Raw genomic sequence first — 52,646 nt, 5'->3', positions numbered from 1 at the left:
ATCGGCTGTTGATTTTTAAAGAACATTCGCAGGAAGCGCCTTGCTTTCACCGCGTTGCTGCGTCAGCAGCAGAGAAAGGAGATTATGAAGAACCTTCTGGATTTCGTCAACAGGTTTTTTTACTTCCCAACCCGCCGACTTCGCTGAAAAACCCTGTCACTGCTGGCTTTCCCGCCTTCCTCGTTTCCCTCGCGCCGCGTTGGCCGCAGCGCGAAAGACGGGAATTCTAGACACTTGCCTCAGCGCTTGCAAGCGGTTTTTTGATATCCGTAACGCGCATGACATACAAGCCGGCTATCACAGTCAAGGCCACATATAGACATGCGTCAAGAAGCAACTGCATGCCTCTCCATCACGCGCGATACGACATTCAGATAATGGTCGAGATCAGGCGTCGGGCGATTCGCCTCCTTCGCAAGATCGTCCCAGCGACGCAAACGCAGCGCATCTTCCGCATACGCCTTTTGCAAGAACGCCTTCGCCTCGTCGTCGCTGAAGATGCCGCCCTGCAGTTCCAGACTGCGCACGGAATCCGCCGACAACTTCCCAAAGTACGCCGCATCGATTGCGCACAGACAGCGCTTTGCGTCGACATGCAGACGGATCGGCTCGAGCACCGCTTCGGGCAGCACCGGCCGTAGAAACGGCAACGCGAAATATTGATGAAGATCGTCGATACCACGCTCGGTCGGCGTCTCGCCCTGCCGGTTCAGCAGATGTCCGAGGTCGTGCAGGAACGCCGCCGCGATCAACTCGTCGGTTGCGCCGTCCGCTTCGGCCAGTGCGCCGCTTTGCAGAGCATGTTCGAGCTGCGTCACCGGCTCGCCGCTATAGGCAAGTTGGCCGTGCGCCTCGAACAGTCCGCGAATGTCGTCCAGACTCAGTGCCACAACATCATTCCCACGGAAGAGAAAAGGTCTTGAGATTCGTAAAGCTCTTCATCGCTTCCTGCACGCCTTCCTTGTAGCCGAGACCCGAATCCTTGATGCCGCCGAACGGCGTCAGCTCCACGCGATAACCGGGCACTTCCCACACGTTCACCGTGCCAACGCGCAGCTCGTTGATGAAGCGCGTCATCGCGTCCTGCCGGTTCGTGCACAGGCCGCACGACAGACCAAACGGCGTACCGTTGCTGATGCGGATCGCGTCGTCGATGGTGTCGAACGTGATGATCGGCGAGACGGGGCCGAAGGTTTCCTCGCGGATCAGCGTCATCGACGGCTCAACCCGATCGACGACCGTCGGCGAATACAGCGCGCCCTCACGCCGGTTTCCCGTCAACAGGCGCGCGCCCTGCGCGACCGCTTCATTCACGCGCGCTTCGAAAAGACGCGCCGCGTCCTCGTCGATCACCGTGCCCATCCGGTTCGACGCATCGAACGGATCGCCATATGTCCATTCGCGCGTCTTCTCGACCACCAGTTCCGTGAAGCGGGCAGCAATGCTCGTTTGCACGATCATCCGCTTGACGGCCGTGCATCGCTGACCGGAGTTCTTGTACGAGCCCTGCACGGCCAACGCCGCCGCGCGTTCGAGATCCGCGTCTTCGAGCACGATCAGCGGATCGTTGCCGCCGAGCTCCAGCACCACACGACGATAGCCCGCGCGCTCAGCGATATGCTTGCCGATCGCCACGCCGCCCGTGAACGTCACGAGTTCGGCGAGCGGATTCGTGATGAGTTCGTCGGCGATTTCGCGCGGGTCGCCCGTCAGCACTTGCAGCATCGGCGCGGGAAGGCCCGCTTCGTAAAGAAGATCAGCGAAATAAAACGCCGACAGCGGCACCTTTTCCGACGGCTTCAGAATCACGCGATTGTTCGTCGCGATAGCGGGCGCGATCTTGTGCGCGACCTGGTTCATCGGGTGATTGAACGGCGTGATCGCGACGATCACGCCAGCAAGCGGATCGCGCTGCGTGAACACGCGGCGCTTCTTGCCATGCGGCGTCAGATCGCACGAGAAGCTCTGACCGTCGTCGCGCAACGCTTCCATCGACGCGAACTTCAGCACGTCGGCGACACGTCCGATCTCATAGCGCGAGTCCTGCTTCGACAAGCCGGCTTCGAGCGAAATCAGATCGGATGCCTCTTCGAGCCGTTCACGCAACAGCATGCCCGCGCGCTCGAGAATCTGCGAGCGTTCATAGCGGGAGAGCCTCGCGCAATACGCGGCCCCATAGTCGAACGCGGTACGCACATCGTCGACGCTCGCCTTCGGCACCGTGCCGACGCGCATGCCCGTGTACGGATCGAACACATCGAGCGTCCGCGGGCGCGCTGCGCGCTCGCCCTTCAGGCGCAGCGCTTCCGCGCGAAACGCGGGATGATCGTTGGACTGCAAGATTGCGTTCATGATGCCGCCAGATGGTTGAGCGCGATGTCGAACACATCGAAATTGCGCAGTCGCTTGCCCGCGACGCGTGCTTCGTCGATGCGCCCGTTGAAGATCAACGGCACTTCCTGCTCCGATAGACCACCGTGCGAACGCAGCGGCACCGTCAGGCCGGAGAGGTCATGTTCATCGCGGCGCGTGCCGAGCGCCGTGTTCTTCCTGCTGACGACAACGATGTCGCCGACACGGTCGTTCGGCAATTCGAAGCGCTCGCAGGCCGTCTTGTTGTCGAGCACGACCTCGATATCGTCGAGGCCGCCAAGGCGCTCGATCACCTGGCGTGCATTCGCGTCGCGCGGCAGATAGATCGTCGCGAACGAGCCGAGCGCGCCGTGATGCACGACATACGGATCGGTGATCGGCAGGATGACGCGTGCGGCGCGCGCGCCGAGCCATTCGTCCATCACGTCCTGCAAATAGATCACGTTCGGCTCGCCCGTCTGCGGATCATGCTTCGCGTTCATGCCGTGGTCGGCGGTGAGACCGATCACCCAGCCGAGCGCGTCCAGCTGCGCAAGGTAGCCGTCCATCATCGCGTAGAACGCGTTCGCGCCTTCCGTGCCGGGCGCCCACTTGTGCTGGATGTAGTCGGTGGTCGACAGGTACATCAGATCGAGCTCGCGCGTCTGCGCGAGCCGCACGCCCGCCGCGAACACGAACTCGGACAGACCCGCGCTGTACACATCGGGCAACGGCAGACCGACCAGATCGAGCACGCCGTCGATGCCGTTCTCTTCGAGCGTTGCCTTGTCGGCCTTTTCCGCCGAGAAGCAGATGCCCTTCATCTTGTTGCCGAGCAGGCGGCGCAGCTTGTCCTTGGCCGTGACGACGGCGACGGCCGCGCCCGCGTCGGCGGCAGCCGCGAGCAACGTCGGCGCGCGCAGATAGGCGGGATCGTTCATCATCACTTCGGCGCCCTTGCCGTCGTTGGCCTGCGGGTCCCAGAAGTAGTTGCCGCAGATGCCATGCACGGACGGCGGCACGCCGCACACGATCGACAGGTTGTTCGGGTTCGTGAACGACGGAATCACGCAGTCGCCGCGAAATGCCGCGCCGTCACGCAGCATCTTGCCGATAAACGGCGCCACGCCCGCCGTCACCGCCGCTTCCAGATAGTCGTACTCGCAGCCGTCGACGCATACCACCACCGTCGGCTTCACGGGCAGCCGGTAGCTGCGGCCATTCACTTCAACACTTCGTTCGGATCGGATTGCCATCGTTCTCTTCCCTACGCGTCGCCGACGCGTGTTCTTGATTCGTTCAGGCGAGGCGCGCGCTCAGGGCGTCATCGCCATCGTCCGTCTGGTTCGGCGCGCGCGGCTCGCCGGCCTCGTGCACGCGCTGCCTGCCGCCGTCCACATGCGCGAGCATCTGCCGCGCGGCTTCGTCCGCATCGCGCGCCGCGAGCGCCGACAGGATCGCGCGGTGCTCGGCGAGCGAACGCTCCATCGCGTCGGCCCGCACGCTGAGCGCTGTGCGCCGGAACAGACTCAACTCGCCCACCAGCCGGCTATACGTCTCATACAGCTTGCCGTTGCCCGCCGACGCCACAATCGCATCGTGAAACGCCACATTCGCTCGCGCGTACGCGCCGTGGTCGCCCGCATCGCGCGCGGCGCGCATCGCATCGACATGCGCGCGCAGCGCGGCAAGCTGGGCGGCGTCGATACGCGTCGCCAGCATCCGGCACGCCGCCTCTTCGAGCACCGCGCGCACCGCATAGATTTCATCGGCCTCGTCCAGCGAAACCGTCCGCACGAACACGCCGCGGTTTTTCTCATTACGCACGAGCCCCGCCTGCTCCAGCGCCCTAAACGCCTCGCGCACGGGACCGCGTGACACTTGCAGACGCGCGGCCCATTCGGCTTCGTTGAGCTTGTCGCCCGGCGCCAGCATGCCGTCGACGATATTGCGCTCGATCTCGTCGCGCACCAGCGCCGTCAGCGAGTGCCGCCTCACCACGTCGATCCGGTCATTTGGCCCAATTTCCATATTTTCGGTCATTTCGACATTTTTTGCCACATCGAGATGCGGCCGTCAGGTGCGGCGTGCCGGCACAGGCACGCCTCGGGGAAAATCAGGAAACGTCGTTGCTCAATCCACGCGGCGGCGCGGCACGCGGGCAGCAATCAGAAGCAGCGAGGCAAGCGACGCGAGCAGCAGAATGAGAGACAGCGCGGACGCGGGCAGATAGTAGCCGCGCTCGACCTGGCCGACGACCACGATCGGCACCGTCGCGAAACCGGGCGGATAGACGGTGAGCGTCGCGCCCAGTTCGCCGAGCGACAGCGCGAAGCCCAGCGCGAGGGACGCGCGGATCGCGGGCACGAGTTGCGGCAGCACGACACGGCGCAGCACCGTCGACGGCGGCGCGCCGAGGCTCGCGGCCGCTTCGCGCAACACGGTCAGCTCGGGCCGCAGCGCGGCCGCCGCGCAGCGATAGCAGAACGGCAACACGAGCGCCAACTGCACGAACACGACAATGGCCGCCGAACTCGACAGATCGAGCGGCTTCTTGTGATACGCGATCAGCACGGCGAGACCGAGCACGACGCTCGGCACGCCGTTGGGCACCATCGCGATCGTATCGACGAGCGCACCGATGCCCCGCCGGTCGCGCCCTTCGAGCGCGAGCGCCAGCCACAGGCCGAGCACCGTGCCGAGAATCGCGACGCCGAAGCCGATCTGCAGACTGGTCATCAGCGCGTCGAAATCACTGCCGCCGAGGCGCTCGAACCAGCGCATGCTGAAGCCGTCGGGCAGGATCGTGCCCGACCAGTGCGCGGCGACACTCGACAGCGCGACGACGATCACAGGCAGCACGAAGAGCCAGAAGCACAGCAATGCGGCGAACGCCATGAACAGACCGCCCGCGATGCGCGTGACGAGTCCGTGTTGAACAGGCCGCGCGCGATGATGCACGGCGGGCAGCACGGTTTGATCGACGTCGGACATTATTTCGCTCCTCCCACCTTGCGCCTGTTGACCTGGCGGTACAGCGCATACAACGACAGCGACATCGCCAGCATGACGACCGCGCCGGCTGCGGCCGTCGGCAGATCGAGATCGACGGTGGCCGAACTGTAGATCGCCACGGGCAGCGTGATCAGATGCGCACTGCCGAGCACGAGCAGAATGCCGAACTCGTTCAATGTCAGCAGGAAGCACAGGATCGTGCCCGCCGCGATGCCCGGCCACGCGAGCGGCACGATCACGCGAAACGCGACCATCCAGCCGTTTGCGCCGAGACTGCGCGCGGCTTCGATCAGGCGCATGTCGAGCATCGCGAACGATGCGAGCGTCGGGCGCACGACGAACGGCGCGTAGAACACCACTTCCGCGAGAATCACGCCGCCGATGCCGAACAGAAAGTCGAGCGGCGGCGCTTCGAGATGAAAGAGCCGTTGCAGGCCGATACTGACGGAGCCTTGCGAGCCATATAGAAAGATCAGCGTGAACGCCACGAGAAACGACGGGAACGCGACGAACAGTTCGAGAAAACGCGTAACGAGCCGCGCGCCAGGAAACGGCTTGAAGAACAGCAGCGACGCGAGCGCGACACCGAGAATCGACGCGAGTCCCGCGCTCAGGAACAGGATCCACAGCGTCGTGCCGATCACGCCGCTCGTCTCGGGATTGCGGAAAAACGCCGCGTACGCGCGAAAGCTCAGACCGTGCTCGCCCGTCAGGCTGAGCAGCACGAGACGCACGAGCGGATAGATCACGAGCGGGCCGAGCACGACCACGGCGAGGAACACCAGATGCCATTGCGACAGGCGCTCGCGCCGCCGCTTCGCCGCCGCGTGCGACGCGGCCGTCGCGGCGCGGCGCGCGTCAGTGGCGAGCGCGTCAGGGCTGGATAAGGACGACATCGTCTGCCTCGTAACGCACGGAGATCCGCACGCCCTTTTCGGGCGTCACGCCAGTGCCGCGCTGCATCGAAACGAGCACGGGTTCGTCGGGCATCGCATCGAGCGCGACCTGCACGGACAGCACTGAGCCGTACCACTCGACGGATGTAATCGTGCCGTGCAACTGGCCTTCGCCGAGCGGCACGATGCGCACTGCCTCGGGACGCAGGCACGCGACGCGGTCGCGCTCGCCGTAGCGCGCATCGCCGAGCGCAAACGCGACGTTCGGCGGCAGCAGATTGACCGCGCCGAGATAACGCGCGACGAACGCGTCGTTGGGCTTGTCGTACAGTTCCTGCGGCGTGCCGAGCTGCGCGATATGGCCTTCGCGCATCAGCAGCGTGCGGTCGGACAGCACGAGCGCGTCGTCCTGGTCGTGCGTCACGCAGACGATGGTCAGGTTCGGCAGGCGCTCATGCAGCGCCTTCAGCTCCGAGCGCACCGACGCGCGCAGATTGGCGTCGAGCGCGGAAAGCGGCTCGTCGAGCAGCAGCACGTCGGGCTCGATCACGAGCGCGCGGGCGAGCGCCACGCGCTGCTGCATGCCGCCCGATAGTTGCGCCGGCATCACGTGGCCGGCGTCGCCGAGCTGCACGAGCTTCAACGCATCGGCCACGCGGCGCGCGATTTCCTTTGTCGAGATGCGTCGCGCGCGCAGGCCGAACGCGACGTTCTCGAACACCGACAAATGCGGGAACAGCGCATAGCTCTGGAACAGCAGGCCCAGATTGCGCTTGTGCGGCGGCACGTGCGTGAGGTCGCGGCCCGCGACCGTCAGCGTGCCTGCGAGGCCGTCCGCCTCGATGAAACCGGCGATGAAGCGCAGCAACGTCGTCTTGCCGCAGCCGCTGCGGCCGAGCACGGTCAACAGTTCGCCGCGCTCGATCGTCAGCGACAGATCGTCGAGCACCGTGCGCGCGCCGAAGCGCACCGTCAGGTGTTCGATCTGCACGCCGCCGGGCGCCTCCGTCTGAGCGGCGCCATCCGCGCGCGGCGTCGCGTCCAGCGCGCCGGAACCAGCAAGGGTCGCAGTATTCACCGGGTCCATCCTCTTACGTTGGTGACTTTGAATGGCGCACGCGCGCGCCAAATGCATCTCGCGCGGCGTGTCTATTGTCACGCCGCGCGACTTCCATCAGACGCCGTGATTATTTCGGCTTGACGACTTCGAGTTGCTTGCCCGAATTGCCGATCACGTCGCTCTTCCAGCGGGCCGTCCATTCCGCCTTCTTCGCCATCACCTGGTTCCAGTCGACGGGGATCAGCTTGACGCCCGCGATCGCCTGCTTGACAGCCGCGCCGTTCTTGCCGGAAAGCGGCACGTCGGTGCGGCCCGGAATGCCGAAGATGTCCGGCACCTTCGACTGCACTTCCACCGACATCAGATAGTCGATCAGCTTCTTGCCTTGCGGCTGATTCGGGCCGTTCTTGATCAGGCCGATCGCGTACGGCAGCTGGAACGTGGTCGGCTGGCCGCCCGTCTCGGCTGCAAGGAAGATCGGCTTGAGCGACAGGCCGCCGTTGGCCGCGTCGTCGAGGTCCATCTGCAGGTCGCCGTTTGCGACCGCGATTTCGTTACGCGAGAGCAGCACGTCGAGGTAGCCCGTGCCCTTGGTGTGGAACTTGGCGCTCTGCTCCAGCTTCTTCAGGTAGTCGAACGCCTTGTCTTCGCCCATCAGCGACGTGGTCAGGATGATCACGGCCATGCCGTCGCCCGCCGTCGCCGGGTTCGAGTACGCGATCTTGCCGCTGTAGTCGGGGTGCAGCAGGTCGGCGAATGTCTTCGGCTGGGTCTTCACGACTTCCGGGTTGATCGCGAACGAGAAATAGTTGTTCACGAAGGTCGCCCACGCACCGTCGGAAGCCTTCGCGATAGCGGGCACGTTCTTGTAGTTCACGCTCTCGTAGTTCTGCAGCAGGCCCGACTGCGCCGCCTGCTGGATGAACGGCGGCAGCGTGACGATCACGTCGGCCTTCGGCGCGTCCTTCTCGACGGTCGCGCGGTTCACGACTTCGCCGCTGCCCGCCGTCACGATGTTGACCTTTACGCTTTCCCGCTTCTCGAACGCAGGCAGCACGTCCTTGTAGAGATTCTCGAGGCCGTCAGCCGTATACAGCACGACCGCGCCCGCCGCGTGCGCGGACATCGCGCCGCCGAACGCGGCTGCCGCGACGAGCGCGGGCAGCAGCTTGCGAGCCGTCTGGCCAATGCGACCGATACGGCCCGCCGGGCGAAGGTGATCCGTCTTTTTCATGTCGTTCTCTCCGAAAGGCAAAAAACCTGTGGGTATCCCGATAGTCGTGGTGTCCGGACTGCCCTTCGGAAGAGCCGCCCGGCTGATTCGCAGCCGAAGCCGTGCGAATTGCAGATTGCTGACAACTTTTCTTGCGGCGCTTGCGCCAAGACATCCCTCCGACCATTAGCGTTGCTGGGCGCCTTGCCTGAATGGGCACGGCAAGGATCGTCTCTTTTTGTGACAGCGACGTGAAGATTCTGACGATTTCCACAAAATGACACAAATAGCCAATAATATGCAAAACAACGGACAACGCAATGGGCGCCCGGCAAGGCGCATTTCACCAATATTAAGGAGGCTGTGTGATTCTTGGAAACGACCCGATCCTGCTTACGCCGGGACCGCTGACGACCTCGCCGGCAACGCGTCAATCGATGCTGCGCGACTGGGGCTCGTGGGACGCCGCATTCAACCGCATGACGCAAAGCGTCTGCGCCGATCTGGTCGAGATCGTGCATGGCGGCGACGAGTATGTCTGCGTGCCGCTCCAGGGCAGCGGCACGTTTGCCGTCGAAGCTGCGCTGGGCACGCTGGTGCCGCGCGACGGCCGCGTGCTCGTGCCGAACAACGGCGCGTATTGCGCGCGCATCGTCAAGGTGCTGCAGCGCATGGGCATCGCGTATGTGGAGCTGCCGCTGCGCGAAGACCAGCCGGTGAGCGCCGCCGCGATCGAAGACGCGTTCAACCGCGACCCGCGCATCACGCACATCGCGCAGGTGCATCTGGAAACGAGCGCGGGCCTGCTGAATCCTCTCGACGAGATCGCCGCCGTCTGCGAGCGCCACGGCAAGAGCCTGATCGTCGACGCGATGAGTTCGTTCGGCGCGCTGCCCATCGACCTGCGCGCGGACGGCATCGACGCGCTCGTGTCGGCGAGCGGGAAGTGCCTGGAAGGCGTGCCCGGCATGGGCTTCGTGATCGTGCGGCGCAGCGTGCTCGAAGCGTGCGAGGGACGTTCGCCGTCGCTCGCGCTCGATCTGTACGACCAGTTCGCATACATGCAAAAAACCACACAATGGCGCTTTACGCCACCGACGCACGTGCTCGCCGCGCTGCGCACGGCGCTCGACCAGTTCATCGCCGAAGGCGGCCAGCCGGCGCGCGGCGCGCGCTACGCGCGCAACTGCGGGGCATTGATCGACGGCATGAAGGCGCTCGGCTTTGAGTCGTTCCTGCCCGCCGACGTGCAGGCGCCCGTGATCGTCACGTTCCATGCGCCGCGTGATCCGAAGTGGCAATTTGCGCAGTTTTATGCAGCCGTGCGCGAGGCCGGATACATCCTGTATCCGGGCAAGCTCACGCAGGTGGAGACGTTCCGCGTCGGCTGCATCGGTTCGATCGACACGAACGAGATGCACAATGCCGTCGCCGCGATCGGCCGGACGCTGGCGAGCCTCGGCATCAGCGTGAAGTGAACGAAAGGCAGCAACGCGAGGCGTGACACTCACGCGATCAAGATTTCCGGACCGCGCGCAGTGATCGCCTTCGCGAGCGCGCGGTCCGGTGCGAGTTCCGTCACCACGTAGCGCGCTTTTTCCAGTCCGTCGATGCGCACGGGCGTCACGCGGCCGAATTTCGAATTGTCGGCGACGACAATGACCATGTTGCCCGCGCCGATCATCCGGCTGCGCACTTCGGCGGCCATGCGCGAGTAGTCGGACAGTTGGGCGTCGGGCGTGATGCCGCCCGCGCCGATCAGCGCGAAATCCGCGTGATAGTGCGATAGCTGGTGAATCGTATCGAGGCCGAACGCGGCGTCTTCGTTGTCCGACAGCTCGCCGCCGAGCAGCGTCACGCGGTTGTCATTGCGGCGCCCGAGCAGCAGCGCGATGCGCCAGTCGTTCGTGTAGACGGTCAGGCGGTGGCGATCCGTCAGCGCGCGCGCGACAGCGTGCGTCGTGCTGCCCGAGTCGATGATGATGGACGCGCCGTCCGGCACCAGCAGCGCCGCGCGCTCGCCGATTGCCCGTTTCGCGCCCGCGTTCGCGGCTTCGCGGGTGTCGAGGTCGGGCTCGCGCCGGTCGCTCGACAACGCGCCGCCATGCGTCGTCACGATCAGGCCGCGCTCGGCGAGCGCGTTCAGATCGCGGCGGATCGTCTCGCGCGATACGTTCAGTTCGCGAACCAGTTCGGCGACCGACAGCGCGCCCGTCTTGGTGACCTTAGCCAGGATGTATTGATGACGTTGTTCTGCCAGCATCGGTGGGTTGGCCGCCGCGAGGCGGCGAGCGTGTGTTCTGGGATTGGGCTAGCCCGGCGTATTGTATTACGCACCCGCTCCCGGCGCGGAGGTAGGACGTGACGAATCGCTTGCGAATCGATTGCGCATCGATTGCGCGCTACCTGCAGATGCCTTGCGCGTGCGGCGGCGCGCGCGCGCAGAGAGAGAGAGAGAGAGAGAGAGAGAGAGAGAGAGAGAGAGAGAGAGAGCATCCATACCGGTGTTCCGGGCGGCGTATCCCTGCTAATCTGAGCGGTCTTGGCGCGCGGCCCGAATTGCGCGCCGTTAAACGCCCCGACACGCGCCCTGTTAAACGTCCCGACACGCGCCCCGACACGCGCTCCGTCGAACGAACCGCCGATGCCCCCACTGTTTCGCCGACTACGACTGCTGTTTCACGCGCTGCGCTACGGCGCGCGTATCGTTTGGCTCGCTGCGCCCAAGCAGCACAAGCTGCACTGGATCGTCACGCTTGCCGCGCGCGTGCACGCGTCGCCGGGCGGGCGCGCCGGCGTGCATCGCGCGCTGCCTAATCTCGGCCCGCTCGCGAGCGCCTTTGCCGAATCGCTCGCGCGCCATCCCGAACTCGCGACGGGCACGCTGCACGATGCAATCGACGCCGTCAGCCACCTCGAAACGCCGTTGCCGCCGAACCAGGTCGAGCACGCGATCGCCACGGCGCTCGGACGCCCCGTCGCGACGCTTTTCGCCTCGATCGATCTGACGCCCGCGCGAAACGGCTTCGCCGAACAGACCCATGTCGCGCGCCTTGCGGAGCCGATCGACGGACATTGCGACATCGCGATCAAGCTCGTGCGCACCGCGCAGGTCCAGGAAATCGCCGACGAAGCGGCGTTGCTGCGCTGGGTCGCGCGATGGCTGGAAAAGCTGTCGAAGCAGGCGCGGCGTCTGCGGCTGCGCGACATCGCCGACACCTTCACGCAGGAAATCCTGCGCCGCTTCGATCTGCGCGCCGAAGCCGCGAACCTGAGCCAGACCGCCCATCATTTCGCCGACGACAAGCGTCTCGCGATCCCCGCTGTAATCTGGGAGCTGTGCACCGACCGCACGCTCGCGATGCGCCATGTCGAGTCGCTGCCCGCGCTGGATCTGTCCGGCCTGTCGGCGCGCGGCGTGAAGCTGGTGCCGCTCGCCGAGCATCTGATCGAAGTGGTCACTGAACAGGCGTTCGAGCACGGCTTCTTCCACGCGACGCTCGATGCACGCCGCGTGCGCGTGAGCATCGAGCCGGACACGCTGGGACGCATCGTGCTCGCTGACTTCGCGGTGATGTCGAGCCTGTCGACGCATGAGCGCGAGTTCTTCGTGCACGGCTCGACGGCCCTCTTCGACCAGGACTACGGCCGGCTTGCGCATCTGCATCACGAGGCCGGGCACGTGTCGCAAGAGACTCGCCCCGAGAAGCTCGAAGCCGAGCTGCGCACGCGCGCCGAAGCGCATTTCGCGGCAGAGTCGCATGAGCGCTCGGCGGGCGCGCTGTTTCATCATCTGCTCTTTGCCGTGCATCCGTTCGGCGGCGAAGTGCCGCCGCGCCTTGCCGCCGCACAGCGCACGTTCGAGCAGGCGGAGATGCTGGCGAACGCGCTGCATCCCGGCGTCGATTCGTGGAAGATCGCGCGCTCGGTGCTGCTGAAGCTCGCGCGCCGCGAGCGCGATCATCGCGGCTGGATTAGGCACATCGCGCAGGAATTGCCGCATCTCGCGCATCTGGCGCCGCGTATTCCGCAACTGGCCGTGCGCTATCTGCAGCATCAGCATGCGGCGGCGACAGCGCGGCAGCAGGCGCAACTGGTCAGCGACGTGCTGGTCGAATACCGTCGCACGCGCGCGCTGCTGTGGGCGTGCACCATTTGCGGCGGATTGCTCGGCGCGATCGCGGTGCTGCTCGCGTATTGAACGATTGCCCGATTGAGCACCCGATGCCGCAGCGGGTGCCCGTCCGCGACGCGCCCGCCCAGCTTCGAGCCAGTGCAGATTCGAACAAGACAGCCGGATACGCTTGCTCCGATACTGCGAGCCTCTTGTCCGTGGTCCGGGCTGTCCGATGCTGGTCGTGTTCAATGCCGTTGTTTTCGTCGTTCTATGGTCGACGGGGTTCGTGGTCGCCCGCGCAATCAAGCCCTATGCCGATCCGAATCTGTTCCTGCTCGCGCGCTTCAGCGGCACCGCGCTGCTGTTCATCGCGGCCGCGCTGCTCGCGCGGGTCGCATGGCCGACGGGCCGCGCGCTCGGCAAGCACCTGATCGCCGGCGCGCTGCTGCAAGGCGTGTATCTCGGCGCGGGCTACTGGGCCGTCGCGCAGGGCATGAGCGCGGGCATCATGGCGCTGCTCGGCGCGCTGCAACCGCTTCTGACGGCGGCCGTCGCCGCGCCGCTGTTCGGCGAACGCCTGTCGGCGCGCGGCTGGTCGGGCATGCTGCTCGGCCTCGCCGGCGTCGCGCTCGTGCTGCAACCGAAGCTCGCAGCGGCCCAGGCGCCCGTCATGCACGGCGGCGTGCCGCAGTGGCTGGTCGTGACCGTCTCGATTCTCGCTGTCTGCGCGATCACGGCGGGCACGCTGATCCAGAAGACGTCGCTGGCGGGCGCGGATATCCGCAGCGCGAGCGCCGTGCAGAACTTCGGCGCGGCAATCGTCGCACTCGTGTTCGCGCTGGCGCTCGGCGAGCACAAATGGATTCCGTCGCCCGGGTTATGGCTGTCGCTCGCGTGGGGCATCGTGATGCTGTCGGGCGTGAGCGTCACGCTGCTCGTCTGGATGGTCCGGCGCGGCGACGCGTCGCGCGCGACCGCGCTGTTGTTTCTCGCCCCGCCGCTCGCCGCGCTCGAAGGCTATATCGGGTTCGGCGAAACGCTGACGGCCGTGCAAGCGGCGGGCTTCATCGTCGCGTTGATCGGGGTGCTGCTCGCACGGTCGTGAATACGCTTCGCGGCGCGGCGCGCGGCCGCTAGTCCGCCGTATCGGCGTTCGCGGGCACCTTTGCGCGGACCTGGCGGCTGGGCACCGGCGACCACGCGGGCCGCGCCTTGCGCTGCGAATCGACGACAGCGATATAGCGCCCGGCCCAGGGCGTCGCGACACGGTCCGAATGCAGCACCCACAGCGACTTGCCGTCGGCGACGAGCGCCTCGTACTCGCGGTCGAGAATGCCGTAGTGATCGAGAAACACGTTCAGCGATGCGGGTATCCGCACGCAGCCCTTCGAATGGCGGATGCCGAGAATCGGCTCGAGCTTGTCGGGGTCGGTGGCATGCATCTGGAAGCGCATCTGCGACATGCCGCCCTTGCCCCAGCCGCGTTCGCCCTGCGCCCAGCCGAGGTCGAAGATGCGCATGTCGTGCTTGCCGTAGCCACGGATGCCGTTCTGGTTCATCGTGCCTTCCGCGCGCAAATCCATGTTGTCGGGCGTGTGCTCGAAGACACCGAGGGGCGTGATGAAGTGATCGAACTGCCCGGGCCGCCCCGTCGCGACAGGCGACGCGCCGATCATCTGCCACGTGTCGACAGGCACGGCGCGAAAGTAGACAAAGAGCGCCTGCACGTTCTCATTGCGATCGACGAGCACCACATACTCGCCTGACAGATTGCCCAGATCGTTCTGCTCCAGCGCGTTCTGCAAGCGCCCGCCATACGCGCGCTGTTCGGCGGCGGGCACATTCAGACGGCGCGTCACGCTGCGCGCGAACACGTCGCGCATCAACAGCGCACGGCGCGGATCGGCGCCGCCGACGGCATCGTGGGCGGCGACGGCCGACGCGTCAACGGCAGGGCTCGCCGGGTCTTGCGGCGTATCGCTCGCGAACCCGTTCGATGCCGATGCAGGAACAGCCAACGACAGCGTCAATGAAATGACCAACGACGTGGCCAACGACCTGACCGCTCCCGACGCGAAGCGCCGCGCGCGCGTAGCCGTTCCATGCGGAATGGTCCACCTTGCCCCGTCACAATCGCGCCGTCCATCGTCTTGCAGATCCACCCTCTCTCGTGCAGGCGGAATAAACATCATGTTCTCTTTTTTGCTGTTCATTTTTGTTCGAACATCACTGCCTGTCGCTGAACCCGCGCAGCCGCTCGTGGCATGCCGTCGGGCGCTTTCCGGCGTCAGGGGCGATGCGCCTCGCGCCGGCTGCTGAAAATGACAAACCGGTCACGCCGGCTTTTCCAGTGCGTGGCGCATACCGTACTGTCGATTTAAAGCCTCGATCGTTCAGATTTGATTATGGGTATGCCACATTAAACCAGACAACGCTTGATGGCGCACCCAATTCTGCAGTTCATGCAATCATCGATGGACATGAACGCGGCTTTCGAGGAGAACGCCCATGGATCAGCAGGAACGCGCCGCGCGACAGCGGCAGATCGCAGCAGAACTGCATGTCGCCGACGGCTTCGATCCAGCGCTCGAAATCGAGCGGCGCATCGCGTTTCTCGCCGACTATCTGCGCGCGAACGGGCTCGCGACCTATGTGCTCGCGATCAGCGGCGGCGTCGATTCGCTGACGGCGGGACGCCTCGCGCAACTCGCTGTGGAGCGGCTGCGCGACGCGCAATACGACGCGCGCTTCATCGCGATGCGCCTGCCTCATGGCATCCAGCACGACGAGCGTGACGCGCAGCACGCGCTCGCGTTCATTCGCGCCGATGAAACGCTGACCGTCGATGTCCGCCCCGCCGCTGACGCGATGCTGTCTTCGCTCACCGCAAGCGGCATGAGCTTTGCAAACGATTCGCAACAAGACTTCGTCCACGGCAACATCAAGGCGCGCGAGCGGATGATCGCGCAGTACGCGGCGGCGAGCACGCGGCGCGGCATGGTGATCGGCACCGATCACGCGGCGGAATCGGTGATGGGCTTCTTTACGAAATTCGGCGACGGCGGCGCCGACGTGTTGCCGCTCGCGGGCCTGACCAAGCGCCGGGTGCGAGCGCTCGCCAAGGCGCTGGGCGCGAGCGACGCGCTCGCACACAAGGTTCCGACCGCCGACCTGGAGATGTTGCGCCCTCAACGTCCAGACGAGGACGCGTACGGAATCCGCTACGACGACATCGACGATTTTCTGGAAGGCAAGCCCGTCAGCGAAGCAGTATTCGATACCGTCATGCGCTTTTACGACAGCACGCGGCACAAACGCGCGCTGCCTTGCACGCCGTTCGACTGAACGCTGCCTGCGGGCCTCACGAGCGCGTTACTTGCGCGGCGGCGTCTCGTCGCCGCCGAACGGCACGGCGCTCACCTGCAGCGAGACGCCGCCCAGTTGCTTGCCGTTGAACTGCTGCGCGATGACGTCGGCGACATAGGCTTCGTCCGCGTCGACCTCGACCTTCGCGTAAGCGTTCGGCGTGCCCTGCTCGAACACTTCGATGTCTTTAGCATAGTGGCCGAGCTCGTGGCCGAGAAAATCGCGCACTTCCTGCTCGGAGCAGGCTTCAGGAATATTCCACACGATGATCTTCATACGCGCCACGCTCCTGCTTTGTAGATGGTCATGCAGCGGATGCCGCGCCTTTGTGCCGCGCTGCGCGTTGCACCGATCACCGTGACGGAACGGCCTCGGGATGTGTCGTCCCGATGGTCAGCGTAGCCAGATTCGTGCCCCGGAGCAAACTGGTTAAGCAGGGTTCAAACATGATTCCGGCGCAGCGCAAACAGCGCCCGCGCGTGCGGGAAACTCAGTCCACGCGTTCGACGCTCGCCGCGCTCACCCACCACGCCATCTTGCCTTGCGGCACGTGCACGAGCACGGCGCCCGGATCGGACACGCCGTCGTCGGCGATTTCGCAAACGTCGAGCCCGTCACCCAGACGCTTCACCGTGCCGGCGTCCTGAAAGAGCGCGAGACGGTGGGCGCTGAGCGGTTGCAACTGGCTGTATACGTCGTAGCTGATCGCGCCGGGCACATCGCCGCGAATCCGCAGCGCGCCGTCCTTGCCGCATGACGACGCCGCCAACGCGGCGTGACTCGCGGCGAAACAGCCGAGCGCGGCGACCATGCCGGCGACCAAAGATTTCATCATCGTGATTCTCCGAAATAGATGCTTGTTGCCTGTTCCTGTTGAGCCCGAGCGAGCGCACTCGACAGCATCCGGCGATCGAGTTTCACGAACCATCGTTGCCCGTTGGCGCCATCCCACGGTCGCCGTCGCAGGGCGCGCTGCCGAAGCCCGCATAGTGCGCGGACCAATTGCCAGCGATGGCCGCCTGCGCGTCGCTCAGCGTCATGCGCCCCTCGCAGACGCAGCGCTTGAGCTTCGCCGTCAGCAGTTCCTTGCGGCGCTCGCCGCGACGTCCGCCCCAAGGCAGAAGGTCGAGATTGTCGGGCGCTTCTGGCGATCCGCCCAGCACGATCGGCACGCGGCGATCCAGCGCCTAGCGTCTGCCGTGCTCCACGCCGATGCGGCGCTCGGTGAGAAGCCGCTCCTTGTGATCCATCATGTCGTCGAACGGCGGCGAAACCGTGTCCGCATAGCCCGGCCGACATATCGTCGTCGCAATGTTTTCCTGCGTGACGCGTTCGTCGAGCATCGACGCATCTTGCGCGAGCGCAGGCCCCATTTGCAGATGCAAGCCGGCCGCGATCGCCGCCAGCGCGACGCCGCGCTTGTGCATCATTCGCGCGAGCCCGCGATGCGCAGCGGGCGACGGACGGGAGATTCGATTCGACGGGTGCTGTGCGCCTGGGCGTGCGCGGTCGTCATACTTGCATTCATTAATCAGCGCGCCCTTGAGGACGCGGAAGAGTTAATTCGCAAGATGATTAAAACACATTAGACACGCCTGACGTAAATGCCGCCGGGTGGAATCGCCTGGCTTTTCTGAGGCGGGCGGCGTCGAGGGCGCCGTGCAACGCTTTGCGACGCCCTCATTGCGATGCCGATACGGCTACGAAATAACAGTGAAGCAGTGAAGCCGCGGCGCGAAACTCGATTCGCAGCCGCGGCCAGCACAAGCCTCAATGCATCTTTGCAGCCGTGAGTGCCTGCAACGCGCGCACGCGCCCCAGTGCCTCCGTATTGCTCACCGTCGACTCGTACATCGCAGCCAGATCGGCCTTCAGCGCGGTACGCGAGCCGCCGTCGAGGTACACCATATGCCCCGACGGATAGAAGCGCGCGGACAAGTTGTCGCGCACCTGCTGGCTCAACAGCGGCATTTGCTGCAAATCGAGCACCGTCTGGTAGAACGGCGTGACGAAATCGTAGAAGCCGTTTGCCGACAGCACCTTCAGATCCACGTTGAGCGCCATCACGGCCGCGAGGTCGCCCGCCGTGTACAGGATGATGTTGCCCTTGCTGTCGATGCCCTTCTGCTCGCCCGTCGGATCGATATGGCTGAAGTCCCAGTACTTGAACGCCTGGTCGTTCAGGTCCGTGAATGCCGAGTTCGACGTGAACTTCAACTGCTCGTTCAGATACACATTCCACATCGTCGTGTAGACGCCCGTGACAGCTGTCATCGTCGGATCGTTCCCGCCTGAGTTCGGATCGATCTTGCCGGCAATGCCCGTCTCGATCGCCGTTACGCGGCCGTCATACGCGCCGAGCGCAAGCCCCTTCGACTTGAGCAGCGTGGTCAGGAACAGCGAGTTGCCCCGGCTGTCGTACCCGGCGATATCGAGGCTCCAGGCGAGCAGCGTGGTCTTGTCGATGCCCGTGTATTCGCTGAGCTTTTCGACCACGGCATTGTCGGTGGTCGGAAACTTGCGCAATGCGTTCAGGTAGTCGGTGCGCGCGAACTGCGCGACCTCTTCGACGAACTGGCCGAGGTCGGTCGGCCTCGGCGCGATGCCGAGCTTCTTGTGATACCACGCGTCCGCAGCGGCCGTCGGCAGCGCGCCGACGGGGTTGCCCGCCTGCGTGTAGTCGAGAATCGACGACTGCAGCGTGATGCCGTTCAGATCGACGCCGTCTTCGTGCAGCTTGTAGGCGAGCACGCAACTGCGCGCCGTTCCATACGATTCGCCGAACAGAAACTTCGGCGAATTCCAGCGGTTGTTCTTCGTCAGAAAGCGCTTGATGAACTGCTTGATCGAGTCCGCGTCCTGATCGACACCCCAAAAATCGCGGTTCTTGCGCGGCGCGATGGCGGCCGAGTAGCCGGTGCCGACGGGGTTGACGAACACGAGGTCGCTCTTGTCGAGCAGGCTGTCGGGGTTATCTTCCATCTGATACGGCGCGGGCGGCGTGAAGCTCGGCATCGACGTCCTGATCCGCCGCGGCGCGAACGACCCGAGCAGTACGAACACCGATGACGACCCCGGCCCGCCGTTATAGAAGAACGTGACAGGGCGGGTTTCTTCTTTCTGGTTGTCCTGCGTGAACGCGACATAGAACATCTTCGCGCTGGGCAGTGAACTGGACGGATCGACCGTCACCAGATGGCCAGCCGTCGCCGTGTAGTTGATCTTCTTGCCGCCGATCGTGATGGAATGCTTCGTGACCGCGGCATTTTCGCTGCTGTCAGTGACCGAGTCGTCGGGCCCGTTGCCGTACGCGACGGGATCGAAGAACGGCTGGTCGCCGGCCTTGTGCGGCGAGCTCTCAGCCGCCGGCTCGTGCGCGGCGTGAGAATCGTGAGGCGACTGCATGCTGCCGGAAGCTGATTCTGTATTCGTCATGATCGCTCCATCGAATGCTTATATGTATTGCCCACTGTTGCGACGCGCTCATCGCCGCCGAAAACACGACGCCCGGACCGCGAGCGCCCGCTCTCCAGACTATAAAGCCGCCGCCACCTTCACACCATTAGGGCTGCCCAAGCCCGTGCAGGCGTCCCAACCCGTGGTTGCGACATAACTGCCGTTGTTGCCCTGCGTGATGTCGTTGCAGACGCCCGAAGCCTTGTACAACTTCGGATTGACGAAGCCGACAGGCGTGCCCTTCGCGCCGTTGATACGCGCGATCAGCGCGGCCCATAGCGGCGCGACGGCGCTGGTGCCGCCGACCACCGTATTGTTGCCGTCGACGATCACGTCGTAGCCCGTGAGCGGCGACGCATCGCCGGCGACGTCGGGCACGCCGCGGCCCGTCAGCGCGCGCTTGCCGCCCTGCGCCCCGGACGTGGACAGACCTTCCTGCCACGCCGGCACGGCGAACGTGCCGCTCACGCCGCCGCCCGTCGCGCCGCCGTCCGCGCCGTCATTCCACGCCACTTCGTGCGTGACCGTCTGCCCCGAGCCCTGCAGGCGGGTGCCGCCGCACGCGAGCACATAGGGACTCGACGCGGGAAAGTCGACGTGATCGCCACTGTCGCCGACACCGTCGCTCGAGCCGCTGTCGCCCGATGCCGCGCAAACCGTCACGCCGATCGCCGCCGCCGATTGCAGCACGTCGTTGAAGGCGTTCATCGATTGCGCCGTCCATACGCTTTCGGGCGCCCCCCAGCTGATCGAGATCACCGACGGCTTGTTCGTCGTGTCATGCACCGCCTGGCTGACGGCGTCGATGAAGCCGGCGTCGCTATTGGCCGTGAAGTACACGGCGATGGTCGCGCCCGGCGCGATCGCACCGGCGATCTCGACGTCGAGCGTGACTTCACCGTCCGGCCCGTTCGGGTCCCCCGTCGGATGGTTGCTGCTCTGGTCCACGCCGACGGCGACGACTTTCGGCGCGCTCACGCCGAGGCTCGAAAAATACTGTGTGAGATCGGCCGTGCGGTAGCCGCCGCCCAGCTCGATGATGCCGATGCACTGACCACTGCCGTCGCCCTGCGGAAACTGGTACAGCGACGCGAGCTGCAAAGGCGTGAACGACGTCTCCTGCTGCGCCCTCGCGGGCCGGAACGGCGGACGGATGCGGAAATGCGGCCGCGCCTGCGGGCGGTCGTCGAGGCCCAGCACGGCCGTCACGACGCCATGCAGATCGTCGGGCACGCTAATCACGCCCGTGCGGCCGCGAAACCGGCCCAGCGATTGATGCTCGTAGTGCTGCAACTGGACGTCGAACGCCTTCTGGAACTGGTCGACGGTGCCGCTCAACACGACGGTCCGCGCCGACGGGTCTTCGCGCACGAATGCGAGACCGTGCTGCACCGCGAAGGCTTTCAGCTTTGCAATATCTTGTGCGGCAGCGCCGAAGCGCTGCTCGAGTTCTTTACGCGACAGCGGTTTCGCGTCCGGCGCGCCCGCTTCGATCTTCTTCATCAACTCGGCGAACTGCTGCTCGTCCTTGCGGCGCAGCACGACCACCACCTGAATCGTTTCCGACGGATCGCACTGTGCAACCACCTTCGAGCCAGGCGCGATCTTGCGCTCGCTACCGGGCAATGGATGCTTCGTCATGGTTAGGTTCTCCCTGGGCATGGCCAGAAACCACGCGTTGGACACGGCGCGCGTGAGACGGATACGGAGCAGCGCTGCGCGGCCGCCGCGTTTCGCCGGAAGCCATGAGCGCCATGAGTGCCATGAGCGTCGCGAGCCCACGTCAACCGTCCGACAAAACGATTCGAACACAGTTCCGGCGCGTCCGACACCTGGCCGAACGGCTAGCTTTGAAGATCGCCGCGTGCGGGTTACGCTGCTCCAGCAGCTTTTGCGCTGTTGCGTTACGCTATGCGACCGCGTGCCGAAGAGCGTGCGAAAAACCGAATTCGAGGACCCTCCATGACCATCTCGATGTATCAGGCATCCATCCCCGTGCTGATTCGCGGCCTCACGAACCTGCAAAATATTCTTGGCAAGGGCCAGGCGCACGCAGCGGAAAAACAGATCGATCCGTCCGTGCTGACGGGCGCGCGTCTCTTTCCGGACATGCATCCGCTGGCTCGTCAGGTGCACATCGCAACCGACACCGCGAAAGGTTGCGCGGCGCGTCTCGCCGGTGTCGAAGCGCCCAAGTACGATGACGTCGAGTTCACGTTCGACGAGCTCCACGCCCGCATTCAAAAAACGATCGAATATCTGAAGGAGTTCAACGCCGCGCAGATCGATGGCTCGGAAACGCGCGGCGTCACCTTGAAGATGCGCAGCGGCCCTGTCGAGTTCAACGGCCTGTCTTATCTGCTCGGCTTCGCGATGCCGAACTTCTATTTCCACATCACGACGGCATACGACATCCTGCGTCATAACGGCGTCGAGCTCGGCAAGCTCGACTTCCTCGGCAAGCCGAATAGCTGAGACGGCCACATCGAGTCGCAACACGCGGGCGGGCGGAGTCGGCCGGTTCGCGTGTGCGCCGTGCACGCGGGCACCGTCCCCGCGGCGGCATCAAACGCGCGGCTGGAACGCGATGACGCTCATGCCCGCGAGCGTCAGCGCGGCGCCCGCCAGATCCCAGGCGCTCGGCCGCACGTGATCGACGCACCACAGCCAGAGAACCGCCACGGCCACATACACGCCGCCGTACGCGGCATAGACGCGGCCCGCCGCCGTGCCGTGAAAGGTCAGGAGCCACGCGAACAGCGCGAGGCTCAGCGCGCCAGGTAGCAGCAGCCACGCGGGGCCGCCGTCCTTGAGCCAGCGCCACGGCAGATAGCAGCCGACAATTTCGGCGATGGCGGTCACGACGTAGAGCAACAGGGTCTTCATCGGTACGGTCGGATTGATGGTCAAGGCACGCGCAATCAGCCGATGCGCAGGCCGGGGTTCGTTTTAACCCGGCAGTCTATCGCCTTTATTGACACAATCACTTTGCCCGTCGATGGCACGCCGTGCGACAGTCGTCGCTCGCCCGCCGTCAACGATCGAGATCGACCACATGAGTGTCAAATCGCCCTGTATCGACGTCTGCAAGTTCGACAGCAAAACCGGCTTTTGTGTCGGCTGTCTGCGCACCAGGGAAGAATGCAAAGGGTGGAAGAAGATGAAAGACAAGCATCGCCGCAAGGTCATCGACCAGAAGCCGGAGCGCGCGGCGATGATCCGCAAATAAGCATGTGACGGCCGCCGCTCAGTCCAGCGAAAGGCGCAGCGCGAAACCGATCAGCGCGGCGGAGAACGTCCAGCGCTGCAGCGTCTGCGCGAGCGGATGCGAGCGCACCCACCCGGCGATGCGCGCGGCGCCGATCGCATAGAGCGCGTCGAAACACGCGCCGATCGCGACCAGCACGATTCCCAGTTCGAGCACCTGCGACGCGACGGGCCCTGCCTCCGGACGCACGAACTGCGGCAACAGCACCGAACAGAACAACAACGCCTTCGGGTTCAGCAAGTTCGTGAACAGCCCTTTGACGAACGCCGTCCACAGCGCGCTGTCGTCGTCCGTCTGAGCGCCACCCGACGGCAGCGCGAACACCGGCGAGCGGAAAATCTGCACGGCCACCCACGCCAGATAGAGCGCGCCGCCGTAGCGGACCACTTCATACAGCCACGGCGCGTTGCGCAGCAGCGCGGCGACGCCGCAGGCAGACAGCGTCACATGCGTCGCGCGCGACAGGCCGAGGCCGACGGCGGCCGCAAAACCGTTGCGCGCGCCGCGTCCGATGCTCGTCTGAAGCACGAGCGCCATGTCGGGACCGGGCAGCGCGAACACCACCACGAGAGCCGTGACATACATGATCAGAAGATGAGCGGAAACCATGGAAACCTCACGTGTCGAGGCATTCATGATGCATTCGGCCGGCTAGAGAATGCTGGCGATTTTCGGCCATTAAAAGCCATCGATTGGAGGAATGCCCTAAAATCACACATCCGACCACGGATTTCCCCTCGCCATGAATGACCTCGACAAGACCGATCGCGCAATCCTCGCCGCGTTGCAGGCCGACGGCCGCATGTCGAACGCGAAGCTCGCCGAAACGGTCGGGCTGAGTGAAACGCCATGCGCGCGGCGACTCAAACGGCTCGAAAACGACGGCTATATCGAGCGGTATCGCGCAGTGCTCTCACGCCCTGCGCTGGGGCTAGGCGTGGTCGCGTTCGTGTACGTGCGCTTCGCCGTGCACGACCGCGCCACGGCAACGCGCTTCGAGCGCGAGATCCAGGCGATACCGCGCATCCTGTCCTGCCACAACGTTTCGGGCAGCGCCGACTACATCTTGCAGGTGGTCGCGCGCGATCTCGACGATTACGGCACATTCATGCGCGACGAACTGCGCAGTTTGCCGGGCGTCACATCAGTGGAATCGTCGCTGTCACTGCGAGAGGTCAAGTCGCCAGGCGGCTTGCCCGTTTGATGACGGCGCGCGTCCCGCGCAACGCGTGAGATGCCGCGACTCGTGGCATAGTGAGCGCCTCGCCATCACGGCACACAATGAATCACGGAGAGCATGGGCATGGACCACGCAGCGGCGCGAGCCGAAGAAACCCGCGCAATGGAGCGCGTACTGAACGCAACGAAGCAGGTTCAGACCGCATTCGCCGCGCTGCAATCGCAGTTCCCTCCGGCCGGAACCGGCCGCCCGTCGCAGATCGCGCTGCAGACGTTCGACGCCGCCCTTCAGGAACTCGAAGACGCGCAAGCTGCGTTCGATACGCTGCTCAACGACCTGCTTGACGGCAACCGTTGAGCGGACTACGCGTCGTGCGCTGCTTGCGTACGGCGCATCGCGCGGTGCAAACGCGGGCGGCTCGCCGCCTAGCGCCGCGGTAAATACGGAGGGTTATCGGCAGCAGACAGTTAGTTGCGTAACATGCTCGGCATAATTTCAATGAATACTCGCGGATTCACCAAATAAACTTCAGGAATGCATCACCCGCCGCTATGCTGGCTTCACCTCTTCCAAGGCGAAACACGCGATGGCGGAACTCTTTCTGGTACGGCACGGCCAGGCGTCGTTGGGCGCTGACGACTACGACCGGCTGTCGGACGTAGGCGAACGGCAAGGCATCTGGCTCGGCGAATACTTTGCGCAGCGCGATATCGCGTTCGATCGCGTGATGTCGGGCACCTTGCGGCGCCACGCGCAAACCGTCGACGCGATCCGGCACGGCCTGCGCGCGCTTCCCGCCGAATGCGAGATCCATCCGGGTCTCGACGAATACGACTTCCACGCGCTCTTTCGCGCGCTCGGCGAAACCCATCGGCAGCTCGCGGAACAGGCCACCCGCAGTCCGCGCGATTTTTTCAAGGCGCTGCGGCAAGTCCTGCATCTGTGGGCCGAAGGCGCGCTCGACGGCGGCGTGCCCGAAACGTGGCGCGCGTTCCAGCAGCGTGTCGCCGACGCGCGCGCCGCGATCCAGCAAGGCAGCGGCCAGCGCGTGCTGGTGGTCAGCTCCGGCGGCGTGATCGCCGCGCTGACGCAACAGATCCTGCAGGCGCCCGCCGCGACGGCCATCGCGCTCAACATGCAGATCCGCAACAGCAGCGTCAGCCACTACTTCTTCAATCGCGACGCGCTGCACCTGTCGAGCTTCAACGGCATCGGCCATCTCGACGACCCGCAGCGTCGCGCATATCAAACCTATGGTTAGTCCACGGCAACGCATCGAACGACATGACTCGCGATCATCACGACACCCCTCTCGACACCGACCGGCTCGCGCGTTACCTGGCGCAGCACGTAGCAGGTTTTCGCGGCCCGTTAAGCGCGACGAAGTTCGCTGGCGGCCAATCCAACCCGACCTTTCTGCTCGACGCACAAAGCGGCCGTTACGTGTTGCGCCGCCAGCCGCCCGGACAACTGCTGAAGTCCGCGCACGCCGTCGACCGCGAATTCCGCGTGCTGCACGCGCTTGCCGAGACGCCCGTGCCCGTCGCGCGCGCATGGCATCTGTGCGAGGACCGCGACGTGATCGGCAGCATGTTCTATCTGATGAGCTACGAAGAAGGCCGCATCTTCTGGAACCCCGCACTGCCCGAACTCGACCGCGACGCGCGGCGCGGGTACTACGCGGCGATCGTGCAGACGCTCGCGGCGCTGCACGATGTCGATGCCGAAGCGGTCGGACTCGGCGACTATGGGCGCGCCGGCAACTACTTCGAGCGCCAGATCGGTGTGTGGACCAAGCAGTACCGCGCCGCCGAAACGCAACGCATCGCGCCGATGGAAGCGCTGATCGACTGGCTGCCTGCGCACTGCCCCGCCGATACGCCCGATATGCAACGCCCGTCGCTCGTGCACGGCGACTTCCGCATCGACAACCTGATCTTCGCGAACGACAAGCCGCAAGTGCGTGCGATTCTCGACTGGGAACTGTCGACGCTCGGCAACCCGCTCGCCGATCTCGCGTACTTCTGCATGTGTCTGCGGCTGCCGTCGCAAGGCCACATCACGGGGCTGCGCGGGCAGGATCGCGCCGCCCTCGGCGTGCCCGACGAAGAAGAGATCGTCGCGCAGTACTGCAAGCTGCGCGGCCTGCCCGCGATCGACAACTGGCCTTTCTATCTCGCGTTCAGCTTCTTCCGGCTCGCGTCGATTGCGCAGGGCGTAAAGGCGCGCGCGCTGCAGGGCAACGCATCGAGTGCCGACGCACATGAAGTCGGCGCAATGGTCGAGCCGCTCGCGCAACTCGCCGCGGAACTGATTGCATAGCCGTCGAACCCAGCCATCGATAAAGACCTCAAGGAGACAACATTGAGCACCGACCTTTTCAACCTCACAGGCCGCATCGCGCTCGTGACGGGCGCAAGCCGCGGCATCGGCGAAGCGATTGCAAAGCTGCTCGCCGAACAGGGCGCGCACGTGATCGTATCGAGCCGCAAGCTCGAAGAATGCGAACAGGTGGCGGCCGCGATCCGCGATGCGGGCGGCCGCGCGGAAGCGCTCGCGTGCCACGTCGGACGCATGGAGGACATCGCCGCGACGTTCGCGCACATCCGTGAAAAGCATGGCCGGCTGGATATTCTGGTCAACAACGCGGCGGCCAATCCGTACTTCGGCCATATCCTCGACACCGATCTCGCCGCGTACAACAAGACCGTCGAAGTGAACCTGCGCGGCTACTTCTTCATGTCGGTGGAGGCGGGCAAGCTGATGAAGGAGCAAGGACGCGGCGCAATCGTCAACACGGCGTCCGTCAATGCGCTGCAGCCCGGCGACCGGCAAGCCATCTACTCGATCACGAAGGCGGCTGTCGTCAACATGACGAAGGCGTTCGCGAAAGAATGCGGACCGCTCGGCATCCGTGTGAACGCGCTGCTGCCCGGCCTGACGAAAACGAAATTCGCCGGCGCGCTGTTCGAGAACAAGGACATTTACGACCACTGGATCAACAACATCCCGCTGCGCCGCCACGGCGAGCCGCACGAAATGGCGGGCACGGTGCTGTATCTCGTGTCCGACGCGGCGAGCTATACGAACGGCGAATGCATCGTCGTCGATGGCGGCCTGACCATCTAGCACCTTACACAGGAACTCATCATGAATTTCGGCTACAGCCCAAAGGTTGAAGACTTGCGCCAGCGCGTGCGCGCCTTCATGGACGAACATATCGTGCCGCGCCAGCGCCAGTGGCTCGAAGAAGTGCACGCGGGCCGCTATCCCGTCTCGTTTATGGAGGAGCTGAAGGCGAGAGCCAAAGCCGAAGGCTTGTGGAATCTGTTCCTGCCGCATCTGAAGGACGACGAGCCGGGCACGCGCCTCACCAACCTCGAATACGCGCCGCTCGCGGAGATCATGGGCCGCATTTCGTGGGCGCCCGAGGTGTTCAACTGCAACGCGCCCGACACGGGCAACATGGAACTGCTGCACATGTTCGCGACGCCCGCGCAGCGCGAGCGGTGGCTCATGCCGTTGCTCGAAGGCACGATCCGCTCGGCGTTCGCGATGACGGAGCCGGACGTGCCATCGTCGGATGCGACGAACATCACGACGTCGATTCGCCGCGACGGCGACGGCTATGTGATCAACGGACGCAAGTGGTTCATCACGAACGCCGCGCATCCGGACTGCAAGATTTACATCGTGATGGGCAAGACCGATCCGCAAGCGGAGAGCCATCGGCAGCAAAGCATGATTCTCGTGCCCGCCGATACGCCGGGCCTGAAAGTGTTGCGCAACATTCCCGTGATGAATCACATCTCGCCCGAAGGACACTGCGAAGTGACGTTCACCAACGTGCGCGTCCCCGCGTCGAATCTGCTCGGCGAAGAAGGCAGCGGGTTCGCGCTCGCTCAGGCGCGGCTCGGGCCGGGGCGCATTCACCACTGCATGCGCTCGATCGGCGCAGCGGAGCTTGCGCTCGAGCTGATGATCGCGCGCTCGCAGGAGCGCAAGACGTTCGGCAAGTATCTGCATCAGCACGGCGCTGTCGGCGAATGGATCGCGAAGTCGCGCATCGAAATCGATCAGGCGCGGCTGCTGGTGCTGAAGACAGCGTGGCTCATCGACGAAGTGGGTGCAAAGGCGGCGCGCAAGGAAATCTCGATGATCAAGGCGCTGATTCCGCAGTTGCATACCACCGTCTGCGACCGCGCGATGCAAGTGTTCGGCGCAATGGGCGTGAGCCCCGATACGCCGCTCGCCGATCACTGGACCTGGGGCCGCGCGCTGCGTTATGCGGACGGTCCCGACGAAGTGCACCTGCAGGCGATCGCGCGCATGGAGATTGCGCAGGGCAAGGAGACGCTGGGCGCGAGCGCCGCGTATCTGAACGTGCCGCCGCGCGATTGATCGTTTCCAGCGCTGCACGAGGACGCCTCGCCGCGCCACCGTCGCTTATGATATCGGGCCGCGCAACCATGTTGCGTGAGCCGGGAGTAAGCGCTAAAGGAGACTATGCGATGCGTCCGCCGAAGCTCGACCTCAACCTGTTCGTCGTATTCGAAGCGATCTACGACAAGCGCAACCTGACACGCGCGGCCGAAATGCTGTTCATCACGCAGCCCGCCGTCAGCAACGCGCTCGCGCGCATGCGCAAGGCGTTCGACGATCCCCTCTTCGTCAGCACGCCGTCGGGCATGGTGCCGACGCCACTCTCGGAGAACATCATCGGCCGCGTGCGCGAAGCGCTGCAATTGCTGGAGACGAGCGCAACGGAAGGCGACGTATTCGTGCCCGCCGCGGCGGAGCGCACGTTTCGCCTCAGCATGCCCGATCTGACCGAGGCGATCCTGTTGCCCGCGCTCGGCGAAGTGTTGCAGCAGCAGGCGCCCGGCATGCGCATCGAAAGCTATTTCACGCCGCGCAGCGAACTGGCCGCCGCGCTCGCAACGGGCAAGATCGATTTTGCGATCGACGTGCCCCTCGTCCACGATCCGCAACTGCACCAGGCGCCCCTTGGCAGCGACCGTTATGCGTGCATGCTGCGTCACGATCATCCGTTCGCGGGCGACACGCTGACGATGGACGACTATCTCGCGCTCGGCCACATTCAGGTATCGAGCCGCCGCCAAGGCAGCGGCCTCGTCGATGCGGAGCTGCACAAGCTGGGCAAGCGCAGGCAGATGCAAATGCGCGTGCAGCATTACATGGTCGCGCCGCTGATCGCACTGCGCACCGATCTCGCACTAACGGCGCCCGTACAGCTGCTGCAGCGCTACGACGCGCGCATTCTCGAATTGCCATTTCCGCTGGCGAATGTCGAATGGCATCTGTACTGGCATCGCAGCGGCGAGCAGGACCAGGCGAACCGCTGGGTGCGCGGCGAGGTGATCCGCCTGATGAACGAGATGGCCGAGCCGCAGCGCGCGTGATCGTCGCGATGGCGGACGGCACACGCAACGCGGACGATCAACGCGTGAACGTTCCCAGCCCTTCCGCGTTGTAGTACTCGAGCGTCACCTGATTGCTCAGAAACGAGACCTTCGAAATCGTGCCGGGCGCGGCGTTTTCGTTGACGAGCGTGAACGTGAAGGTATCGCCGTCCCAATGCGACAGCGGCAGGCGCAACGGCGTCGCACCGAGCGTCAGGAGCAGCGATCCGCCCGCGTCGCTGATCTGCGCCGGCCCGTAGTAGTCGTTGTTGTAGCTGCCCGTGTATGTCGAGAGCGCGCGCGCCGGAAACGGCGACGCGGGCGGCGCGACGCCGACGAGCGAGCCCGTCGGCCTGGTGAGGCCGGCTAACGCGTCGCTATAGAGCGTGAACCAGTCGCGCTGGATCGCGCCGAACTGCACGAGATCGAAGAACTGCGCGGTGAGTGTTTCGGGCACGCCGATCGGAAAGCCATTGGTGAGCGCCACGATCGCACAGCCCGTCGAAGGCACCACGACGAAGTTCGTCGCCGCGCCCGCGGCGAATGCGCCCGAATGGCTGTAGCTCGCACGGCCCGCCGCCGTCGTGCCGACGTTGAAGCCGAAGCCATAGTAGCCCGCGCTCTGTCCGCCGCCGGCGGGAGCCGTCTGCGACTGCGGGCTGATCGCCGCATTGAGCGCCGTTGCGTCGATAAGGCGCTTGCCGTTGAAGACGCCGTTGCCGAGCATCATCGCGAGCCACTTCGCCATGTCGTTCGCGCAGGAGCTGACGCCGCCCGCGGGCGATTGCGCATCGGGCATCGAGCCGAGGCCGGCCACCCATTGGCCGTTGCGCTTCACGTGGCCGGTGGCGCGGTTTGCCCGCGCGATGAAATCGGCGTAGCGCGAACTCGTGCTCGTCATGCCGAGCGGCTGATAGAGCGTTTGCTCCGATAATGTCGCCCAGTCGCGGCCAGCCGCCGACGCCACCGAGATCGCGCCCGCCGTCAGACCGAAGTTCGTGTAGAAGTACGAGCGGCGAAACGGCGCGAGGGGCAGATAGCGCAAATGCTGCAAGATCGTCGTCTGATCGTAGCCCATGTCCTCCAGCAAATCGCCGGCGTGATCGGGCAAGCCCGAGCGGTGCGCGTACAGGTCGCCGATGCTGACTTGCGCGCTCACGTCCGGGTCCGACAGCGTGAACCACGGCAAATGCGCGCGCACGGGCGTGTCCCACGAAACCGTGCCGATGCCCACCTGATGCGCGACCACCGTCGAGCCGATCGGCTTCGACAGTGACGCCAGCTGGAACACCGTGTCGGAATCGACGGGCAGTCCCGAGCCGACGAGCCGCGTGCCGAAGCCTTTCGCATAGACCGTCTGCAGATTGCGCACGACAGCGACCGACATGCCGGGCACGCCCGTCGACGTCATCAGGTTGTTCGCGAGCGTGTCGAGCTGCGCGATCGCGGCGTCGATCTGCGCGGCGGGCACGGGCGCATCCGCGCTGCTGCCCGAGTTGCTGCCTGAGTTGCTACTATTACCGCCGTTGGCTGAATCGCTGGAGCCGCCGCACGCGGCGACGGCTCCGCACAGCGCAGCGCCGAGAAAGCGCCGCCGCCCTTGCCTTGAGGTCATGTCAAGTCTCCGGATGACTGCTGCGGCGCCGATGTCGAAGGCGCGTGCCGGCGATGTCGTCGTGCACGCCGCGCCCGGCTTTCAGTTATAGATCATCGGGCAAGAGAGTTGAAAGCCCCACATTCGGGAGGCGGTGCGGCAGCGCGCAAACCATCGCGCGCAACAACGCGCTTTATGCGATCCGTCATCGCCATGCCTCTGCCAGTGCAATGGCGGCCATGAAGCACGGCAGCGACAGCATCGAATGACGCTCGAACAGCCGCGTTGAAAAGCTCCGCGTGCCCGTGCAAGCGCATTGGCGTGCGTGGGCGCGCTCCGTCACGGCCCCGTCACCGACAGATACGCAGCGACCTGGTCGATCTGTGTGTCGTTCAATGAAGCCGCAACGGCCGTCATCGTTCCAGGCTTCGGCACGCCGTCCTTCGCGCGCGTCTGGAATTCGTGCAGCCGCGCGATCGTGAAAGCCGCGGGCTCGCCCGCAATGGCCGGAAATCTCGCGCCAGTGCCTTTTCCGCCCGCCGCGTGACAACTGAAGCACGCCGGCACGCTTGCGCCCGCACCCATCTCGGCCAGTTGCTGGCCAGCCATGACGAGCGCATGCGATGGCGGCAGCGAAGCCTTCACGACAGGTGGATGCTGGGTGGCAAAGTAAGTGGCCAGCGCGCGTATGTCGCTATCCGACAGGCCGCGTGCGACGGCCTGCATCGGCGCGCTCGCGCGCGTGCCCGCCTTGAACATCGACAGCGCATGCGCGAGGTAATCCACATTCTTGCCGGCGAGGCGCGGCGCGCCCGTGTCGGACCCGGCGCCCAGCGCGCCGTGGCACGCCACGCAGTTTGCCGTCGAAGGCATCGGCGCGGCGGCATTGTCATGCGCGGCTACGACGTTGTCCTGCGCGAAGCTCGCGCTCGCGAATGCGCCAAGCGACAACATCATGCATAACGGCGCATGGCGCAAGACAGCGTGAGCAAACGATCGCATTGCCTTCGCGCGCCATCCGCTCTTGTGTTTTCCTTTGTCTGCATCGCGGGAGCAGAGCAGCCGTGCGCGTTCCAGCATCGGGTTTCTCCAGACGGGAAATATGAGCGCTGCCTCGGCGTCGAGCCAGCATGAGCGTCGAGCGTAGCCGAAACAAAGGCGCTCTTGCGCGACATGTCGAAGATGTAATCCGGGGGAAATGCTGAGGTTATCTGGCGGCCATCAAGCGAATCGACGTGGCTCGGCGTATCCGGCAAAGGTAAGGCTCTCTTAAGGAGACGCCCCCTAGCCTGTCGACTTTGCGCTGCGGGCTTTCTGCGCCGCCTTCCCGATCAACACCCGAGCCGGATGCAATGAAAAAATCGAACCTCTTTGTCGCGAAAGTCCCCGAGGCAACCCTCGCGTTCTGGATCATCAAGATCGCCGCCACCACGCTCGGCGAAACGGGTGGAGATGCCGCGTCGATGTCGATGAACCTGGGCTATCTCGTCAGCACGGTCGTCTTCGCGATCATTTTTGTCGTTGCCGTCGTCGCGCAGATCAAGGCGGACCGATTCAATCCGCTGCTGTACTGGATCACCGTCATCGCCACGACGACGGTCGGCACGACGCTCGCCGATTTTGCCGACCGTTCGCTCGGCATCGGCTATGCGGGCGGAAGCGCGCTGCTGCTGTTCCTGCTGCTCGCTTCGCTGTTCGTCTGGCATAAGACCTTGGGCTCCGTGTCCGTCAACACGGTTGCGTCGCCGAAAGCCGAGATGTTCTACTGGATAACGATCATGTTCTCGCAGACGCTCGGCACCGCGCTCGGCGACTGGACGGCCGACACAGCGGGCTTCGGCTATTCCCGCGCTGCGCTGATCTTCGGCAGCCTGCTGCTGGTGCTCGTCATTGCGTACTACGCAACCCGCCTTTCGCGGACTTTGCTGTTCTGGGCCGCGTTCATCGTGACCCGGCCGCTCGGTGCCGTCGTCGGCGATTTCCTCGACAAGCCGATTGCAAACGGCGGTCTTGCGATGAGCCGGTATGGCGCATCCATCGCACTTGTGCTGTTCATTCTGGCCTGCGTGTCCGTATTCCGTCAGCGGCCGGCTGCCGTACATCGAACGACCGCAGATTAAAAAGGTTAGCTTGCCCGGCACGCGCACGTTCGGACGCAGCGCCGGAAATCGGCCGGCGCCTGCGCCATGCAGCCGGAAAGATCATGCGGCAGTCGGGTTACTGCGGACGCACCACGAGATAGGCCAGATGTTTCGGGGTCCCTTTTCCGCCATGACCATTGACATGATCCGGCACGTTGAACCGTATTCTCAGGGCCTCTTCGTCCCACTTCAACTCGGTATCCGTCGCCGGGGACACCGAACCTGACAGCGCGTCGACGAACTGTACGGTTGCGCGGCCCGACGAAGGCGGAGCCAGACCGGGCGCATCGACGGTGCGCCAGCCTGCCAGCGCGCGCACCTGCATCACGATCTGTTTGCCCGAGTACAACGCGCTGCCGGATGCTTCGGGACCGAACTGCAGTTTCTGCGGGAACCGCGACAGCGCGCCGCCGACTGTCTGATTCAACACGATGAGACTCTGTCCGGAGACGTTGTACGTTCTGGCGGGCGGCCCTCGATGCGTCAGGCGGAACGGTTCATAACCGTCCCAGTGGTACACCATCGATACATACTTGTTCGGGTCGTTCCATTCCCGATCGAGCGCCCACACGGCGAAATCGAAGAAATAACGCGGCAGGTAGTGATCGTCGCTCATGTATCTGTCACCGATCTCCGTCTGCCACAAGCCGCGAGCGGGGCCCTGCTTCACATAGCGTTCGTAAAGGTAATCGAAGTCCTTGACCGCAAGGTAATGTGTATCCAGGTAGTCCACGCAGTCGAGCATCCGCTGGTTATATCGTGGACTTCTGTACTCGAGCCACTTGCTGAAGGTCTCGAGCCCGCCCTGGTCCGGCCAGCCGCCATAGACGACATACGCGCCGTAGCGGCGGATGATTCGCGCGGCGGGAATGTGGATTTTCTCCACATAGTCCTCCATCGCGCGTTCATATGGCGCATGCTGGGTATCTTCCGTGCCCGGTCGGGCCGCACCGTGCCAGAACGATGCCTGTGGAGAACCGCCAGAAAGTCTCCCCGCTGCCTCATTCCATACCTGGAAGAAGCGCACGTTGTATGGCGGCGCGTAGTACTTCCGGACCACGGCTTCCACATAGCGCTCCCATGCCTTCACATCGAGGGGTGCCGACTTGGTATCGCCAGGCACGCTCGCATTCCACGCAGGTGTATAGGCGAGCAGCAGCAACGTATGAATGCCCTGGCTGTTGTTACGAATGATGACGGGCGGCAGGTCGCTTCCATTGCCGTTTCCCGTCTTGTCGACTCGCATCTCGTCCGACGCACTATGAGCTTGCCCCGGCCCCACAGGTCCGCGCGCCCAGGTGATCCCCATCTTCTTCCACATTGCAATATCACTGTCCGAGCCGGGCCAGCCATTGGACCCGATCATCTCGGTCATCCTTCGTCCTGTGGACCGTGCCGCAGAACTGGGCCGCGTCGTAGCCGCAACGACGGGCGACCATAGCGGTCGCAACGACGTCAATCCCAGTGCCGCCAAGGTATGAAGTACAAGTCGTCTGTTACGCCTTTTCATAGAGTGCCTTGAGTTCGTTGCCCATTACAATCGCGCCTGGACGGCCTGATTGGAAACAAGCCCCGCTAACAGAGTCGCCGTTGGATGTGCGATGCTTTGCCGCCAAAGCAGCAAAGCAGAAAGCTCCATGACGAAAGCATTTACTCGACGGCTCAGAGGCCAGTTATGCTTCGCGCTTTCTAGCCGTCTGCGATGCGGCGCTGCGATTGATGTGAACCGCGATGTCTCGTGCAATTCGTCCGTTCGAAAACTGGGGTCGCCAGTCGATCGCCAACGATTCGTCGATCGACAACACGTGCTGAAGTTTGAGCATCAACAATTGTTCCCGCGCTAACAGTCGATACCCCGAAAGCCGCGACAGCCACATTACCGGAAAGAGCGGAACGGAGATCTTTCGCACATTCCGCACACCGAGTTCCGCTGCAATTTCGTCGATCCATTCGCGGATCGACAGTGGATTCGGGTCCGCAGCGTTGAAGAATCCGCTGGCACGGGTTTCGGCGACACGATAGATCAGGCTCGCCACGTCGATCACATGCACCATGTGGATCTTATGATCACCGCGCCCGGGAAAAGCAACGAAGCCGAACTTCGTCATCATCTTGACGAAGCCCCGAAATAGCCCTTCTCGCCCTTCTCCGCCGATGATGCAGGGAATGATGGTCGCCGCACCCGGCATGGTGTCGACGAATGCCTGCGCTGCCATCTTCGATCGGCTGTAGACACCTTCGCCACCCATCTCACTGTGTATGTCGTACTGTTCCTGCCCGGTTTGCCGGTACATCATGCTGGTACCGACATGAATGAAATGGGGCGCCTGGTGTCTGTAGCGTTCGCAAAGATTCTTCGCGGCGAGGACGTTGTTCCGGTTGAAAAACGATTTTCTGAAGACGAGCGGTACGCCCTTCGTGACGTACTGAACGGCCGCGCAGTTGACCACGACGTCACAATCCGGAAGCGAATTCGTGAAGGCCGGATCGGCCAGGTCGCCACGCAAATCGACGGACCCCGTTCTGTCAGTGCTGATTACCTCGTGAGCGCGCGCCTTGAACAGCTTGACGCACTCCGTCCCGAGAAAGCCTGCTGCACCCGTTACAAGTACTCGCATACTATGGCTCCGTATTGCTGTCCTACGATTTTGCAACCAGGTATACACCGGCGATAATGACGGCAATGCCTATTAATTTCTGAGCCGAAAGAAACTCCCCAAAAAAATACCAGGCGGCTAACGCGTTGACCACGTATCCGATCGAGAGCATCGGATACGCCACGCTCACAGGGACCTTCGACAGGGCCACAATCCAGATAGCGACACTCAATACGTAGCACGCCAGTCCGCCCATGATGTGCGGCTCGAATCCCACTCTGAAAATGGTCGAGACTGCTGCATCGCGCCCGAAGTTGAGCGCTCCAAGCGCGTTCGTTCCTGCCTTCAACCACAGTTGCGCCATGGCATTTAGCAAGACGCCGCTCAGAATCAGACCAAAACTCAAGATACTCACTTATCCTCCGGATCAGTTTCACATGGCGTGGGGGTTTGCCGCGCAAGAAAGGGATCAAACAAAAGAGCCGACGTGCGCAAGGCATTCGATCAAACAGCGCGCGTCGCACGCTAAAGACCAGCCGCGGCACTGTCGTGCATCACACTGTGCGCCGCTTAAATTGCGACGAGTACCGACAGTACGCAAAGCACGATGATCAACAGGCTCGAACGGTTTTTGATTGCAAAGACAATTGGGTCGTCGTGCATCCGACCACGGAACGCGACCATCCAGATGTAGCTAATCCAATACAGCAGCAGGCAAAAAAGAATCCACAGCCTGTGCGGATGCCGATATAGCACGGTGACGGCGGTAGAATTCATATAGAGCGCGAGAACGAGCACTGCGACATAGCCCGCGGCCGTTCCGAACGAGCGCACGATGCTCATGTCGTCAGTAAGATAGCCTCGGCCCGCCGCAGCGGCCTTGCCCTCTCGCTGCATTTTGTCGAGTTCCGTATAGCGCTTCACCATGGCAAGACTGAGAAAGATCATTACCGAGAACATGATCAACCAGTCCGACAGTACGACGTTGACAGCCGCCCCGCCGGCCACGATACGAGTGGTATACAGCGCGGCCAGCACAAAGACGTCTACCAGCATCACCCGCTTCAGACGAAATGAATACGCGAGTGTCATCGCGACATAGCCTGCCAGCACGAGTTGGAACGACGTCGGCAGCATGATTGCAAGGCTTGCGGATGCCGCCAGCAGGACGAACATCAGGCAAATGCCGGTAGCAAGTGGAAGCTCCCCCGAAGCGAATGGACGCTCGCGCTTTCGGCTGTGGCGCCTGTCCGCATCGAGATCGAGCATATCGTTCAGCAGATACACCGACGACGCACAGAAACAGAACGAAAAGAACGCAATCCCGTCAGCGATCAACGCATCGATATTCGTGAAGCGATGCGACGCGAGTAGCGGCACGACGATCAGCAGGTTCTTCACCCATTGATAGATGCGCATCTCTCTGAGGGCGAGCCGGATAAACGATCGTTTGCTTTCAAAGACGACTGTGGTCTGATTCGCTTTCTGCGCGGCAGCCTGGATGCTTTTCCCTCCGACGACAATCGCCTTGCGTGCCTGTTTCCATACAGGCACATCTGCGCGTGCATTACCGCAATAGTCGAAACCCTGAACACCAAACTCAGCCGTCAATGCTCCAGCCTTATTCGTGCCCGACAGGTTGTGCGATTCGTTGCTCGCCATCACGCCTTTGAAAATCCCGAAGTGGGAAGCGATCTGTTCAGCGAATCGTTGATCACCTGCGGTGCACAGGTAAAGATCACGGCCGTTTGAGCGCTCCTGCTTCAGGAAATCAATCAGGCGCGCGTTGTAAGGGAGTAGCGACACATCGATCGCCACGCGTGCGGCAATCTGAGCCTTGAGATATCCCTTGCCGCGCAGCAACCATCCGACGCAATAGAACAAATAGAGCGGATTCCTTTTGACGAGCGCCAGAAATGACTCGATGAGGAGGTCGCTGTGCGTCAGAGTGCCGTCCAGATCAACACATAGAGGGATAGCAGCCATGAGTGACCTCGATGGAAAATTCCGACCAACGCCGAATAAGGCATGAAAATACTGCCGCGCATTCGCTTGCAAAGGCGCAACGTAATGGATTGCGTCGTGTAACCGCTGCTCCGCAATTCGCAACCACGCACGCGTCCACGTCGTCCCTATGCGGACCTCGACGACTGAAGCTTGCCGGCTAGAGACATTCGACGATCAATGTGAGCAAATAATGTTCCTCATCTGTAAAGTCCGACGCCATCTGACGCGGGCCACGACACCTGGATCGGTATTGATCGATTGGCAAACCCCGATTGGCAAACCCCGATTGGCAAACCCCTGCGTTCCACTGAGTCTAGTCATTGCGATCCCTGATTTGAACGCCCGCGGCTTAAATTGGGGTGATAATGGCCGATATCGTGGAACCTGGCCCCATGATGCTGTCCCTTTATTGCACGCCGGACAGATTCAACATAGCGGAAGCGGCGAACATCAACATGGCAACCCGGCCAGTCGAGGCCGCGACGCAGAGTGTCGTCAGTCTTGTGCAGAGCCGCATAAACGCTGACAATCCGCACAGCGTACCAGTTGGAAACAGATGCTCGGTTCGAACACTGAGCAGCAGAAATGAACCATGCGGTCACGCCGAGTGTCGTAAGTTTCACTAGACGCGCCGGGGACAAACAAATCAAGCGTCGCAACTTATCCCAATCTCCAGCTTCGAGCTGTGCGTCGTGTCGTCTCGAGTGCTCATCGACGTGAGAATCGGTGAATTTCTATGCAAGGCCCAGCAGTTAAATCTTAGTAACCGTTTTTCACTCAACAGAGAAGAAGGCCACCTATGTCTATGACGATTAAAAACACTTTAGGGCGTGTGAACTGGACTCAGTTTTGCGACCAGATTGTTGCCTTTGTGTTCGCGTCGTCACTGTACGCGGCTATCCTCTATAACTTTAATATCGACAGCCAGTTGCTGGCAGGAATGGTCGGGACTAGCATTATTGTTGCCATAGTCATTTACGGATATTTATCCCATGCTCAATGGTTCACCACTATCTTGACGATACTGTTTATCTCAGCAGTACTGCTTTCCTTTGGCTACCTGCGAGAATTCAGTTACGACGGCTTGAATTACCACATCGCGACGCCTCTCATGCTGGACCACAACCTGAATGGCGTTACAAGCGTACACGCACCGGGTGGTATATTCTGGGCAACCCACTATCCAAAAGCATTTGAGTACTTTGCATACACGGCAAAGGTTCTGACGACACACTTCAACAGCGGCAAGTCGTTTACGCTGCTACTTAGCGTTCCTGCGCTCTTCGCACTGGCGCAGTTGTTCCAGACAGCAGGGGTATCCGGCAGAGCCGCTTTAATTGCGGCGGCAACCTGTGTTTACAATCCTGTAGCGCTCGGGCAGTTCACTACGCTCTACGTCGACGCGGCACATTTCTACTGCTGGGCTATCTTTTCCGTCAACCTGCTGTTTGCACTCAAAGGCACAGGGTACTCCAAAGTTCAACTCGGATTAGGTCTGGTCCTTCTGATTGCATCCAAGCTGACAGGCCTCGTATTCGCATCTATTTCGATCGCGGTATTTTTTGCTGCGATGTTCGTGGCCGGAGAAAAAAGAGACTTCTTCCGGAAGAATAAAGCAGTAATTGGACAGTTGGCAGTCTGGTCTGTCGTCGCCGTTGCAATCGTCGGCTATTCGCCTTACGTCGAGAACGTGATCGCGGGCAGGCATATTTTCTACCCGGTCGTTGGAAAAGATAAAGTCGATGTAATGGGAGGAAAGGCTTCGGCGCATTTTCTTGGCATGAACCCTTTGCACAGGCTTTTACTCTCATATTTTTCTGTGCCCAGCAACTGCAGTTCATGCGTGGACGCCGAGCCAACCTTTATGCCCTCGCCTGCACGCGTGCGCGATGCATTCATTGCTCTGCATACAGCTGATACGCGTTTCGCCGGCTTCGGTCCGTTCTTTGGTGTGATGCTTATCGCGTGCCTGGCTTCATTCTTCTGGAGAAGAAAGGACGCGGACGTCGTCAGAATATTTCTGCTCGCAACGCTGGTGATTGTCCTGACTCACCCTCAATCGTGGTGGGCTCGCTACGTTCCGATGCTTTATGTCGTCCCGTTCCTGGTAATCGCCGGATTCTCTTCAAGTCGAAGGCTATTTCACATCGTCATTGTCTTGGGTGTTGCGAACTCCGTTCTAGCTGCGGGCAGCGTTGCGGGCTATATCATCCTGAAGCAGACTCACTACAAGAACGCAGTGGCTTCAGTACGCGAGATGTGCGGTCAAGATGCAATCGTGCTACCAACTTCCGAGATGAATTGGGAAGCTGACCTGCGCGACGACCGTCTCCTTGTCGTCACGCAAATCAGCCAAAAGAAGCCGGCGTGCGCCGTAAATTTCGATCAGAAGATGGTTATGAAGAAGTAGGTGCTACTAATCCCTCAACGACTTCCCTGGTCTGCTCGCTGACAAGCAGACCAAGGCCAGTCATGAACTACCGGCGCTCACCTGCCTAGTTGTCGGGGTGGCTGGCGGTAAAGTTCTGGAATGCGCTGTAGGGAGCGCTGATCGGCGTATTGTTGATCATAATGCCGTAGGTGTTGTTTCCACTATCCAGCACGTAGTACATCACCGACTGGATGTTATGCGTCTTTCTTGCCTGATAGAACTCACCAAGTTGGGTGGTAATGTAATTGGCCCGGAAGGTCTCGCTTTGGTCCGGGCCTGTATTCCATTCCGAAATGATGAAAGGCACACCATAGCGGGCCTTGCAGTACGTCGGCAGGTCAAACGTAGGACCGTTACCGTCGGACCCGATGTTGAAAATGTCGCCGTACGCATCGTAATTGTGCCAGGTCGTAATGTCCCAGCGCACTTTGGGGTGGCCGCCGCTGCCGTCGGGTTGCATGCCTTCCCACAGCGCGTCAGCGGCGCCAATGTCCGCAACACAAAAATTGATACCACACTTTGCAGAGGGCTGAACCGATTTCACGCCATCAATCATGCCGCGCATGGCGCCGCGCATGGCCGGCCAATTGGTATTGTTGAAATCCATTACCAACGAACCCGCGTAGGAGAAGTTCATCACCGTAGCGTTTTGACGGGTCAGCTCGTTGCCGCATTCGTACATTGTCACGCCATACGGTTTCAATGCCGTCGCGACCGCCTTGGCAGCGGCATAACCGGCTGAGTACGCCGGCGACTCACCAGCATAGACATTCCCGCTGGCATCGTAGACACCCTGTTGAATCAGGACGAAAAGTGACAGTCCAGCTGACTGAAAGGCCTGCGCGATTTTGACCACAGCGTTGATCTGACGTGGGTCGCTCGAGCAGCCTACGCGATAGGTCGTGCATCCCATGGCCTTCAAGATCGAAACGAGCTGCGCAGGCGTGTACGTGTAATCGTAGTGCCCGTTCATTCCGTAGAACGTACCCGCCGCAGGCGCAATCGCGATGCGTGGATCGTTGCAGGGGAGCCATTGGCTTGCAACATTTCGCACGTCGACATTAACGTAGAACTGGCCACCTGTGCCGCAATGCCAGATCTTGCCGCCATACCAGAGCAAGAGCGACACGTTATACGTATTGCCTACCGTGGAGCCATTCCTGTAAATGACGCCATTGACGAGCGTCCAGACCGCACCCACCTTGTCTATGATGTAGGGCGACGAGGGAAGCGAAGTGCCGTCTGCGGACGTGCCGCCCATGCGCGGATCATTGCACAAGGTCCAGTTGGACCCGTTCCATCCATAGTACTGCCCGCCTGTACCCTGGTGATAGATGCCACCGTTGTAGTAGAGCAGCAGGCTCACATTATAAGTATTGCCTGCCTTCGCTCCGTTCTTGTAGACGGAACCCTTCACCAGCGTCCAGACGGCACCCGTGCTGTCTGTAATAGAAGTAGCCGACGGCACAGTTGTGCCGCTTGCGGAGGCACTTACAGCCCGCGCCGTTGCCTTGGCGTCGGCGCCAACAGAAGCACCACTAGCGTCTTCGGAGCCTCCGCCACAGGCACTCAAAATGTAGCTGCCACCAAGTGCGGTCAGACAACCAAGAAATTGACGTCGTTTTACCATGGCAAATGTCGCCCCTGTCGAAAAATTTCGACGCAAAAGATTTCAATAGAGATTCGGCGGAAAATCCAAGAGGACGTGCTATGAGCGGCAAATCACCGATTAATTTGCAGTCCTATTTTAAATATCCATTTTTTCTGGTGCATTTAACGCTCGAACAGAAAAAAGCTACGAATTCCGCCTATGCAGATTTTTTTGTCTAAACAGCGATAAGTTCGCGAGCGTACTCGATTCGCCACCGGAAAAAATTGCCGGCGCACGAAGGGGAGCTCATGGAACGATTCAGATGCACAACGAACGGCGGGTCGGAACAGCCAGGACTGCGCCACGCAAACGTTTCATCGATGAATCAAATGGAAGCCCCTGCTGCAAATTGTTCTTACTGCTTTTTTAGACGGAGCAAATAGTACCCGTTCTTCAAGGCAATTTGTAGACAAATAATTAATTTTCTGACGAATAGCAAGATCATTCCGTTATAGCGCTCCAGGAGCAAATTTCTTCACTGTAAGGGCGCGCAGGAATCGTTTGCACTGAAGATACCGCCCTATTTCTTAAACGCTGCCGGTGTTTTGTCGGCCCCGCCTGTATCAATCGTTCGCCGCGCGAGGCCTATATTCGTCTGATCATTTGATTCGCGAAATACGCAACAACAACCTGCACTCTCGGCCTTACTCAATGTCCCGTCATTGCGAGGATATTTTTTTTCTATCGACCCTTAAAACGACCATGTCATTTGTTCCGATTACCAGAAAATTCAGATTACAGCGCTTGACGGGTGAAGCCATCTTTCTGACGAGCGTCCGCGGCTGTGGAACATTATTCCTTCAACAATTCCAAATGCCCCGGTCGATACCGCTGGCACATTTCCGGTTGATCTAAGAAGTCCACGACTTACAGCTATGAACGGCCAGGCGATTCGTTCCCCTTAGCGTTTTAGATGGAGAAGCAAATGGACATCAATTCCCAAGCCGTGCCAAATGCTGAACCAATCCTACATAAAAAGGTTTTGACAAAACACGTTACTACCAGAAACCTGCGCTATGTAATCGACCGATTGTCGTTTCACAGGCTCAATAGGCTAGCGGACAAGCATCTGCACGCACGGGGCCACAAGATGGCTGTTTTCGCCAACGAACATATCGGCGGGTTTATCCATGTTTTCGGGGTTCATGAACAGGAAGAGCTTGATGTGCTGTTCAGCTTCCTCGAACCTTTGCGCGATCTCTTTCGCGCAGGAATGGCGTTAGATATCGGCGCCAACATTGGCAATCACAGCCTTTACTTTTCCAGAATATTTAACTCGGTTCAATGCTTTGAGCCAGATCCATCTACGTTCTACCTGCTGCAGTTCAATGTGAGCTTCAAGAAGAACGTGATCGCATACAACATTGGTCTAGGAGATAAGAAAGGGACATTCAGGCTGTCCGAGGTGCCCAAGAACATGGGGGCTTCCGTCATTGTCACGGACCAGATTGAAGCCGAAGCTGGCGCGGAATGCGTCAATGTTCAGGTTGATAGGCTTGATGATCTTGACTATCGAGACCAAGGTCCCTGCTTTATCAAAATGGACGTCGAAGGTTTCGAGCCCAAGGTACTCAAAGGCGGCTTACGGACAATAACGAAGCACTGGCCACTCATCGTACTGGAGCAGCATGAAAGCGATTTTAAGGAAGGCAGTTCGGAATCGATTTCGATATTGAAGAACTTGGGATACGAATTTTGCTGGCATCAGAGCGGAGTGCGATCCCGAAACGCACTCGTTCGTCGCCTTTTCAACATCAAAGAGATGTTCATTGGGCGTACGCACAAAGTCATCACGTCCGAGTCTGTCCCATCCGGCAATTATTCAATGCTGATAGCGGTACCTCCTCGCTTCCAGGGCCTACTCCGCATTTGATGCGGAACATATGGCGCCAGCAACGAGTCTGCAGGGTCGAGCTGAAGGCGCGTTCGCGCTTCTCTCCGCACATTGCAGCAGCCGCGATTCACGCGGCTATCTATCTTCCGAGAAGATAAAACAACGCACCCTCTAACATGATCGTGACCGGCAGCGTGACAAGCCGGTTCAAGCCGATCCAGATCAGCATACCGCCCTGAACGCCCTGCCCGATCGCGGCCATCTTGCCCGCGATGCCGGTTGTGATGAGGTCGTTCCAGAACAATGCCGACGCGAAGTGTATCGACAGCATCACCACACACCGAGTAAGGCCATCGTTGCATATCGCAAAAACGCGATATAAGATTCGCTCCACCACGATGCAGACGCCGACACACCGGCCAGAGAATCTGCCCGCCGTTTTATGAGCACGAAGACCAACCCGAAGACCACCGAAATCGACGTCGACGCGATCCACAAGGCGCTGGCCAATCCGGCGCGTCGCGCGATTCTTGCGCAGCTGCGAGAGCCGGAAAAGCACTTTCCGTCGCAGAAGCTTTCGTACGAACACGGCGTATGCGCCGGCCAGTTCGACGAAAGCTGCGGCCTGTCGCAGTCCACCGTGTCAGCGCACCTGGCCGCGTTGCAGCGCGCGGGATTGATCACGTCGACGCGGGTAGGCCAATGGGTTTTCTTCAAGCGCAACGAAGCGGTGATTAACGCGTTTCTCGCGCACATCAGCGCGGATCTCTGAGCGGCGCGCCCGCGTCTTCGCTTTTCCGAATGCAGTCTTGACACACATGGGCCATGCGCCCACAAGGAATGGAACTATGCCGACTCTCTTCGACCCGCTCCAGATTGGCGACCTGACGCTGAAGAACCGTATCGTGATGGCGCCGCTCACGCGTCAGCGCGCCGGCAACGTGCGCGTGCCCAACGCGTTGATGGCGAAGTACTACGCCGAACGTGCGAGCGCCGGCCTGATCATCTCCGAGGCGACGTCCGTGACGCCGCAAGGTCTCGGTTACGCCGACACGCCGGGCATCTGGTCGGACGAACAGGTCGAAGGCTGGAAGCTCGTCACGGACGCCGTCCACAAGGCAGGCGGCCTGATCTACCTGCAACTGTGGCACGTCGGCCGCGTGTCGGACCCGGTGTTCCTCGACGGCGAACTGCCCGTCGCACCGAGCGCGATCGCGCCGCAAGGCCACGTGAGCCTCGTGCGTCCGCAGCGTGCTTACGTGACGCCCCGCGCACTCGACATCTCGGAGATTCCCGGCATCGTCGCCGCGTATCGCAAGGGTGCGGAAAACGCGAAGAAGGCGGGCTTCGACGGTGTCGAAGTGCACGGCGCGAACGGCTATCTGCTCGATCAGTTCCTGCAGGACAGCACCAACAGGCGCACCGATGCATACGGCGGCTCGATCGAAAACCGCGCGCGCCTGATGCTCGAAGTGACGGACGCGTGTATCGACGTGTGGGGCGCGAACCGCGTCGGCATGCACCTCGCGCCGCGCGGCGACTCGCACACGATGGGTGACTCCCATCCGGCGGCAACCTTCGGCTATGTCGCGCGCGAACTTGGCAAGCGCAAGATCGCGTTTATCGCCGCGCGCGAAGCGCTCGGCGACGATCGCCTCGGCCCGCAACTGAAGAAAGAATTCGGCGGCGTCTATATCGCGAACGAGAAGTTCACCAAGGAAAGCGCGCAGAAGCTGCTCGATTCCGGCGAAGCGGATGCTGTCGCGTGGGGCAAGCTGTATATCGCCAATCCAGACCTCGTGCGCCGCTTCGAACTGGACGCGCCGCTAAACGAGCCGGTTCCCGCGACGTTCTACGCGGAAGGCGAAACAGGGTACATCGACTATCCGTCGCTGGAAGCGGTGAGCTGAACGCACGCCGCGCTTATCGCGGCATAAGGTAAGCAGCAGGCAGTAAGCAGCGCGCTGACGCGGCCGGTATGGTTCGGCCGCGTTTTTTATGTCGGCTGTGCGTGCAACTGGCTTCAGGCAGCGGGCTTCACCGTGCGCCGCATGAACACGCGCCGCGTCTCATCGACGCCGCGCGCAATCCGCAATTTGCGGATGCGCAGCAGCGCCGCATCAAGCTCATCGTCTTCGAGCACGCTGAAGCCAAGCCTCCCGTAATACGGTGCATTCCACGGCACGTCCCGGAACGTCGACAAATCGACATGCGTCGCGCCTGTCTCGCGTGCCCTTGCATCGACGCGATCGAGCAAGGCCGCACCGATCCGCCGCCCCGCATGCTGAGGCAGCACATCGAGTGCTTCGACATAGATCCGCGTGCGCAGCATCGCGAACATCACGAAGCCGACGCAGGCTCCCTCGCACTGCGCGACAATCACCTCCGAAGCCCGCACCTTCCTTAGCACGAACGGCGCATCCATCGGGCGCGCTGCCGCGATGCCCGTCAAACCGACGCTCACGAAACGCTGCGCGGCCTCGTACTCGACGACGCGAATCGACTCGACATCGTCGGGTACCGCGGTTCTATAGCTGATATCGGGCGCTTGCATCGGGCTCGGCGGCAAAGTACACGCGGACATATTGACACTGTCAGCCGATGCAGTCCAACCTGCCGCGGCCCGGAGCGTCGAAATCAAACGGACGCGACTCGCCGATATAATGCCCAGCACGGAGGCACTCTTGTCAGGAGTCGTTCGATGGCACTTTCAGGTCTTCTCGTCTTCGCGCTCGCGCTGATCGTCGCCGCGGGCTCGCCCGGCCCCAGCATCGCAGCCCTCGTCGCACGCGTGCTGACCAACGGCTTCAGGGACGTGCTCCCGTTCCTCGCCGCGATGTGGCTCGGCGAAGCGCTGTGGCTCACCTGCGCGGTGGCCGGGCTCGCCGTCGTCGCCCACGCGTTCGCGCTTGTCTTCATCGCGCTGAAATTCGCGGGCGTCGCCTATCTGCTCTACCTCGCGTGGAAGATGTGGTTCGCGCCCACCACCGTCCATCAAAGCGCGCTGCCGGGCGGCCAGTCGCCGTGGCGGATGTTCGTCGCGGGACTGATGGTGACGCTCGGCAACCCGAAGATCATGGTCTTCTATCTCGCGCTGCTGCCCACCATCGTCGACCTGTCGCGCGTCGGCACGCTCGCGTGGCTCGAACTCACACTGACGACGTTCGCCGTGCTGCTGAGCGTCGACTTCGTCTGGGCGCTCGCCGCCGTCAAGGCGCGTGCGCTGCTGAGGAGCCGCCGCGCTGTCAAGATCGCGAACCGCACCAGCGCCACGATGATGGCGGGCGCGGCGGCCGCAATCGCGACGCGCTAACTTCCGTTTCTTCACTTCAGCCCGGACAGGGGCCACGCATGCGCACCCATATGTTCATGCAGATCGGCCGCGACGCGCTGTTGGCGCTCGGCCGCGAGATCGCCGCCTGGAAGCCGACGCACGAGCGCGCGCTGTTCGGCGTCGAGGCGGTGATGTCGGTCGTGCTGTCGGTGGCGCTCGCGCACCTGCTGCATCTGCCGAATACGTGGTGGGCCGCCATCAGCGGTTTCGCCGTGATGCAGACGCGCTTTTCGGCCTCCGCCGAACGCGCGCTGCATCGCGTGCTCGGCACGATACTCGGCGCCCTGCTCGGCGCGCTGATCGGGCCGATGATCGGCGACCGGCCCTGGCTCTTCGTGCCCGTGCTCGGCATCATCGGCGCACTGTGCGTGTATCGCGCAAACGGTTCGTCGGCATCGTACGCGTGGGTGCTCGGCGGCATCACGTCACTGATGGTCACGTATGAGGCGCACGAATTGCTGAAGTTCGGCCCGACGGCTTCGTTCGCGATGCTGCGCGTCGCCGAAGTGTGTGTCGGCACGTTCGCGTGCCTCGCCGTGTCGGGCGCGTTCCACGTCGGCATCCAGTGGTACGAGCGGCGGCATCCTGCATCGAAAGTCGTGGCGGCGGCGGCTGCCTCGGCCAACGATCGACGGCCGACCTTCGAGACGCTGCGCCATGCGCGCGCCGTGCTCGCCGTGCAGGCGGGCATCGCGATCGCGATACTCACTGCGCTCACCTACGCGCTCAAGCTGCCGGGCTTCGCGCAGGCACTTGTGACGACGATTGCGGTGATGATCTTGCCGCCGACTTCGATCGTCGTGCGCTCGCAGAAACCTGTCGCCGACAAGATGGTGCAGCGCGTGGTCGGCTGCCTGATCGCGGGCGCCGTCGGCATCGCGCTGCTGCCGCTGATGCACGGCCAGGTTGTGCCGTGCCTGCTCGCGCTGGCGGCGGGCGTGTGGGCGGGCTGTCACGTGCAGACGGGCAAGCAGGGCGCGAGCTACATCGGCCGGCAGTTCACGATCGCGTTCATCATGGTCTTCGTGCAGGACCACGCTTGGTCCGCCGACCCGCATCCCGCGATGCTGCGGCTCGCGGGCATCCTGACGGGCATCGCGATACTCACCTGCGTCATGCTGATCGCGACGCGCTTCTCTTTCCTGCCCGCATCCGAAGAAGCCACGCCGTAGACGCCGCCCATCGCGTCAAGTTTGCGCACGCTCACGGCTCGCCGAACAGCGCCTCGCAGAGTTCGCGCCCTTCGGCCGTGAGCGCCGCGGTGCCGCGCCCTTCGTCGTCCATCTGCACGTCGAGCACGCCCGCCGACTGCAATTGCGTCAGATAGCGCCGCAACGTGCTCATCGGCAGATCGGCGCGCTTGCTGAGCTTCGCGAGCGACCACGGCTTGCCGGATGGCTCGTGCGCGGCTTCCCACAGCAGCGTCAATAGCAGTTCGACGGTCGGGTCGAGTTCGTTGTCGTCGTCATCGTCGTCGCGATGCTTGTCGTGTGCCGAGTCGTTCGGGTTCAAGTCGAATCTCCCATTCGCGCGCTTTCACGTCTGCGCCCATTCAGGACGTCGCCGGGTGGCGCATGCTCGCGGCGGCCAGCTTGCCGATCGTCACCAGCGCGTTTTCGATTTCCGGCGACCATGCGTAACTGTAATTCAAGCGGATGCAATGGCTATACCCGTTCGTCGTCGAGAACATATAACCGGGGCCCACCGTGATGCCGTGCTCGAGCGCGAGCTTGTAGAGCTGCATCGAATCCACGGTGCGCGGCAGTTCGACCCATAGCACGTAGCCGCCCGTCGGATGCGACACGCGTGTGCCTTCGGGAAAGAAGCGCGTGACGAGCGTCGTCATCAGCTTCGCGCGCTGTGCGAAGCCCTTGCGCAGCTTGCGCAAATGGTGCTCGTAGCCATCCTGCTTCAGATACTCGGCGATCGCCAGCTGCGGAATCGACGGCGTGGTCAGCGTGTTGAGAAACTTGAGCTTTTCGACCTGCTCGCGATAGCGGCCCGGCATCGCCCAGCCGATCCGGTACGCGGACGTGAGCGTCTTCGAAAACGATGCGCAATGCAGCACGAGCCCTTTTCGATCGTAGTTCTTCAGCGCGCCGGGATGCACATCGCCGAAATACAGTTCGTGATAGACGTCGTTTTCGATCGCGGGCACGTCGTGCTTCGCGAGCAGCTTGACCAGTTCGCGCTTCTTCTCGTCGGGCATCTGGAAGCCGAGCGGATTCTGGAAGTTCGGCATCACCATGCACGCGGCGATCCTGCGCTTGTCGAGAATCTGCGCGAGCGCGCCGACGTCGATGCCCTCGCGCGGATGCGTCGCCACTTCGATCGCGCGCATGCCCATGCGCTCGATTGCGTGCAGCATCGCGTAGAACGTCGGCGATTCGACGGCGACTGTATCACCCGGCTTTGCCACCGCCTGCAGGCACAGATTGATCGCCTCCGTCGCGCCGACCGTCACGACGATCTCGTTCGGATCGATCGCAATGCCATTCTCCAGATAGCGCCGCGCGATCTGCCGGATCAGGTCGGGGTTGCCAGGCGGCAGTTCGTCGGTGACGCCCCATTGCGTCTTGCGGCGGCCGATCGCATGCGCGTAACGGTTGATCTTCTGAAACGGGAAGAGGCCTGGATCGGGATACGGCGAGCCAAGCGGCACGGCTTCGTCGCTGCCGATCGAGCGCAGCGTGGACAGCACGAGCCGGCTCACGTCGACCTGCGCCGAAACGGCGATCGGCCTTGATACGTCGAGTTCATGCATGGGCGCGGCGGCGGCGTGTGTACCGAGCCGCACGAAATAGCCCGATTGCGGGCGGCTCTGGATGATGCCCTTGCTCTCCAGCAGCAGATACGCGCGAATCACGGTCGTGATCGAAATCTGCCGGTGCTGGCTGGTCTGCCGCACGGAGGGCACACGCTCGCCCGGCCGGAATACGCCTCGCCGGATCTGCCCTTCGATCTCCTTCGCCAGTTCTTCGTAGAGCTTCAATGGATGCCTCTGACTTCAGCACGGCGGACGGGCGCGGCGCACCTCTTTTGAGCACAGTTAGCCGCGCACGACCGTTTTCGCCGATAACAGTCGCAACTGTACTCTTTTTGTTTCATGCATTGTGTACATGCCGGCTACGCGTATTCCCCACTACTCTTGGCTCAACATCAAGCCACGTTGGAACAGAATATGGACAAGATCACCACCAAGCCAGGCCGCATCGAACCGTACACCGGGCCGGCCGCCGGATGGGGCGCGCTGAAGTACGTGGCGATCAATCTGATCAAGGAAAAGGTCGCGGGCGGGAACTACAGGACGCTCTTCAAGCAGAACCAGCCGGACGGCTTCGACTGCCCGGGTTGCGCGTGGCCGGACCGTCAGCATGCGTCGACATTCGAGTTCTGCGAAAACGGCGTGAAGGCTGTCGCGGCGGAAGCGACGACCAAGCGTGTGACGTCCGCGTTCTTCGAGCAATACACCGTCGACGCGCTGATGAAGCAGGACGACTACACGCTCGAACAGCACGGCCGCCTGACCGACCCGATGGTCTATGACGCGCCGACCGACAAGTACCGGCCCATCTCGTGGGACGACGCCTATGCGTTGATCGCGAAGCATCTGAAGGGCCTCGACAGCCCGCATCAGGCGGCGTTCTACACGTCGGGCCGCGCGAGCAACGAGGCCGCGTTCCTGTACCAGCTATTCGTGCGCATGTACGGCACCAACAACTTCCCCGACTGCTCGAACATGTGCCACGAGGCGACGAGCCGCGGCCTGCCGGCCACGGTCGGCATCGGCAAGGGCACGGTGACGCTCGACGACTTCGAGCATGCCGACACGCTGCTGATCTTCGGACAGAATCCCGCGACCAACCACCCGCGCATGCTCGGCGAGTTGCGCGAATGCGCGAAGCGCGGCGCGACCATCGTGTCGATCAATCCGCTGCGCGAGCGCGGCCTCGAACGCTTCGCGAGCCCGCAGCACGTCACGGACATGGTGATGATGTCGGGTGTCAAGATCGCGTCGACGTTCATCCAGCCGAAGATAGGCGGCGACTTCGCGCTGATCAAGGGCGTGGCCAAGCGCGTGCTCGAACTCGACGACATTGCCGTCGAGCAGGACGCGGAGCGCGTGCTCGACGTTGCGTTCATCGAAGAGCACACCGCAAACTTTGCAGCGTTCGCCGCCGATTTGCGCGCAGAACGCTGGGACGCGCTCGTCGAGGAATCGGGCGTGGCGCGCGAAGACATCGAGAACCTCGCGCGCATCTACGCGAACGGCAAGCGCGTGATTTCGACGTGGGGCATGGGCATCACGCAGCACAAGAACTCGGTGGCGACCGTGCACATGCTGTCGAACCTGATGCTGATGCGCGGCAATATCGGCCGCCTGGGCGCGGGCCTGTGCCCCGTGCGCGGCCACTCGAACGTGCAGGGCAACCGCACGGTCGGCATCGAGGAAAAGCCGAGCCAGGCCTTTCTCGACCGCCTCGGCAAGGTGTTCGATTTCGAGCCGCCGCGCGAGCACGGCTACGACGTCGTCGAGACGATCGAAGCGATGCTCGAAGGCCACGTGAAGGTGTTCATCGGACTCGGCGGCAACTTCTCGATTGCGACGCCCGACACGCCGCGCACGTGGGACGCGCTGCGTTCGTGCGACCTGACGGTTCACATCACGACCAAGCTCAATCGCAGCCATCTCGTGCACGGCAAGGACGCGCTGATCCTGCCGACGCTCGGCCGCACCGAAATCGACCTGCAGAACGGCGTCGCGCAAGGCGTGAGCGTCGAGGATTCGATGAGCATGGTCCACATATCGTATGGGATGAACAAGCCCGCGTCGGACAACCTCGTGTCGGAGACGCGCATCGTCGCGCAGATTGCGCACGCGACGCTCGGCAGCAACAAAGTCGACTGGCTCGGTTACGCGGACGACTACGCGAAGATCCGCGACGCGATTGAATGGTCGATCGACGGCTTCTACGAATACAACAAGCGCATCGCGCAGCCGGGCGGCTTCCATTTGCGCGTGGCTTCCCGCGAACGCGACTGGCAGACGGGCACGGGCAAGGCGAACTTCGTCGTGCACGCGATCGAGCGCGACACGCCGATCCAGCGCGCGCGCAGGCTGCATGGCGAACGCGCGATGACGCTGATGACGACGCGTTCGCACGACCAGTACAACACCACGATCTACGCGCTCGACGACCGCTATCGCGGTGTCTACGACCAGCGCCGGGTTGTGTTCGCGAATGCGGCCGATATCGCGATGCTTGGTTTCAAGGCGGGCGACTGGGTCGATATGGAAACGATCTGGGACGACGGCATCGAGCGGCGCGCGGAGCGCTTTCTGCTGGTTGAGTATGATATTCCGCGCGGTTGCCTTGGTGCTTACTATCCGGAAACGAATCCGCTCGTGCCGCTGTCGAGTGTGGCCGACGTGTGCAATACGCCGACGTCGAAGTCGATCCCTGTGTTGTTGCGGGCTGGTTGATTTTGTCTGCGACGCGGTTGGTTTTGGTTTTGCCTTTGCGCTGGCATCCGCGATGCGGCTTATGTTTTGCCTTTGCGCGGGCATCCGCGATGCGGTTTTGTTTTTGCCTTTGCGCTGGCATCCGCGATGCACCTTATGTTTTGCCACTATCGCTGGCATCCGCGATAGCGCCTCGCGGCGCAGGCGTTGCCCCTGTGCGGGGCGGCACCTCCTTTCTTTGCCGCGG

Annotated in this window: 51 protein-coding genes; 22 read left to right on the top strand and 29 right to left on the bottom strand. The window is 62.5% G+C overall.

What is annotated here, in order from left to right:
* Positions 1–230 (top strand): hypothetical protein (locus J8I87_RS33265; RefSeq protein ID WP_209936481.1); only part of this gene is annotated, 230 nt, incomplete at its 5' end.
* A 96-nt stretch (positions 231–326) separates the two neighbouring features.
* On the opposite strand, the gene J8I87_RS33260 is transcribed toward J8I87_RS33265, so the two are convergent.
* The 8 genes from J8I87_RS33260 to phnS all read right to left on the bottom strand — a co-directional run bounded on the left by J8I87_RS33260 (position 327) and on the right by phnS (position 8,557).
* Positions 327–890 carry a phosphonate degradation HD-domain oxygenase gene (locus J8I87_RS33260; RefSeq protein ID WP_209936480.1) on the bottom strand — a complete coding sequence of 188 codons (564 nt, stop codon included), beginning with the start codon at positions 888–890 and terminating at the stop codon, positions 327–329.
* Between the two features lie 4 nt (positions 891–894).
* On the bottom strand, positions 895–2,352 hold the full coding sequence (gene phnY / locus J8I87_RS33255) for a phosphonoacetaldehyde dehydrogenase (RefSeq protein ID WP_209936478.1): 1,458 nt from the start codon (positions 2,350–2,352) through the stop codon (positions 895–897).
* Positions 2,349–3,608 carry a phosphonoacetate hydrolase gene (gene phnA, locus J8I87_RS33250; protein WP_209936477.1) on the bottom strand — a complete coding sequence of 420 codons (1,260 nt, stop codon included), beginning with the start codon at positions 3,606–3,608 and terminating at the stop codon, positions 2,349–2,351. Before phnA ends, phnY begins: the two co-directional genes overlap by 4 nt.
* Before the next feature lie 43 nt (positions 3,609–3,651).
* Complete coding sequence (locus J8I87_RS33245) at positions 3,652–4,395, bottom strand: phosphonate utilization associated transcriptional regulator (protein WP_209936476.1); 744 nt, start codon at positions 4,393–4,395, stop codon at positions 3,652–3,654.
* 90 nt (positions 4,396–4,485) lie between these two features.
* A complete protein-coding gene (gene phnV, locus J8I87_RS33240; protein WP_245254345.1) occupies positions 4,486–5,346 on the bottom strand; it encodes a 2-aminoethylphosphonate ABC transport system, membrane component PhnV in 861 nt (286 codons plus the stop codon).
* Complete coding sequence (locus tag J8I87_RS33235) at positions 5,346–6,263, bottom strand: 2-aminoethylphosphonate ABC transporter permease subunit (protein WP_209936475.1); 918 nt, start codon at positions 6,261–6,263, stop codon at positions 5,346–5,348. Before J8I87_RS33235 ends, phnV begins: the two co-directional genes overlap by 1 nt.
* The gene (gene phnT, locus J8I87_RS33230; protein ID WP_209936473.1) at positions 6,241–7,341 is read right to left on the bottom strand and encodes a 2-aminoethylphosphonate ABC transport system ATP-binding subunit PhnT; all 1,101 of its coding nucleotides are present in this window, start codon (positions 7,339–7,341) and stop codon (positions 6,241–6,243) included. Before phnT ends, J8I87_RS33235 begins: the two co-directional genes overlap by 23 nt.
* Positions 7,342–7,450: 109 nt before the next feature.
* The gene (phnS, locus tag J8I87_RS33225) at positions 7,451–8,557 is read right to left on the bottom strand and encodes a 2-aminoethylphosphonate ABC transporter substrate-binding protein (RefSeq protein ID WP_209936472.1); all 1,107 of its coding nucleotides are present in this window, start codon (positions 8,555–8,557) and stop codon (positions 7,451–7,453) included.
* Positions 8,558–8,901: 344 nt separating this feature from the next.
* Here phnS and J8I87_RS33220 point away from each other — a divergent pair, with 344 nt between their 5' ends.
* A complete protein-coding gene (locus tag J8I87_RS33220) occupies positions 8,902–10,014 on the top strand; it encodes a 2-aminoethylphosphonate--pyruvate transaminase (RefSeq protein WP_409518856.1) in 1,113 nt (370 codons plus the stop codon).
* A gap of 29 nt (positions 10,015–10,043) precedes the next feature.
* On the opposite strand, the gene J8I87_RS33215 is transcribed toward J8I87_RS33220, so the two are convergent.
* Positions 10,044–10,799, bottom strand: coding sequence for a DeoR/GlpR family DNA-binding transcription regulator (locus J8I87_RS33215; protein ID WP_209936471.1), 756 nt, complete (start codon positions 10,797–10,799; stop codon positions 10,044–10,046).
* Between the two features lie 381 nt (positions 10,800–11,180).
* Between J8I87_RS33215 and J8I87_RS33210 the strand changes: the two genes are divergently transcribed.
* Together J8I87_RS33210 and J8I87_RS33205 are read left to right on the top strand one after the other, a co-directional pair.
* Positions 11,181–12,737, top strand: a complete 1,557-nt coding sequence (locus J8I87_RS33210) for an AarF/ABC1/UbiB kinase family protein (protein ID WP_209936470.1) — start codon at positions 11,181–11,183, stop codon at positions 12,735–12,737.
* Between the two features lie 148 nt (positions 12,738–12,885).
* Positions 12,886–13,758 (top strand): DMT family transporter, encoded by an 873-nt coding sequence (locus tag J8I87_RS33205; RefSeq protein ID WP_209936469.1) that lies wholly within the window; start codon positions 12,886–12,888, stop codon positions 13,756–13,758.
* A 28-nt stretch (positions 13,759–13,786) separates the two neighbouring features.
* On the opposite strand, the gene J8I87_RS33200 is transcribed toward J8I87_RS33205, so the two are convergent.
* Positions 13,787–14,842: a L,D-transpeptidase gene (locus J8I87_RS33200; protein ID WP_409518857.1), complete on the bottom strand. Its 1,056-nt coding sequence runs from the start codon at positions 14,840–14,842 to the stop codon at positions 13,787–13,789.
* A 319-nt stretch (positions 14,843–15,161) separates the two neighbouring features.
* Here J8I87_RS33200 and nadE point away from each other — a divergent pair, with 319 nt between their 5' ends.
* A complete protein-coding gene (nadE, locus tag J8I87_RS33195) occupies positions 15,162–15,998 on the top strand; it encodes an ammonia-dependent NAD(+) synthetase (RefSeq protein ID WP_209936466.1) in 837 nt (278 codons plus the stop codon).
* Between the two features lie 27 nt (positions 15,999–16,025).
* Here the strand turns inward: nadE and J8I87_RS33190 are convergent, their stop codons facing one another.
* From J8I87_RS33190 to J8I87_RS33170, 6 genes are all read right to left on the bottom strand, one after another.
* The gene (locus J8I87_RS33190) at positions 16,026–16,295 is read right to left on the bottom strand and encodes an RNA-binding protein (RefSeq protein WP_209936465.1); all 270 of its coding nucleotides are present in this window, start codon (positions 16,293–16,295) and stop codon (positions 16,026–16,028) included.
* 214 nt (positions 16,296–16,509) lie between these two features.
* The gene (locus J8I87_RS33185; RefSeq protein ID WP_209936464.1) at positions 16,510–16,854 is read right to left on the bottom strand and encodes a hypothetical protein; all 345 of its coding nucleotides are present in this window, start codon (positions 16,852–16,854) and stop codon (positions 16,510–16,512) included.
* Between the two features lie 82 nt (positions 16,855–16,936).
* Positions 16,937–17,191, bottom strand: coding sequence for a hypothetical protein (locus tag J8I87_RS46420; RefSeq protein WP_409518855.1), 255 nt, complete (start codon positions 17,189–17,191; stop codon positions 16,937–16,939).
* A 15-nt stretch (positions 17,192–17,206) separates the two neighbouring features.
* The gene (locus J8I87_RS46415; protein WP_409518854.1) at positions 17,207–17,449 is read right to left on the bottom strand and encodes a hypothetical protein; all 243 of its coding nucleotides are present in this window, start codon (positions 17,447–17,449) and stop codon (positions 17,207–17,209) included.
* A gap of 340 nt (positions 17,450–17,789) precedes the next feature.
* The gene (locus J8I87_RS33175; RefSeq protein ID WP_209936463.1) at positions 17,790–19,454 is read right to left on the bottom strand and encodes a S10 family peptidase; all 1,665 of its coding nucleotides are present in this window, start codon (positions 19,452–19,454) and stop codon (positions 17,790–17,792) included.
* A gap of 99 nt (positions 19,455–19,553) precedes the next feature.
* Positions 19,554–21,116, bottom strand: a complete 1,563-nt coding sequence (locus J8I87_RS33170; RefSeq protein WP_209936462.1) for a protease pro-enzyme activation domain-containing protein — start codon at positions 21,114–21,116, stop codon at positions 19,554–19,556.
* Between the two features lie 321 nt (positions 21,117–21,437).
* Between J8I87_RS33170 and J8I87_RS33165 the strand changes: the two genes are divergently transcribed.
* Positions 21,438–21,950 carry a DUF1993 family protein gene (locus tag J8I87_RS33165; protein ID WP_209936461.1) on the top strand — a complete coding sequence of 171 codons (513 nt, stop codon included), beginning with the start codon at positions 21,438–21,440 and terminating at the stop codon, positions 21,948–21,950.
* 90 nt (positions 21,951–22,040) lie between these two features.
* On the opposite strand, the gene J8I87_RS33160 is transcribed toward J8I87_RS33165, so the two are convergent.
* Entirely contained in the window at positions 22,041–22,361 is a 321-nt protein-coding gene (locus J8I87_RS33160; RefSeq protein WP_209936459.1) for a YnfA family protein, read from the bottom strand.
* Between the two features lie 169 nt (positions 22,362–22,530).
* Between J8I87_RS33160 and J8I87_RS33155 the strand changes: the two genes are divergently transcribed.
* Positions 22,531–22,704, top strand: coding sequence for a DUF1289 domain-containing protein (locus J8I87_RS33155; protein WP_209936482.1), 174 nt, complete (start codon positions 22,531–22,533; stop codon positions 22,702–22,704).
* 18 nt (positions 22,705–22,722) lie between these two features.
* Here J8I87_RS33155 and J8I87_RS33150 read toward each other — a convergent pair whose 3' ends face one another.
* Positions 22,723–23,352, bottom strand: a complete 630-nt coding sequence (locus tag J8I87_RS33150; RefSeq protein WP_209936458.1) for a LysE family translocator — start codon at positions 23,350–23,352, stop codon at positions 22,723–22,725.
* Between the two features lie 133 nt (positions 23,353–23,485).
* On the opposite strand from J8I87_RS33150, the gene J8I87_RS33145 reads away from it, so the two are divergent.
* The 7 genes from J8I87_RS33145 (at position 23,486) to J8I87_RS33115 (ending at position 29,346) form a co-directional block, all read left to right on the top strand.
* On the top strand, positions 23,486–23,947 hold the full coding sequence (locus tag J8I87_RS33145) for an Lrp/AsnC family transcriptional regulator (protein ID WP_209936457.1): 462 nt from the start codon (positions 23,486–23,488) through the stop codon (positions 23,945–23,947).
* A gap of 99 nt (positions 23,948–24,046) precedes the next feature.
* Entirely contained in the window at positions 24,047–24,280 is a 234-nt protein-coding gene (locus tag J8I87_RS33140) for a hypothetical protein (RefSeq protein WP_209936456.1), read from the top strand.
* A 229-nt stretch (positions 24,281–24,509) separates the two neighbouring features.
* The gene (locus tag J8I87_RS33135; RefSeq protein ID WP_209936455.1) at positions 24,510–25,184 is read left to right on the top strand and encodes a histidine phosphatase family protein; all 675 of its coding nucleotides are present in this window, start codon (positions 24,510–24,512) and stop codon (positions 25,182–25,184) included.
* Between the two features lie 23 nt (positions 25,185–25,207).
* Positions 25,208–26,245: a phosphotransferase gene (locus tag J8I87_RS33130; RefSeq protein WP_209936453.1), complete on the top strand. Its 1,038-nt coding sequence runs from the start codon at positions 25,208–25,210 to the stop codon at positions 26,243–26,245.
* Positions 26,246–26,287: 42 nt separating this feature from the next.
* Positions 26,288–27,052: an SDR family oxidoreductase gene (locus J8I87_RS33125; RefSeq protein WP_209936452.1), complete on the top strand. Its 765-nt coding sequence runs from the start codon at positions 26,288–26,290 to the stop codon at positions 27,050–27,052.
* A gap of 21 nt (positions 27,053–27,073) precedes the next feature.
* Positions 27,074–28,324, top strand: coding sequence for an acyl-CoA dehydrogenase family protein (locus J8I87_RS33120; protein ID WP_209936451.1), 1,251 nt, complete (start codon positions 27,074–27,076; stop codon positions 28,322–28,324).
* A 110-nt stretch (positions 28,325–28,434) separates the two neighbouring features.
* On the top strand, positions 28,435–29,346 hold the full coding sequence (locus J8I87_RS33115; protein WP_209936450.1) for a LysR family transcriptional regulator: 912 nt from the start codon (positions 28,435–28,437) through the stop codon (positions 29,344–29,346).
* A gap of 37 nt (positions 29,347–29,383) precedes the next feature.
* Here the strand turns inward: J8I87_RS33115 and J8I87_RS33110 are convergent, their stop codons facing one another.
* Positions 29,384–30,961: a serine hydrolase gene (locus tag J8I87_RS33110; RefSeq protein ID WP_209936448.1), complete on the bottom strand. Its 1,578-nt coding sequence runs from the start codon at positions 30,959–30,961 to the stop codon at positions 29,384–29,386.
* Positions 30,962–31,279: 318 nt separating this feature from the next.
* Positions 31,280–31,897, bottom strand: coding sequence for a c-type cytochrome (locus J8I87_RS33105; protein WP_245254342.1), 618 nt, complete (start codon positions 31,895–31,897; stop codon positions 31,280–31,282).
* 395 nt (positions 31,898–32,292) lie between these two features.
* On the opposite strand from J8I87_RS33105, the gene J8I87_RS33100 reads away from it, so the two are divergent.
* Positions 32,293–33,060, top strand: a complete 768-nt coding sequence (locus tag J8I87_RS33100) for a hypothetical protein (protein WP_209936446.1) — start codon at positions 32,293–32,295, stop codon at positions 33,058–33,060.
* Between the two features lie 97 nt (positions 33,061–33,157).
* On the opposite strand, the gene J8I87_RS33095 is transcribed toward J8I87_RS33100, so the two are convergent.
* The 4 genes from J8I87_RS33095 to J8I87_RS33080 all read right to left on the bottom strand — a co-directional run bounded on the left by J8I87_RS33095 (position 33,158) and on the right by J8I87_RS33080 (position 37,664).
* A complete protein-coding gene (locus tag J8I87_RS33095) occupies positions 33,158–34,591 on the bottom strand; it encodes a hypothetical protein (protein ID WP_209936445.1) in 1,434 nt (477 codons plus the stop codon).
* Between the two features lie 163 nt (positions 34,592–34,754).
* Positions 34,755–35,699, bottom strand: a complete 945-nt coding sequence (locus J8I87_RS33090) for an NAD-dependent epimerase/dehydratase family protein (protein WP_245254347.1) — start codon at positions 35,697–35,699, stop codon at positions 34,755–34,757.
* Positions 35,700–35,721: 22 nt separating this feature from the next.
* Positions 35,722–36,093: an SMR family transporter gene (locus J8I87_RS33085; RefSeq protein WP_209936442.1), complete on the bottom strand. Its 372-nt coding sequence runs from the start codon at positions 36,091–36,093 to the stop codon at positions 35,722–35,724.
* A 155-nt stretch (positions 36,094–36,248) separates the two neighbouring features.
* Entirely contained in the window at positions 36,249–37,664 is a 1,416-nt protein-coding gene (locus J8I87_RS33080) for a UbiA family prenyltransferase (RefSeq protein WP_209936441.1), read from the bottom strand.
* Positions 37,665–38,484: 820 nt separating this feature from the next.
* Between J8I87_RS33080 and J8I87_RS33075 the strand changes: the two genes are divergently transcribed.
* Complete coding sequence (locus J8I87_RS33075) at positions 38,485–40,095, top strand: hypothetical protein (RefSeq protein WP_209936440.1); 1,611 nt, start codon at positions 38,485–38,487, stop codon at positions 40,093–40,095.
* Between the two features lie 85 nt (positions 40,096–40,180).
* Here J8I87_RS33075 and J8I87_RS33070 read toward each other — a convergent pair whose 3' ends face one another.
* Complete coding sequence (locus J8I87_RS33070; protein ID WP_209936439.1) at positions 40,181–41,746, bottom strand: hypothetical protein; 1,566 nt, start codon at positions 41,744–41,746, stop codon at positions 40,181–40,183.
* Between the two features lie 946 nt (positions 41,747–42,692).
* Between J8I87_RS33070 and J8I87_RS33065 the strand changes: the two genes are divergently transcribed.
* Complete coding sequence (locus J8I87_RS33065) at positions 42,693–43,640, top strand: FkbM family methyltransferase (protein ID WP_209936438.1); 948 nt, start codon at positions 42,693–42,695, stop codon at positions 43,638–43,640.
* A 100-nt stretch (positions 43,641–43,740) separates the two neighbouring features.
* Here J8I87_RS33065 and J8I87_RS33060 read toward each other — a convergent pair whose 3' ends face one another.
* Positions 43,741–43,935 carry a hypothetical protein gene (locus J8I87_RS33060; RefSeq protein ID WP_209936436.1) on the bottom strand — a complete coding sequence of 65 codons (195 nt, stop codon included), beginning with the start codon at positions 43,933–43,935 and terminating at the stop codon, positions 43,741–43,743.
* A 108-nt stretch (positions 43,936–44,043) separates the two neighbouring features.
* On the opposite strand from J8I87_RS33060, the gene J8I87_RS33055 reads away from it, so the two are divergent.
* Together J8I87_RS33055 and J8I87_RS33050 are read left to right on the top strand one after the other, a co-directional pair.
* A complete protein-coding gene (locus J8I87_RS33055) occupies positions 44,044–44,373 on the top strand; it encodes a helix-turn-helix transcriptional regulator (protein WP_209936435.1) in 330 nt (109 codons plus the stop codon).
* A 76-nt stretch (positions 44,374–44,449) separates the two neighbouring features.
* Positions 44,450–45,511, top strand: a complete 1,062-nt coding sequence (locus J8I87_RS33050; protein WP_209936433.1) for an alkene reductase — start codon at positions 44,450–44,452, stop codon at positions 45,509–45,511.
* A gap of 113 nt (positions 45,512–45,624) precedes the next feature.
* Here the strand turns inward: J8I87_RS33050 and J8I87_RS33045 are convergent, their stop codons facing one another.
* Positions 45,625–46,155 carry a GNAT family N-acetyltransferase gene (locus tag J8I87_RS33045; RefSeq protein WP_209936431.1) on the bottom strand — a complete coding sequence of 177 codons (531 nt, stop codon included), beginning with the start codon at positions 46,153–46,155 and terminating at the stop codon, positions 45,625–45,627.
* Between the two features lie 147 nt (positions 46,156–46,302).
* Between J8I87_RS33045 and J8I87_RS33040 the strand changes: the two genes are divergently transcribed.
* Both J8I87_RS33040 and J8I87_RS33035 read left to right on the top strand, forming a co-directional pair.
* Entirely contained in the window at positions 46,303–46,914 is a 612-nt protein-coding gene (locus tag J8I87_RS33040) for a LysE family translocator (protein WP_209936430.1), read from the top strand.
* Between the two features lie 38 nt (positions 46,915–46,952).
* On the top strand, positions 46,953–48,107 hold the full coding sequence (locus J8I87_RS33035; RefSeq protein ID WP_209936429.1) for an FUSC family protein: 1,155 nt from the start codon (positions 46,953–46,955) through the stop codon (positions 48,105–48,107).
* Between the two features lie 31 nt (positions 48,108–48,138).
* Here J8I87_RS33035 and J8I87_RS33030 read toward each other — a convergent pair whose 3' ends face one another.
* Together J8I87_RS33030 and J8I87_RS33025 are read right to left on the bottom strand one after the other, a co-directional pair.
* Positions 48,139–48,447 (bottom strand): helix-turn-helix domain-containing protein, encoded by a 309-nt coding sequence (locus tag J8I87_RS33030; protein ID WP_209936427.1) that lies wholly within the window; start codon positions 48,445–48,447, stop codon positions 48,139–48,141.
* Positions 48,448–48,487: 40 nt separating this feature from the next.
* On the bottom strand, positions 48,488–49,927 hold the full coding sequence (locus J8I87_RS33025) for a PLP-dependent aminotransferase family protein (RefSeq protein ID WP_209936425.1): 1,440 nt from the start codon (positions 49,925–49,927) through the stop codon (positions 48,488–48,490).
* A gap of 189 nt (positions 49,928–50,116) precedes the next feature.
* Here J8I87_RS33025 and J8I87_RS33020 point away from each other — a divergent pair, with 189 nt between their 5' ends.
* A complete protein-coding gene (locus J8I87_RS33020; protein ID WP_209936423.1) occupies positions 50,117–52,420 on the top strand; it encodes an FdhF/YdeP family oxidoreductase in 2,304 nt (767 codons plus the stop codon).
* Positions 52,421–52,646: the final 226 nt, after the last annotated feature.

Source organism: Paraburkholderia sp. LEh10, assembly GCF_017814945.1.
Classification (GTDB): Bacteria; Pseudomonadota; Gammaproteobacteria; order Burkholderiales; family Burkholderiaceae; genus Paraburkholderia.
Note: the sequence above shows the minus strand (reverse complement) of the source record. Positions and strands in the feature narration are given on the sequence as shown.

Bases quoted from the DNA above. Each gene is read 5' to 3' on its own strand.
- phnY (WP_209936478.1), bottom strand. From the start codon at position 2,352: ATGAACGCAATCTTGCAGTCCAACGATCATCCCGCGTTTCGCGCGGAA.
- J8I87_RS33055 (WP_209936435.1), top strand. From the start codon at position 44,044: ATGAGCACGAAGACCAACCCGAAGACCACCGAAATCGACGTCGACGCG.
- J8I87_RS33200 (WP_409518857.1), bottom strand. From the start codon at position 14,842: ATGTTTATTCCGCCTGCACGAGAGAGGGTGGATCTGCAAGACGATGGA.
- J8I87_RS33045 (WP_209936431.1), bottom strand. From the start codon at position 46,155: ATGCAAGCGCCCGATATCAGCTATAGAACCGCGGTACCCGACGATGTC.
- J8I87_RS33020 (WP_209936423.1), top strand. From the start codon at position 50,117: ATGGACAAGATCACCACCAAGCCAGGCCGCATCGAACCGTACACCGGG.
- J8I87_RS33170 (WP_209936462.1), bottom strand. From the start codon at position 21,116: ATGACGAAGCATCCATTGCCCGGTAGCGAGCGCAAGATCGCGCCTGGC.
- J8I87_RS33050 (WP_209936433.1), top strand. From the start codon at position 44,450: ATGCCGACTCTCTTCGACCCGCTCCAGATTGGCGACCTGACGCTGAAG.
- J8I87_RS33140 (WP_209936456.1), top strand. From the start codon at position 24,047: ATGGACCACGCAGCGGCGCGAGCCGAAGAAACCCGCGCAATGGAGCGC.
- J8I87_RS33115 (WP_209936450.1), top strand. From the start codon at position 28,435: ATGCGTCCGCCGAAGCTCGACCTCAACCTGTTCGTCGTATTCGAAGCG.
- J8I87_RS33185 (WP_209936464.1), bottom strand. From the start codon at position 16,854: ATGATGAAATCTTTGGTCGCCGGCATGGTCGCCGCGCTCGGCTGTTTC.
- J8I87_RS33135 (WP_209936455.1), top strand. From the start codon at position 24,510: ATGGCGGAACTCTTTCTGGTACGGCACGGCCAGGCGTCGTTGGGCGCT.
- phnA (WP_209936477.1), bottom strand. From the start codon at position 3,608: ATGGCAATCCGATCCGAACGAAGTGTTGAAGTGAATGGCCGCAGCTAC.
- J8I87_RS46415 (WP_409518854.1), bottom strand. From the start codon at position 17,449: ATGATGCACAAGCGCGGCGTCGCGCTGGCGGCGATCGCGGCCGGCTTG.
- J8I87_RS33165 (WP_209936461.1), top strand. From the start codon at position 21,438: ATGACCATCTCGATGTATCAGGCATCCATCCCCGTGCTGATTCGCGGC.
- J8I87_RS33215 (WP_209936471.1), bottom strand. From the start codon at position 10,799: ATGCTGGCAGAACAACGTCATCAATACATCCTGGCTAAGGTCACCAAG.
- J8I87_RS33210 (WP_209936470.1), top strand. From the start codon at position 11,181: ATGCCCCCACTGTTTCGCCGACTACGACTGCTGTTTCACGCGCTGCGC.
- J8I87_RS33205 (WP_209936469.1), top strand. From the start codon at position 12,886: ATGCTGGTCGTGTTCAATGCCGTTGTTTTCGTCGTTCTATGGTCGACG.
- J8I87_RS33130 (WP_209936453.1), top strand. From the start codon at position 25,208: ATGACTCGCGATCATCACGACACCCCTCTCGACACCGACCGGCTCGCG.
- J8I87_RS33095 (WP_209936445.1), bottom strand. From the start codon at position 34,591: ATGAAAAGGCGTAACAGACGACTTGTACTTCATACCTTGGCGGCACTG.
- nadE (WP_209936466.1), top strand. From the start codon at position 15,162: ATGGATCAGCAGGAACGCGCCGCGCGACAGCGGCAGATCGCAGCAGAA.
- J8I87_RS33075 (WP_209936440.1), top strand. From the start codon at position 38,485: ATGTCTATGACGATTAAAAACACTTTAGGGCGTGTGAACTGGACTCAG.
- J8I87_RS33065 (WP_209936438.1), top strand. From the start codon at position 42,693: ATGGACATCAATTCCCAAGCCGTGCCAAATGCTGAACCAATCCTACAT.
- J8I87_RS33100 (WP_209936446.1), top strand. From the start codon at position 32,293: ATGAAAAAATCGAACCTCTTTGTCGCGAAAGTCCCCGAGGCAACCCTC.
- J8I87_RS33245 (WP_209936476.1), bottom strand. From the start codon at position 4,395: ATGACCGAAAATATGGAAATTGGGCCAAATGACCGGATCGACGTGGTG.
- J8I87_RS33110 (WP_209936448.1), bottom strand. From the start codon at position 30,961: ATGACCTCAAGGCAAGGGCGGCGGCGCTTTCTCGGCGCTGCGCTGTGC.
- J8I87_RS33160 (WP_209936459.1), bottom strand. From the start codon at position 22,361: ATGAAGACCCTGTTGCTCTACGTCGTGACCGCCATCGCCGAAATTGTC.
- J8I87_RS33070 (WP_209936439.1), bottom strand. From the start codon at position 41,746: ATGGTAAAACGACGTCAATTTCTTGGTTGTCTGACCGCACTTGGTGGC.
- J8I87_RS33090 (WP_245254347.1), bottom strand. From the start codon at position 35,699: ATGCGAGTACTTGTAACGGGTGCAGCAGGCTTTCTCGGGACGGAGTGC.
- J8I87_RS33080 (WP_209936441.1), bottom strand. From the start codon at position 37,664: ATGGCTGCTATCCCTCTATGTGTTGATCTGGACGGCACTCTGACGCAC.
- J8I87_RS33155 (WP_209936482.1), top strand. From the start codon at position 22,531: ATGAGTGTCAAATCGCCCTGTATCGACGTCTGCAAGTTCGACAGCAAA.
- J8I87_RS33145 (WP_209936457.1), top strand. From the start codon at position 23,486: ATGAATGACCTCGACAAGACCGATCGCGCAATCCTCGCCGCGTTGCAG.
- J8I87_RS33105 (WP_245254342.1), bottom strand. From the start codon at position 31,897: ATGATGTTGTCGCTTGGCGCATTCGCGAGCGCGAGCTTCGCGCAGGAC.
- J8I87_RS33190 (WP_209936465.1), bottom strand. From the start codon at position 16,295: ATGAAGATCATCGTGTGGAATATTCCTGAAGCCTGCTCCGAGCAGGAA.
- J8I87_RS33035 (WP_209936429.1), top strand. From the start codon at position 46,953: ATGCGCACCCATATGTTCATGCAGATCGGCCGCGACGCGCTGTTGGCG.
- J8I87_RS33040 (WP_209936430.1), top strand. From the start codon at position 46,303: ATGGCACTTTCAGGTCTTCTCGTCTTCGCGCTCGCGCTGATCGTCGCC.
- phnS (WP_209936472.1), bottom strand. From the start codon at position 8,557: ATGAAAAAGACGGATCACCTTCGCCCGGCGGGCCGTATCGGTCGCATT.
- J8I87_RS33175 (WP_209936463.1), bottom strand. From the start codon at position 19,454: ATGACGAATACAGAATCAGCTTCCGGCAGCATGCAGTCGCCTCACGAT.
- J8I87_RS33150 (WP_209936458.1), bottom strand. From the start codon at position 23,352: ATGGTTTCCGCTCATCTTCTGATCATGTATGTCACGGCTCTCGTGGTG.
- phnV (WP_245254345.1), bottom strand. From the start codon at position 5,346: ATGTCCGACGTCGATCAAACCGTGCTGCCCGCCGTGCATCATCGCGCG.
- J8I87_RS33120 (WP_209936451.1), top strand. From the start codon at position 27,074: ATGAATTTCGGCTACAGCCCAAAGGTTGAAGACTTGCGCCAGCGCGTG.
- J8I87_RS33235 (WP_209936475.1), bottom strand. From the start codon at position 6,263: ATGTCGTCCTTATCCAGCCCTGACGCGCTCGCCACTGACGCGCGCCGC.